At 44.1% G+C, this 48,417-nt stretch carries 43 protein-coding genes, 2 tRNA genes and 1 pseudogene; 22 read left to right on the top strand and 24 right to left on the bottom strand.

Features of this window, described 5'->3' with window-relative positions:
* Positions 1-129 precede the first annotated feature (129 nt).
* Both K0O23_RS18280 and K0O23_RS18275 read left to right on the top strand, forming a co-directional pair.
* Positions 130-2,709 carry an ABC transporter permease gene (locus tag K0O23_RS18280; protein WP_317195707.1) on the top strand — a complete coding sequence of 860 codons (2,580 nt, stop codon included), beginning with the start codon at positions 130-132 and terminating at the stop codon, positions 2,707-2,709.
* A gap of 160 nt (positions 2,710-2,869) precedes the next feature.
* On the top strand, positions 2,870-3,700 hold the full coding sequence (locus K0O23_RS18275) for an SDR family NAD(P)-dependent oxidoreductase (RefSeq protein WP_219878897.1): 831 nt from the start codon (positions 2,870-2,872) through the stop codon (positions 3,698-3,700).
* Between the two features lie 187 nt (positions 3,701-3,887).
* On the opposite strand, the gene K0O23_RS18270 is transcribed toward K0O23_RS18275, so the two are convergent.
* The 3 genes from K0O23_RS18270 to K0O23_RS18260 form a co-directional block, all read right to left on the bottom strand.
* Positions 3,888-4,250: a CoA-binding protein gene (locus K0O23_RS18270; RefSeq protein WP_219878896.1), complete on the bottom strand. Its 363-nt coding sequence runs from the start codon at positions 4,248-4,250 to the stop codon at positions 3,888-3,890.
* Between the two features lie 130 nt (positions 4,251-4,380).
* Entirely contained in the window at positions 4,381-5,961 is a 1,581-nt protein-coding gene (locus K0O23_RS18265) for an NAD(P)/FAD-dependent oxidoreductase (RefSeq protein ID WP_219878895.1), read from the bottom strand.
* Between the two features lie 237 nt (positions 5,962-6,198).
* A complete protein-coding gene (locus K0O23_RS18260; RefSeq protein ID WP_219878894.1) occupies positions 6,199-7,164 on the bottom strand; it encodes a tryptophan 2,3-dioxygenase family protein in 966 nt (321 codons plus the stop codon).
* A gap of 318 nt (positions 7,165-7,482) precedes the next feature.
* On the opposite strand from K0O23_RS18260, the gene sdaAB reads away from it, so the two are divergent.
* From sdaAB to K0O23_RS18240, 4 genes are read left to right on the top strand one after another with little or no spacing between them, the layout of a single operon-like run.
* The gene (gene sdaAB, locus K0O23_RS18255) at positions 7,483-8,160 is read left to right on the top strand and encodes an L-serine ammonia-lyase, iron-sulfur-dependent subunit beta (RefSeq protein ID WP_219878893.1); all 678 of its coding nucleotides are present in this window, start codon (positions 7,483-7,485) and stop codon (positions 8,158-8,160) included.
* 15 nt (positions 8,161-8,175) lie between these two features.
* On the top strand, positions 8,176-9,636 hold the full coding sequence (locus K0O23_RS18250; RefSeq protein WP_219878892.1) for a TolC family protein: 1,461 nt from the start codon (positions 8,176-8,178) through the stop codon (positions 9,634-9,636).
* Positions 9,637-9,641: 5 nt separating this feature from the next.
* Entirely contained in the window at positions 9,642-11,024 is a 1,383-nt protein-coding gene (locus K0O23_RS18245) for an efflux RND transporter periplasmic adaptor subunit (RefSeq protein ID WP_219878891.1), read from the top strand.
* Positions 11,025-11,040: 16 nt separating this feature from the next.
* Positions 11,041-12,030 (top strand): NAD(P)H-dependent glycerol-3-phosphate dehydrogenase, encoded by a 990-nt coding sequence (locus K0O23_RS18240; RefSeq protein WP_219878890.1) that lies wholly within the window; start codon positions 11,041-11,043, stop codon positions 12,028-12,030.
* 64 nt (positions 12,031-12,094) lie between these two features.
* Here the strand turns inward: K0O23_RS18240 and K0O23_RS18235 are convergent, their stop codons facing one another.
* Entirely contained in the window at positions 12,095-12,601 is a 507-nt protein-coding gene (locus tag K0O23_RS18235; protein ID WP_219878889.1) for a hypothetical protein, read from the bottom strand.
* 158 nt (positions 12,602-12,759) lie between these two features.
* Between K0O23_RS18235 and K0O23_RS18230 the strand changes: the two genes are divergently transcribed.
* The 3 genes from K0O23_RS18230 to K0O23_RS18220 are packed head-to-tail and all read left to right on the top strand — an operon-like array spanning position 12,760 to position 15,634.
* Positions 12,760-13,767 (top strand): acyltransferase family protein, encoded by a 1,008-nt coding sequence (locus K0O23_RS18230; protein ID WP_246597200.1) that lies wholly within the window; start codon positions 12,760-12,762, stop codon positions 13,765-13,767.
* 30 nt (positions 13,768-13,797) lie between these two features.
* On the top strand, positions 13,798-14,193 hold the full coding sequence (locus K0O23_RS18225) for a (deoxy)nucleoside triphosphate pyrophosphohydrolase (RefSeq protein ID WP_246597199.1): 396 nt from the start codon (positions 13,798-13,800) through the stop codon (positions 14,191-14,193).
* Between the two features lie 46 nt (positions 14,194-14,239).
* Complete coding sequence (locus K0O23_RS18220) at positions 14,240-15,634, top strand: methyltransferase RsmF C-terminal domain-like protein (protein WP_219878888.1); 1,395 nt, start codon at positions 14,240-14,242, stop codon at positions 15,632-15,634.
* Positions 15,635-15,854: 220 nt separating this feature from the next.
* Here K0O23_RS18220 and K0O23_RS18215 read toward each other — a convergent pair whose 3' ends face one another.
* The 4 genes from K0O23_RS18215 to pdxH form a co-directional block, all read right to left on the bottom strand.
* Positions 15,855-17,039, bottom strand: a complete 1,185-nt coding sequence (locus K0O23_RS18215; RefSeq protein ID WP_219878887.1) for a class I SAM-dependent rRNA methyltransferase — start codon at positions 17,037-17,039, stop codon at positions 15,855-15,857.
* A 114-nt stretch (positions 17,040-17,153) separates the two neighbouring features.
* A complete protein-coding gene (locus K0O23_RS18210; RefSeq protein WP_219878886.1) occupies positions 17,154-17,738 on the bottom strand; it encodes a Maf family nucleotide pyrophosphatase in 585 nt (194 codons plus the stop codon).
* Positions 17,704-19,002, bottom strand: coding sequence for a DUF1015 domain-containing protein (locus tag K0O23_RS18205; RefSeq protein WP_219878885.1), 1,299 nt, complete (start codon positions 19,000-19,002; stop codon positions 17,704-17,706). Before K0O23_RS18205 ends, K0O23_RS18210 begins: the two co-directional genes overlap by 35 nt.
* Before the next feature lie 42 nt (positions 19,003-19,044).
* The gene (gene pdxH, locus K0O23_RS18200; RefSeq protein WP_219878884.1) at positions 19,045-19,695 is read right to left on the bottom strand and encodes a pyridoxamine 5'-phosphate oxidase; all 651 of its coding nucleotides are present in this window, start codon (positions 19,693-19,695) and stop codon (positions 19,045-19,047) included.
* A gap of 249 nt (positions 19,696-19,944) precedes the next feature.
* Here pdxH and K0O23_RS18195 point away from each other — a divergent pair, with 249 nt between their 5' ends.
* The 6 genes from K0O23_RS18195 to K0O23_RS18170 all read left to right on the top strand — a co-directional run bounded on the left by K0O23_RS18195 (position 19,945) and on the right by K0O23_RS18170 (position 25,550).
* Positions 19,945-20,514, top strand: coding sequence for a YqgE/AlgH family protein (locus tag K0O23_RS18195; RefSeq protein WP_219878883.1), 570 nt, complete (start codon positions 19,945-19,947; stop codon positions 20,512-20,514).
* 34 nt (positions 20,515-20,548) lie between these two features.
* The gene (locus K0O23_RS18190) at positions 20,549-22,708 is read left to right on the top strand and encodes a DUF349 domain-containing protein (protein WP_219878882.1); all 2,160 of its coding nucleotides are present in this window, start codon (positions 20,549-20,551) and stop codon (positions 22,706-22,708) included.
* Between the two features lie 127 nt (positions 22,709-22,835).
* Positions 22,836-22,908, top strand: a tRNA-Thr gene (locus tag K0O23_RS18185).
* A gap of 60 nt (positions 22,909-22,968) precedes the next feature.
* Positions 22,969-23,041: transfer RNA gene (locus K0O23_RS18180), tRNA-Thr, on the top strand.
* Between the two features lie 136 nt (positions 23,042-23,177).
* Entirely contained in the window at positions 23,178-24,347 is a 1,170-nt protein-coding gene (locus K0O23_RS18175) for a hypothetical protein (protein WP_219878881.1), read from the top strand.
* 183 nt (positions 24,348-24,530) lie between these two features.
* Positions 24,531-25,550 carry a metal-dependent hydrolase gene (locus K0O23_RS18170; protein ID WP_219878880.1) on the top strand — a complete coding sequence of 340 codons (1,020 nt, stop codon included), beginning with the start codon at positions 24,531-24,533 and terminating at the stop codon, positions 25,548-25,550.
* Between the two features lie 75 nt (positions 25,551-25,625).
* Here K0O23_RS18170 and K0O23_RS18165 read toward each other — a convergent pair whose 3' ends face one another.
* A complete protein-coding gene (locus tag K0O23_RS18165; RefSeq protein WP_219878879.1) occupies positions 25,626-26,318 on the bottom strand; it encodes a hypothetical protein in 693 nt (230 codons plus the stop codon).
* 263 nt (positions 26,319-26,581) lie between these two features.
* Between K0O23_RS18165 and K0O23_RS18160 the strand changes: the two genes are divergently transcribed.
* From K0O23_RS18160 to K0O23_RS18145, 4 genes are all read left to right on the top strand, one after another.
* Positions 26,582-27,349 (top strand): SDR family oxidoreductase, encoded by a 768-nt coding sequence (locus K0O23_RS18160; RefSeq protein WP_219878878.1) that lies wholly within the window; start codon positions 26,582-26,584, stop codon positions 27,347-27,349.
* 124 nt (positions 27,350-27,473) lie between these two features.
* Complete coding sequence (locus K0O23_RS18155) at positions 27,474-27,713, top strand: hypothetical protein (RefSeq protein ID WP_219878877.1); 240 nt, start codon at positions 27,474-27,476, stop codon at positions 27,711-27,713.
* Positions 27,714-27,795: 82 nt separating this feature from the next.
* Positions 27,796-30,336, top strand: a complete 2,541-nt coding sequence (gene gyrA / locus K0O23_RS18150; protein WP_219878876.1) for a DNA gyrase subunit A — start codon at positions 27,796-27,798, stop codon at positions 30,334-30,336.
* 73 nt (positions 30,337-30,409) lie between these two features.
* Complete coding sequence (locus K0O23_RS18145) at positions 30,410-31,543, top strand: tetratricopeptide repeat protein (RefSeq protein WP_219878875.1); 1,134 nt, start codon at positions 30,410-30,412, stop codon at positions 31,541-31,543.
* A 637-nt stretch (positions 31,544-32,180) separates the two neighbouring features.
* Here K0O23_RS18145 and K0O23_RS18140 read toward each other — a convergent pair.
* The 6 genes from K0O23_RS18140 to K0O23_RS18115 all read right to left on the bottom strand — a co-directional run bounded on the left by K0O23_RS18140 (position 32,181) and on the right by K0O23_RS18115 (position 35,763).
* The gene (locus K0O23_RS18140) at positions 32,181-32,582 is read right to left on the bottom strand and encodes a phage holin family protein (protein ID WP_219878874.1); all 402 of its coding nucleotides are present in this window, start codon (positions 32,580-32,582) and stop codon (positions 32,181-32,183) included.
* A gap of 75 nt (positions 32,583-32,657) precedes the next feature.
* The gene (gene msrA, locus K0O23_RS18135; RefSeq protein ID WP_219878873.1) at positions 32,658-33,329 is read right to left on the bottom strand and encodes a peptide-methionine (S)-S-oxide reductase MsrA; all 672 of its coding nucleotides are present in this window, start codon (positions 33,327-33,329) and stop codon (positions 32,658-32,660) included.
* A gap of 86 nt (positions 33,330-33,415) precedes the next feature.
* On the bottom strand, positions 33,416-34,432 hold the full coding sequence (locus tag K0O23_RS18130; protein ID WP_219878872.1) for a cation diffusion facilitator family transporter: 1,017 nt from the start codon (positions 34,430-34,432) through the stop codon (positions 33,416-33,418).
* 215 nt (positions 34,433-34,647) lie between these two features.
* On the bottom strand, positions 34,648-34,941 hold the full coding sequence (locus K0O23_RS18125; protein ID WP_219878871.1) for a GIY-YIG nuclease family protein: 294 nt from the start codon (positions 34,939-34,941) through the stop codon (positions 34,648-34,650).
* Positions 34,942-35,067: 126 nt separating this feature from the next.
* Positions 35,068-35,502, bottom strand: a complete 435-nt coding sequence (locus tag K0O23_RS18120) for a hypothetical protein (protein ID WP_219878870.1) — start codon at positions 35,500-35,502, stop codon at positions 35,068-35,070.
* A 60-nt stretch (positions 35,503-35,562) separates the two neighbouring features.
* Positions 35,563-35,763 carry a hypothetical protein gene (locus tag K0O23_RS18115; RefSeq protein ID WP_219878869.1) on the bottom strand — a complete coding sequence of 67 codons (201 nt, stop codon included), beginning with the start codon at positions 35,761-35,763 and terminating at the stop codon, positions 35,563-35,565.
* Between the two features lie 151 nt (positions 35,764-35,914).
* Here K0O23_RS18115 and K0O23_RS18110 point away from each other — a divergent pair, with 151 nt between their 5' ends.
* Positions 35,915-36,661: a pseudouridine synthase gene (locus tag K0O23_RS18110; RefSeq protein WP_219878868.1), complete on the top strand. Its 747-nt coding sequence runs from the start codon at positions 35,915-35,917 to the stop codon at positions 36,659-36,661.
* On the opposite strand, the gene K0O23_RS18105 is transcribed toward K0O23_RS18110, so the two are convergent.
* The 7 genes from K0O23_RS18105 to K0O23_RS18075 all read right to left on the bottom strand — a co-directional run bounded on the left by K0O23_RS18105 (position 36,648) and on the right by K0O23_RS18075 (position 43,008).
* Positions 36,648-37,004 (bottom strand): hypothetical protein, encoded by a 357-nt coding sequence (locus tag K0O23_RS18105; RefSeq protein ID WP_246597198.1) that lies wholly within the window; start codon positions 37,002-37,004, stop codon positions 36,648-36,650. The genes K0O23_RS18110 and K0O23_RS18105 overlap by 14 nt on opposite strands.
* Before the next feature lie 30 nt (positions 37,005-37,034).
* Positions 37,035-37,973, bottom strand: coding sequence for a DnaJ C-terminal domain-containing protein (locus K0O23_RS18100; RefSeq protein ID WP_219878867.1), 939 nt, complete (start codon positions 37,971-37,973; stop codon positions 37,035-37,037).
* Positions 37,974-38,100: 127 nt separating this feature from the next.
* A complete protein-coding gene (locus K0O23_RS20615) occupies positions 38,101-38,715 on the bottom strand; it encodes a YqaE/Pmp3 family membrane protein (RefSeq protein ID WP_317195706.1) in 615 nt (204 codons plus the stop codon).
* A 127-nt stretch (positions 38,716-38,842) separates the two neighbouring features.
* Positions 38,843-39,571, bottom strand: a complete 729-nt coding sequence (locus K0O23_RS18090; RefSeq protein ID WP_219878866.1) for an N-formylglutamate amidohydrolase — start codon at positions 39,569-39,571, stop codon at positions 38,843-38,845.
* Positions 39,565-40,821, bottom strand: coding sequence for a carboxylate-amine ligase (locus K0O23_RS18085; protein WP_219878865.1), 1,257 nt, complete (start codon positions 40,819-40,821; stop codon positions 39,565-39,567). Before K0O23_RS18085 ends, K0O23_RS18090 begins: the two co-directional genes overlap by 7 nt.
* Positions 40,814-42,283 (bottom strand): RimK family protein, encoded by a 1,470-nt coding sequence (locus K0O23_RS18080; protein ID WP_219878864.1) that lies wholly within the window; start codon positions 42,281-42,283, stop codon positions 40,814-40,816. The genes K0O23_RS18085 and K0O23_RS18080 overlap by 8 nt, the downstream gene beginning before the upstream one ends.
* Before the next feature lie 2 nt (positions 42,284-42,285).
* Entirely contained in the window at positions 42,286-43,008 is a 723-nt protein-coding gene (locus K0O23_RS18075) for a peptidase-C39 like family protein (RefSeq protein ID WP_219878863.1), read from the bottom strand.
* Between the two features lie 185 nt (positions 43,009-43,193).
* Here K0O23_RS18075 and K0O23_RS18070 point away from each other — a divergent pair, with 185 nt between their 5' ends.
* Complete coding sequence (locus K0O23_RS18070; RefSeq protein WP_219878862.1) at positions 43,194-43,880, top strand: MCP four helix bundle domain-containing protein; 687 nt, start codon at positions 43,194-43,196, stop codon at positions 43,878-43,880.
* 77 nt (positions 43,881-43,957) lie between these two features.
* On the opposite strand, the gene K0O23_RS18065 is transcribed toward K0O23_RS18070, so the two are convergent.
* Positions 43,958-46,150, bottom strand: coding sequence for a glutamine synthetase III family protein (locus K0O23_RS18065; protein ID WP_219878861.1), 2,193 nt, complete (start codon positions 46,148-46,150; stop codon positions 43,958-43,960).
* 270 nt (positions 46,151-46,420) lie between these two features.
* Between K0O23_RS18065 and K0O23_RS20425 the strand changes: the two genes are divergently transcribed.
* On the top strand, positions 46,421-48,274 hold the full coding sequence (locus K0O23_RS20425; RefSeq protein ID WP_219878860.1) for an LTA synthase family protein: 1,854 nt from the start codon (positions 46,421-46,423) through the stop codon (positions 48,272-48,274).
* A 29-nt stretch (positions 48,275-48,303) separates the two neighbouring features.
* On the opposite strand, the pseudogene K0O23_RS20610 reads toward K0O23_RS20425, so the two are convergent.
* A pseudogene (locus tag K0O23_RS20610) lies at positions 48,304-48,417 on the bottom strand (IS1 family transposase); the annotation flags it as partial.

Here is a 48,417-nt window from a genome sequence, read left to right as displayed (position 1 = left end):
TGGTCTGTTCTGTCATGGCTGTTACGAATTAAGTCTGCAAACTTTAAAACGTACAACAGCCGCTGGCAGAACAGATTTTTTGTGTTAAACCGCGTGTACTATCACGCAACTTGAGTTAATTAGATATCCGTGTCCGATACCATCATACATTTAGATAAGAAACGTCCGCTTAACCTGCGTTGGCTACTTAAAATGGCCTGGCGCGACAGCCGTCGTAACCGGGGCAAGCTGGCTTTGTTTATTTCATCCATTGTTTTGGGAATTGCCGCGCTGGTGGCTATAAACTCATTCTCGGATAACTTGCGCACCGATATAGACAACCAGGCAAAGTCGCTGATAGGAGCAGACCTGGTGGTGGCGACCAGTAAAGAAATAGAGCCTGATATGCAAAAGCTGCTGGACTCTTTAGCCGTAGGCGGCAACCGCTCAGATGAAGTCAGGTTTGTGTCCATGGTATACTTTCAGGCTTCGCAGGGTACTAGACTAGTGCAGGTTCGGGCACTGGAGAAAGGCGGCTTTCCATACTATGGCGCTATCGAAACAGAGCCACAAAGCGCCAGCAGAACTTTCAGAGAGGAAGGCCGCAAAGCCCTCGTGGACCACACCTTACTGTTACAATACAATACCAAACCCGGCGACTCGATTAAAATAGGTAACCAGACCTTTGAAATTGCCGGAGCATTGCATAAAATACCGGGCCAGTCTGCCATGACGGCTACCATTGCGCCAGCCGTTTATATTCCGCGCCAGTACCTTGAGGAAACAGGTCTGCTACAGCGCGGCAGCCGCATCAGCTATTACCATTACTACAAACTACCCGAAAGCACGGACCCTGATAAACTGGCAAAAAAGCTGGAACCCAGGTTTGAGGAGGCTGGCTTTGGCTTTGACACTGTAAACAGCCGCAAAGAGGGCACCGGCAAAGCATACGCCGACCTGGCAAGCTTTCTGGCATTGGTAGGCTTTGTGGCTCTGTTGCTTGGTTGTGTGGGCGTTGCAAGCGCTGTTCATGTGTACATCAGGGAGAAACTGGCTACCATTGGCATACTTCGCTGCCTGGGCGTTAGCGGTACACAAGCTTTCCTGATCTACCTGTTCCAGGTTATGGCCATGGGCTTGATTGGCTCTATTGTAGGGGCTATACTTGGCAGCCTGATCCAGTTATACTTACCGGAGTTATTTAAAGCATTTTTACCGGTAGAGGTAACTGTGGCTGTATCGTGGGTAGCCATACTAGAGGGTATTGCTATTGGCCTGGTAGTATCTGTTTTGTTTGCACTGCTGCCCTTGCTTTCAATTCGCAACGTATCCCCGTTAATTACTATTCGCGCCGGTATAGAGCACCTTACATCACAGAAAGACAAAGTACGCTGGGCGGTATACGTCCTTATACTGACCTTTATTTTCGTGTTCGCCTATTTCCAGCTTAATACCTGGCTGCGCGCGCTTTCTTTTACAGGAGGTGTGATTGTGGGCTTCTTGGTGCTGGCACTACTAGCTCGGGCCATGATGTGGTTTGTGAAGAAGTTCTTCCCTGTAAACTGGGGCTATGTATGGCGCCAGAGTCTGGCAAACCTTTACCGGCCAAATAACCAAACCTTGCTTCTTACGGTTTCGATCGGACTGGGCACTGCGCTTATTTCAACCCTCTTTCTGATGCAGCGGCTTTTGCTAAGCGAGGTGGCCGTAGCCGGAAGCGAAAACCAGCCGAACCTGGTATTGTTTGACATACAAAACTCCCAAAAAGAAGCAATTGCACAGGTAACGCGCGATGCCGGACTCCCTGTGCTACAGTATGTGCCTGTTGTAACCATGCGCCTCGAAGAAATGAAGGGCCTCACGGCCGCCGATGTACGCAAAGACACCACACTGGGCATACCCGACTGGGCTTATACCCGTGAGTACCGTGTAACTTATCGCGATTCCCTGATCGGTTCTGAAAAAGAAGTGGAAGGCACCTGGAAAGGCACAGTTACTGACCCGAATGCACCCATACCCATATCATTGGAAGACCGGTATGCCGAGCGCCTAAAAGTTGGGGTTGGCGATACCATGATCTTTAATGTGCAGGGTGCTTTGGTGCCAACAATAGTGAGCCATTTACGTGAGGTAGAGTGGAACCGGGTGCAGAGCAATTTCCTGGTAGTTTTCCCGAAAGGTGTCCTGGAAGATGCTCCACAGTTCCATGTGCTCATGACACGCACCGACTCTACAGCACAATCGGCCAGTTTCCAGCGAAGTTTGGTGCAGCAGTTCCCTAACGTGTCTGCCATCGACCTGGACCTTATACTTCAAACACTGGACGATATACTTGGTAAAATATCTTTCGTGATTCGCTTTATGGCCTTGTTCAGTATCATTACCGGCTTGCTTGTACTTATCGGCTCTATCAACATCAGTAAATTTCAGCGGGTGCAGGAGAGTGTGTTACTACGAACCTTGGGTGCGAGCCGAAAGCAAATCTTAAGTATAAATGCATTTGAGTATTTACTACTTGGCGCATTGGCAGCCGGTACAGGCGTTATACTTTCTGTGGGTGCCAGTTGGGCATTGGCGGTGTTCAGCTTCGAAGTAAATTTTGTGCCTGACTTTGCTCCATTGCTGCCGGTTTTCCTGGGCATTACAGCTTTAACTGTTTTTATTGGCATGCTGAACAGCAGAGGCATATTAAACAGGCCTCCGCTGGAAGTACTTCGTGGTGAATCATAACCTGAACCAAGTACTATAGTTAATTAGAATAAGGCCTCTCAGCTCACTGCTTTGAGGCCTTTTTTTTAATGCTACACAAAGTATAGGTAAGCTACAGATAAAACTTAACACCCTTTTTTAAGGTACATAGTAGCATCTGTTTGCAGAAAAAATTTATATTATGAGAACAAATCGAGAGGAAAACAAAATAAAGACAGTTTTGATAACAGGTGCATCCAATGGCTTCGGAATGGAGTTTGCCAGACTTTTTGCTAAAGACGGGTATAACCTGGTGCTGGTAGCCAGAAGTACAGAGCGGCTAAAGAAGCTGGGCTATCAGCTACAAGACAAACATAAATTAGAAAAAGTATCCGTTATAACGGCAGACCTGTCAGAGGCTGGCGTTGCCACCGAAGTATACCAGCAGGTAAAATACAGCGGCATACATGTTGATATACTGATTAATAACGCAGGTGCCGGTGTACATGGCCTTTTCGATGAAACAGACCTGGAGCGGGAGCAAGCCATTGTTCAGTTAAACGTAAACACTCCGGTAGAGCTTACCAAGCACTTTTTAAAAGAGATGAAAAAGAAAGGGGAAGGTAAGATACTGAATGTTGCCTCTATCGTTTCGCTGATGCCTTCGCCATTAATGGCAATTTATGGGGCAACCAAGGCATTTATACTTTCTTTCTCGGAGGCATTGTCTAACGAACTGAAAGACACAGGCATAACTGTAACAGCTCTATGCCCGGGTGCCAGCAATACCATGTTTTTCAGAAGGGCAGGGGCTGCGCATACCCGTGCCGCGCAGGGCAATTTGTCGGAGCCGGCAGAGGTAGCGCTGGATGGCTACAATGCGTTGATGAATGGCGAAACCAAGGTTGTTTCAGGGTTAAAGACTAAGTTGCAGGCTACAAGCGCCAACATTATTCCTGATACCGCTTTGGCAGCAAGTATGCGCTACCAGATGGAGGAAGAAGAAGGAGAGTGGAAAGAAAGTAAACTATAAAACAAAAGCCCCTATAAGTCAATTGTAGGGGCTTTTGTAATACAAGTGGCTATAAAAACAAAGAAGGAACCTTCATCAGATTCCTTCTTTTTAAGCATAGACAACAAATGCCATCTGCTTGATATTTAATCTTTATACGAACCGGTTTTACCGAGGTTATACTATGCTGAATATTTTTTTCAGAAATTTAGTAGCTGTCAGTTGCCAGCATAACCAGAGTGCAATGGTGCATGGTTTCAATGTTGGCATCAGCAGCCATTTGCTCCAGTTCATGGTTCTCAGTACCCGGGTTAAAAATAATACGCTTCGGTTTTAACGAAAGTATATAATCGTACCAATAGGGCTGGTTGCGGGGGCCTACATACAAGGTAACCGTGTCTACATCTTCAATAGGTTTTTCAAGGTCAGTAACGATAGGCTGCCCCCCAACTTCTGATTTACGGATGCCTACCGGAACAACTTCATGCCCATGCTGCTGCAAACGGTGAACTGCCTTATAGGCATAACGCATTGGATTATCGGTGGCTCCTACAACAACTGTCTTTTTCATCTACTTTACAGGTTTAATACGAATACATTATATCACTGTACACTATAGCTGAGTTTCCAAACACAGTATACACGCTTATACTTTACGGGCAAAGCAGCCTAATGTAACTGTAAAATCGCAAAAAACTAAATTACAAAACAGTTATTCCTGCTTTTATAGCAGCCATTTCAGCACATCGTTCACCATCCATGGCAGCAGACACGATACCACCCGCATAACCTGCTCCCTCACCGCAAGGGTACAGGCGCTTTACATGCGTGTGCTCCAGCGTTTCTCTGTCACGCGGAACTCTGACAGGGGAGGATGTACGGCTTTCCACACCTACAATCTGAGCCTCGTTGCTTAAGTAGCCACGCATTTTGGTACCGAACGCCTTGAAACCTTCTCTTAAACGATAGGCTATATGCTCCGGGAAAAGCTTATTTATATCTACTGATACAAGGCCAGGCTGATAAGATGTATCGAGCAGTGTTTTGCTTACTCTTTTTTCTGTAAAGTCTTTTAATAACTGGGCGGGGGCAGCCTGTGTGCCGCCTGCCATTTCGCAGGCTTTCTGCTCAAGTTCCTGTTGCATACGCAGGCCGGCAAGCGGGCCATACTTGTCAAGCTCCATGTCTTCCAACTCTATAGCCACTACAATGCCTGAGTTAGAGAACTTAGAATCGCGGCGGCTCGGCGACATGCCGTTAACCACTACCTCGCCAGGCGCTGTAGCCGAGGGTACTATAAAACCACCAGGGCACATACAAAACGAGAAGATACCGCGCTGTTTTCCTTCATAATGCGTTTGGTGTACTAAAGCATAGGATGAGGCCGGCAAGTATGCCCCACGGTCCTCGCATTTATACTGTATGCTATCGATGAGGCTTTGCTGATGCTCCACCCGTACCCCCATGGCAAAAGGCTTAGCTTCCACAGTAATGCCTTTAGCGTGCAGCAGTTCAAAAATATCGCGGGCACTATGGCCGGTTGCAAGTATAACTGACTCGCCGAGGTAGGTCTCACCGTCAGAAGTAACTACGCCGCACATCTCCTCATTCTTAAGTATAAAATCTGAGACACGCTTATCAAAATGCACCTCACCGCCGGCAGCACGCACCGTTTCACGAATCGCTTCTATGATCTTTGGGAGCTTGTTTGTGCCGATGTGCGGGTGGGCATCAAAAAGTATATCGGGTGTAGCGCCGTGCTGTACCAGTATCTGAAGTATACGCTGCAGGTCGCCGCGCTTTTTAGAGCGGGTATAGAGTTTACCATCGGAGTAAGTGCCGGCACCGCCCTCACCGAAGCAGTAGTTAGAGTCGGGGTTAACGGTATGCTCTTTATTTATAGCAGCCAGATCGCGGCGGCGGCTTCTTACATCTTTACCACGCTCCAGCACCACAGGCTTTAAACCAAGCTCAATGCAACGCAAGGCGGCAAATAACCCGGCTGGTCCGGCACCTACTATCACTATCTGCTTTGCATTGCTTACGTCAAGGTAAGTATAAGTTGGGGAAATAATATCAGCAGGAGGGTTATCCAGATATACATCGGCACGTACACGCACCAGCACCTGGCGGCCACGCGCGTCTATGGAACGTTTTACACGATGTATATACTTTATTTCTTCGGGGTTTACGCGAGCACTTTTAAGGATCTCGTGCTCTAATTGTGCTGCATCAAAGGCAACTTCCGGTGCAAACACCAGGTCTAATTCTTTCTTTCTCATGTAGTTTGGGTAAGGTAGTTAGCCTTAAACCTTAGTTGATTGTTGAATTGTTGATTCAGCAAAGTATAAATTACTGGTTCAACTCTAGTTTGATGATAACAACACAAAGGTAACGCAAATTCAATCTACATAAAAAAAGACCTCACAGCTTATATACAGCAATGAGGTCTTTTTAAGGCAATCCTTTTCGCTAGAACCAAAGCCCTAGTTCAACTATCGGCATTTAATAACCTACATTCAAATATCTCCATTCAAAACTTTATCTACCCAGCCTTTGCCCCATTCCTCTATTTCCTGCTCGCTCCATAGTTCGGGGTAGAAAATGCGCTTCTGAAATTTAGGAGGCAGGTATTTCATCCAGTTTGTACCACCGGTGGCAGCAATAATGTCCGGATCGCGCTGCAGGTAACGCACTGCTGATTTATAGTGCATGAGTGGCCAGTTAACATTTACATTGCTGTCCAGCGCACGTAGTGCTTTTATTAATTTAGGGTTCTGCTGATCGGCTTCCGGTAAGCGTTTGTACACGCTCCAAAGGTTGGTGTGCTCATACTGCCTGGCAAACTGTATAAGCTGCGAAGTATACTTTTCCTCAAACTGAAGCAGGGTAAGCGTCTTTGCACCTGATGCCACTTCTGTAGCGCCTTCTTTCCAGTAAATACAGCCTATCATTTCTTCCTGTGTACTCTGCAAACCAAGTACGGCTCTTTTATCCTTTGCCACCAGGTTTCGCAGGTCAGTAGAGGCAATCTCGATCATACGGTACTGAGCCGACTGAAAACCACTGGCAGGCATCAGCGCCATCCGGAACTGCAGGAACTGCTTCGGGTCCATGCCGTCCACCATCACATCAAACGAGTCAATCAGGTTATCGAAATAGCGGTTAATGCGCTTCACGCGCTTAATTAACCAATCTACAGTAATATCCTTGTCCTCAGCTATTTGTTTATACTCCTCCAGGCTAAGCTTAAAGTATAACTCTGTGATCTGGTGATAGATGATAAAGATCTTCTCGTCCGGAATATTGGTTCGTGGGTTTTGCAGGCTCAGTAGCGTGTCCAGGTGAATATAATCCCAGTAGTTCAGGAAGTTGGTATAGTACAGGCCCTCCAGGTATGCAGCCAGGTCCTGGCCAAGGGGCACATACTTTTCTTCCAGTCTTTTTAATTGTTCCAGAACCTCTGGTTTAAAGGAATGCTCCATTTAAAACACTTTTACGGATGATTAATAAAAACCACAATGCTGCAAAGTAACTAAATTTAAGAAAGCCAAAGATGATAAAAGTCAATAATTGCTTGCTTAAGCCACGAGCAACCTATTTAAAAGCAATTGCATCTTACTGTAAAGCACAAACTATATCTCGTCATGATAAACGAAGAATTCCTAGATGTATATGCCATGTTTGTAGAATAATCGGGCTGATTAGCAGAAATAAAGCTACTTTAGCCCATATATTCTTCAAATCTGGCAGTTAATGCTTAAATTTGAGTTTCACGATATTACATCGACCTCTAACTATTTATGGCTGAAAAAAGTAGCGTTTTTGATATGATTGGTCCCGTAATGATAGGTCCTTCAAGTTCACATACAGCCGGTGTGGTACGCATAGCACGTGCAGCCATCCGAATTTTAGGCGCAGCCCCTGAAGAGGCTGTTATTACATTTTATAACTCTTTTGCACGCACGTACGAGGGCCACGGCAGCGACAGAGCCATTGTAGCCGGACTGCTGGATTTTAAAACAGACGATAAACGCATTAAGGATGCTTTTGATCATGCCAAAGAGCGAGGACTGAAGTATACTTTCAAATCAGTAGGCAATGCCTCTACTATGCACCCCAACACCATTAAGCTTAACCTTAAAGCCGGCGAAAGGCAGGTAGAAGTAATAGGCCAGAGCAGGGGCGGGGGCGTGATAAACATTGTAGAGGTAGATGGCTTTACAGCTAGTTTTTCTGCCACCTTGCACACCTTGATTATTGATGCCGACGATGTGCGCGGAAGTATAGCTTTTATAGCCTCGGTGCTGGCGCACGACGATTGCAACATCGCAACCATGAACGTATCGCGCAAAGGCCGAAACGAGATGGCGCGCCAGTTTATAGAGATGGACTCCGGTATAAAACCGATCACACTGGATTACCTGAAACAGCTTAGCTGGGTAAAACATGTTGTTTACATCCCGAACATAGATCTTTAACAACAATCAGTTACTATGAAAAAAACATCCAGGATTTTACTGCTTGCTTTAGGGCTTGCCTGTTCAGCTGGTTTGTCCGATAGCTTTGCACAGCAGGCACCTTCTGATGGCACATGGTCTTTGCAAGAAGCTATAGCTTATGCTAAAGCGAACAATTTACAGATCAGGCGTAACTATCTAAACAGAGAACTTTCTAAAACAGACTTAAATCAATCAAAGTTTGAAAGGCTACCTTCCTTAAATGGTAGTTCGTCTTATAATTTTAACTTTGGTACTTACGTCGATCCAACTACCCAGGACCTGCGTTCAGAGAGTAGCCAGACAAACAGTTTTCAGTTAGGCGCTTCGTTACCCTTGTTCATGGGCTTTCAACGTGTGAACGCTATCAAGCAAAATGAATTGGATTTACAGGTAGCAGAACAGGAATATCTGTCAGCACAGAATGACATCACCATTCAGCTTACAACTTCTTTTCTGAACATACTTTTTGCTGAAGAACTAGTTAAACTGTCAACTCAAACAAGAGATCTGACGAATCAGCAGTTAGGCCGCACCAGGATTCTATTTAACGCTGGAAGCGTGGCAGAGAATGCAGTTCTTGACCTGGAGTCGCAGCTAGCTGCCGATGACCTTGATCTGATCAATGCAGAGAATCAGCGCGATTTATCAAAGCTGTCGCTGATGCAGTTGCTGAACCTGCCTGCTTCCAGGGATTTTCAAATAGAAGTCCCTGAAATTCCCGAGCCAGACCAGGATCCTGTTGTAGTTAGCAGTGAGCAGGTGTATGATGTTGCTGTTCAAACGCTTCCAGCCATACAAGCTGCAGATCTTCGCATATTAAGTGCTCAGAAAGGATTAGAGTTAGCCAGAGGAGGTTTTTATCCGCGCTTGTCCATGTTCGGAGGGTTAAACACATTTTATTCCAGTGCCCGTGATTTCCGTTTTCCTGAGCAAGGTTCATTAAGGCAAACGACCATAGGATTCTCAGATTCAGAAGGCACTGACCCTTTCATAATCTATACACCTACCACCACCTTCAGAAGAGAAACCTACGAATACATTGATCAATTAAAGGATGGTGTCGGAAAGAACTTCGGGTTTTCGCTGCAAGTGCCAATCTTTAACGGACTGCAGGCAAGAAGCAATGTAAGCAGAGCTAAATTACAGCAACAGGATGCCCAGATAAATGCTGATCTTGCACGCAATAATCTGCGCCAAACTATAGAACAGGCCTATTTAGATGCATTAGCAGCCCAAAGACGCTATAAAGCAGCAAAGGAACAGCTGCAGGCTTCAGAAAAAAACTACAAAAACGCTCAGCTGAGATTAAATAACGGTGTAATCAATACTGTAGACTTTAATATTATAGCCAATAACTTCAGAGCTGCACAATCTAACCTGCTTCAGGCTAAGTATGAGTTCACATTCAAACAAAAAGTATTAGACTTTTACCAAGGTAAAGACATTTCTTTCTAAACATTATGGCTAAGAAAAAATCAAAACTGATCCCGATACTCGTTGGAGTACTTGTTTTACTACTAGTTGGTATTCTTGTTGCAAAAAAGGCCGGCTGGATCGGTAAAGACGAAGGGACAGAAGTTGTTATAGCAGAGGCAAAAAAAACAGAGATAGTAGAGAAAGTTAGTGCCTCTGGTAAAATACAGCCGGAAACAGAAATTAAGATAAGCCCTGATGTATCAGGAGAGATAATTGAGCTGAATGTAGCAGAAGGAGACTCGGTAGTAAAAGGCCAGTTGCTTTTACGTATACGCCCCGATAATTACCAGTCTTTTGTGGATGCACAGCAGGCAAGCGTTAATTCGGCTAGAGCAAACATGGCCCAGACAAAAGCGCGCCTGGCACAGGCACAGGCTAACTTAACTCAAGCAAAGCAAAACTATGACCGAAATAAGGCACTGTTCGATCAGAAAGTGATATCGCAGGCAGAGTGGCAGCAGATATCAGCTTCTTACGAAGCTGCAAGGCAGGAGGTAGAGTCGCTGCGGCAGAGCGTCCGCGCCTCTGAATTCAACATTCAGAATGCTGTTGCCTCGCTAAAAGATGCCCGAGAAAACCTGAACAAGACCACCATTTTTGCACCGGTTAGTGGTATTGTTTCTAAACTAAATGTAGAGCGCGGTGAGCGTGTGGTAGGTACCTCTCAGATGGCTGGTACAGAAATTATGCGCATTGCTAACCTCAACAACATGGAGGTGCGTGTAAACGTGAATGAGAACGATATCATCCGGGTGGCTCTCGGCGACTCTGTAGTGGTGGAGGTTGACTCTTATACCAGCAAAGACGAAAAGTTTAAAGGCGTTGTTACTTCCATTGCCAATACAGCTAAGGATGCGGCATCGCTTGAAGCCGTAACAGAGTTTGAAGTTCGCATACGTTTACTCAATGAGTCTTACAGCCACTTGGCACAGCAGAACGCACGCCCTTTCCGTCCGGGTATGACGGCTTCTGTTGATATCATCACAGAGAGGAAATCAGGCGTTTTATCTGTACCTTTGTCGGCTGTTACAACACGCTCTAACGAAAAAGAAATGGGTTCTGAAGAGAAAGAGGAAGTAGAACAACCACAGAATACCGAAGAGCCGAAACAAAAAGCACCTGTAAAGGTAGAAGAAGTTGTTTTTGTGTATGACAAAGGAACAAATACTGTAAAAACTGTTAAAGTAAAAACTGGTATCAGCGACTTTGAAAACATTGAAATAATAAGTGGAATAAAAGCTGGTGAGGAAGTAGTAACAGGTCCGTTCAGAGCAGTATCTAACACATTAAAAGACGGGGCAAAAGTAGCTGTAAAAGATGCTTCTTCGCTTGATAAATCAGCCATAGCAGCTGAAACTAAAGAATAACACAGAAATACCAGATTTGGAAAAAATAGCCGTTTTAGGGGGAGGCAGCTGGGCATCAGCCCTTGTAAAGATCCTCTCTGAGAACAAATCGCAGATTCACTGGTGGATGCGTAACAAAAATGATGTACAGCATCTCATCAATTTTAAGCACAACCCACGTTATCTCAGCGGGGTTACATACGACCTTACATATGTAAAACCCTCTTCAGACATACAGTCTGTGGTGGCCGTTGCTGATTGGGTTATACTTGCCGTACCCGCCGCTTTTGTCCAGCAGGCTCTCTCAGACCTACCGGAAAATGCACTGGAAGGAAAAGTAGTAGTGTCGGCGGTCAAAGGTATGATACCAAAGGAGAATATCCTTATCTCTGATTACGTAGAGCGCGTGTATCATGTGCCGAATTCACACCAGCTTGTAGTTGCCGGCCCATGCCATGCTGAGGAAGTGGCGCTGGAAAAGCAGTCTTACCTGACAATCGGATCACATGATATGGTACAGGCAGAACGTTTCTGCGAACTATTGCGCAACCGTTATGTAAAAGCCAACCCACTCGACGACCTGGATGGTATTGAGTACTGCGCCGTCATGAAGAACATTATTGCTTTGGCTTGCGGCATTGCCCGTGGCCTTAATTACGGTGATAATTTTCAGGCTGTACTGGTATCAAACGCCATGTTTGAGATTGAGCGTTTCCTGGATGCCATGATGCCCATACACCGCGACCTGAGTGGCTCTGCTTATTTAGGAGACCTGCTGGTTACTGCCTATTCTCAGTTTAGCCGTAATCGCACGTTTGGTAATATGATAGGTCGTGGTTATACTGTTAAGTCGGCACAGGTAGAGATGAACATGGTGGCGGAAGGGTATTATGCGGTGCAAAGTATATTTGAACTGAATAAAAAGCTCGGTGTATCAATGCCAATTACAAATGCGGTATACCACATACTTTACGAGCGGATATCACCGGCCGTAGAGTTTGAAATATTAAAAGAGAAGTTTAAATAGGCTCTCACACCTTGAAAACAAAGGCACACAGCAAATATGTGTGCCTTTGTTTTTATACCAGATACTAGAGTTTTACCTGTTTCAGTACATCATCGCCCATCGCTCTGTACGCCGACATTACAGCAATAGAAGAGGAGAGTAGCACAAAGTACACAATACTGAAAGCGGCAAACTCAGAGTGGTAAAATGAGGTAAAGTTTTTAAAGTCCAGTAAAAAGATCGTTAGCCCTGACATCAAAGCTGCAATAACTCCTAAAACAAAAGCCCGATGCGCCGTGTGCGAAGGCAGCTGGTCGATCAGTGTCTGACTTTTTAGATGCCAGTGCAAAGGAAATATATGTTGTGCGCGTATCGAATTGCGTGTTGCTTTGGTAACCAGAAACGTTATCATGAAGCTGGAAAGCATACTGGCAGAAGTTAAGTAACTTGCTATACTCTGCGGCCCCCACAACGGGATGAGTTCATAATTGTACCATAACGTTTGGGCTATGGCCAGGTTTATAACAGCAGTTGCTACAGCAGATACCACACTCGAAATTAAGAGAAATCTATAGTTTAAACTGAGTGGCATAGTAGCAGCGTTTTGTACTATAAATTATACTTATTTTCTAAGCAGAAGGATATTTAATAATACTAACTGCCAGCAAAGCTGTAGAATAAACTCTGCTGAGTTAAAAATAAGCTTGTATAATCATTATTTACCAGCCCATAGAAATTCATAGTAGTAGTATGAAAAAGATGCACTTTCAGCAGATAGACGTACTTAAAGGTGTAGCCATACTTGCAGTTATCTCGCTTCATTCTGCTACCAAGCACGAACTTGTTCAAACGTATGCCATTTACCACATCTGGCAGGCCGTACCAGTATTTATGGTGTTAATGGGCCTAAACCTTGGCTTAGGCCTAAAACCTGGTTATGTAACTTTCAATGCTATATACAGCAGATCATATTTTACAAAAAAAGCCACCCGTATTTTGTTTCCCTTTCTGCTTATATTCATTATGTCTGTACTTTTGGGCATACTTTGGTTACAGCTGTTTAGCCAGGATGTAATGCAGTTTTCAAAGTATACTTTAATTGGCGTACTGCCGGTATCGGGTAAAGGCAATTACTTTATTACGCTTTTGCTGCAGTCTATTCTTGTGCTGCCACTGGTAGGCTACAGCTTTGTTAAAAGACCTGTACTTACCACTTTAGTCCTGGTCACACTTGAGCTGCTATTCCTGGTCATGAGTAAACATTATAACCTGTTCGAAAGCGAGGGCGGAGAATACGTTTACAGTGCTGCCTTACCACGTTATTTCTCGGCACTGGCTTATGGCCTATGGCTTTCAAAAGCAATAAAGCAGTCTTTTAAACCGGCAGTGCTAGCAGCCTTTCTTGCACCAGGCATTTTAAGTATAGTATACTTATACTTAATAATTTATGGGCCACTTCATATACCAGTTATTTATGCTACTTGGGATATGCAGAATGTGTTGGCATTTGGGTATGCAGCGCTGCTTATTTTGTTGTTTGTTTATCTTTTGCCGGGTTCATCCTATAATTTTACACTTAAGACTCTAGCCCAGTTAGGGCAGGCATCGTACCATATTTTCCTGGTGCAGGTTTTATACTTTGGCCTGACAACAGAGCATAGTAACCTGCTTTTAAACTTGGCTGTATGTGTAACGCTGGGTTATTTATTTTACAGGCTCGAAACACCTTTAAGTAAAAAGTATCTCAGCATTACCTGATCATACTTCATAAAGTAGAAACCAAAATAATTGAAAGAAATAAAAGTTCTTTGCGGCATAATCGAAAAAGATGGTTATGTGCTGATCACCCAGCGCAGCGCCTCCATGTCGCAGCCTTTGCTTTGGGAGTTTCCGGGTGGGAAATTAGAAGCAGGAGAAACGGAGAAGGCATGCTTGGTAAGAGAGATTCAGGAAGAGCTAAGTATAAATGTTAGCCCTGTGCAAAGGCTTGATCCGGCCCGTTATACTTACCCGGACAAAACGATAGACTTGATTCCATATACCTGCACTTATAACAGCGGTACCATACGTCTGCTTGAACACGCCACATATAAATGGGTAAAGCCTGTAGAACTAACGGCTTATGTCTGGTGTCCTGCCGATGTGCCCATTATACATACTTACCTGCAGCAACTGCAAGCCTGAGCGGTTATACTTTTACCAGGACTTTTATTGCCGTACCTTTGCCACTATGGAACTCCCGATCAGTTTTAAAGAGCGCATGCAGCGTTTGCTTGCAGATGAGTTTAGTAACTTTGAGGCAGCCTTTGCACAGCCTGCTTCAGTTAGTATCCGCGTAAACAGTAACAAGGCAACAGCTAACCCTGATCTGCCTAGGGTGCCTTGGGCTGAAAATGCCTATTACCTACCTGTACGCCCACAGTTTACGTTAGACCCTCTTTTGCATGCCGGATGCTACTACGTGCAGGAAGCAAGCTCTATGTTCCTGGAGCAGGCACTGAAACAAGCTGTAGATCTGTCGCAACCATTGCATGTACTGGACCTTTGTGGCGCCCCCGGGGGTAAATCAACACACCTGGCCAGCCTTATATCGGAAGAAAGTATGCTGGTGTCGAATGAGGTGATCAAAAGCCGTGCTAATATTCTGGCAGAGAATGTGGCTAAATGGGGAACCGGAAATGTACTGGTTACAAGCAGCGACCCAAGCAATTTCTCGAGACTGCCAGAATTTTTTGATGTGATGGTGGTAGATGCCCCTTGCAGCGGCGAAGGCATGTTCCGCAAAGACCCTCAGGCAATTAACGAATGGTCCGAAGAGAACGTGAAACTGTGCGCACAAAGGCAGCAGCGCATCCTTATGGACGTGTGGGAGGCGCTTAAACCCGGCGGTTTGCTAATCTACAGCACCTGCACCTGGAACGAACAGGAAAATGAGGAGAATATGGCCTGGCTGGCAGCGCAGGAGCAGGCTGAAAGTATAAAACTGGAACTGAACCAAAGTTGGGGCATTGTAGCCACAGAACTGAATGGCGTAGCAGGTTATCGTTTTTACCCGCACCGCATACAGGGCGAAGGCTTTTTTATGGCTGTGCTGCGCAAGCAGGGGCAGGAGGGCTTATCGCACAAATCATCCAAAAAGAAAAAGTATAAACTGCAGCCTGCCAGCAAAAAAGAGAAAGCACTGGTACAAGACTGGCTAAAGGATCCGGAGAAGTATGAATGGCTGCAGTATGGTGAAGTTGTTTCTGCCTTACCTGCTAATCTATTCGAAGCAGCCGATGAAGTATACCAGAACCTGCACGTAATATATGCAGGCACAGAAGTAGCTGAGGTAAAAGGTAAGAAACTGAAGCCCATGCACACCCTGGCAGTTTCGCAGCACCTGAACAAAGACGCCTTTACTACGATAGATCTGGACCTGGAACTGGCCCTTAAATATCTCCGCAAAGAAGACATCAGCCTGGATAGTAGCGGAAACGACTGGGTACTGCTACAGTACAATAATGTGCCACTCGGCTTTGCTAAGCAGATAGGCAACAGGGTTAACAACTACTATCCAAAAGAATGGCGCATCAGAATGGAATTACCCGCCGATCTACCGGAGGTGAATTTGGTTATTAGTTGATGGTTATTCGTTAATCGTTGATCGGAAAGTAAAGACGCAATACGTTGCGTTTTGCTAACTACAAGACAATATGTTTAATTCAAAGTCATTGGCCGCAAAAACAGAAATGCCGGAGCTACAAAGTATAGCTCCGGCATTTTCTTTTCAATGAATTTAATCAATTCCTGAGATCAAAAAATCAAGCAGAATCACCTAAATCCCCATTAATCTGTGGTTCAGACTACTCAACAAACAACACCAGGCCTTTAAGATATTCGCCTTCCGGGTGGAAAACAGAAATAGGGTGGTCTGCTGGTTGCGAAAGGTGATGCATGATCTTGATAGTACGGCCGGCGTCTATAGCAGCAGCCATTACCGTGTTATTAAACAAGTACTTGTCTACTACCTGTGAACAGGAGAAGGTGAAAAGTATACCGCCTGGCTTTATCTTTTTCATTGCCTCGGCATTTAGCCTTTTATAGCCCATCAAGGCATTGTGGCGTACGTTTTTACTTTTGGCAAAGGCAGGAGGGTCCAGCACGATTACATCATAGCGGTCGTCCTTTCCTTTCATGAAATCAAAGGTATCTATGGCAAAGGCTTCGTGGCGTTCAGGGGCCTGGCTTAGTTCACCATTCTTGATCGTCAGCTCAATCGCTTTTTTAGAAACATCAACAGAGTGTACTTCTTTGGCGCCTGCATTTAAGGCATAAACCGAGAAACCGCCCGTGTAGCAAAAAGTATTCAGTACCGATTTATCTTTTACATAACGGCCAAGCAACTCACGGTTCTCACGTTGGTCTATAAAGAAGCCTGTTTTCTGGCCGCTTTCCCAATCAATAAAGAATTCGTTCTCGTTCTCGGTTACCACCACGCCACCGTTAGACTGGCCAAACAAATATCCGTTTACAGGATTGATATCAGCTTTAGCCGGAAGGGATTCAGCACTTTTATCATACACTGCAATTAGTTTATCGCCATAAATTTCCTGAAGCGCTTTAGAGATGTGATCGCGTACGTTATACATACCCACAGTATGTGTTTGCACAACGGCTGTGTTCTTATAAAAGTCCACGATCAGGCCTGACACACCATCACCTTCAGCGTAAACTAAACGGTACACATCAGTGTGCGGATCATCTACTAATCCGAGTTTTTTACGGTAATCATAAGCCTGTTGTACTTTGCCCTTCCAGAAAGTATAATCCGGCTCTACTTGCTCAAAAGAGAAAATACGTACGGCAATAGAACCCGGTGCATAGTGGCCCATACCAAGGAACTCACGCTGGCTGGAGTATACTTCTACAATATCGCCCTCTGCAGGGTTACCATCCATTTTGCGGATAGCGCCAGAGAAAACCCAAGGGTGGAAACGTTTAAGAGAATGCTCCTTGCCCGGAGCCAGGTATAACTTTATAAAAGACATTTTGATTGCTGATTGTTAATTGATGATTGTTTTAATACTCCAATAGTATACTGGAAGCATAAACAGTGTGCAAAGGTAGTTAATTCAAAATTTGAGTGTGCTATTACAGTAGGATCAATCAACAATCAAATAGCCCAACTGCACCAGGTAAGTATAAAGCTTCTGCACCGGCAAGCCTACCACATTAAAGTATGATCCTTCTATGCGTTCAATCCCGATCATTCCAATCCACTCCTGAATACCGTAAGCGCCAGCTTTGTCGAAAGGCTTGTAGTGGTTTATGTAGAAGTCAATCTCAGCCAGGGTAAGTTCTTTAAAGTATACTTTGGTGATGTCGTGGAAAACAGTTTTGCCTTCCTTAGAAAGCAGACAAACACCTGTGATTACTTCATGGCAGGTACCGGATAAGGCACGTAGCATTTCGGCAGCCTCGTGGTGACTTTGCGGCTTATTCAGCACTTTATTACCCAGGCAAACTATGGTATCGGCGGTAATAACTACTTCATTCTCTATGTCACTTTTGTAAGCATCTGCTTTATGGGAAGCCAGATACTCAGCTATTTCAGCACGCTTTAAGTGCTGCGGAAACTCCTCATGCACCTCTTTCACGCGCACGCTATAATCCAGCCCAAGGCCAGTTAACAGTTCTTTGCGCCTCGGCGAGTTAGAGGCAAGCAGCAGGGGCCGTGATAAATTCATCTTCTTTAATTGATCCAAACAAGAAACCGCAGATAACCTTTGGGTAAAAGAAAGTAGACTTCTGAGGCATAATAGCACCACTATGGCACACGCGCTTCACCTGCTCCATCGATACCTCATTTGTGATAAGCGCCAGACGGGCAGCACCGGTATCTACTTTTCTGATGCAGGCTGTAAAGTTGCGTTCATAACTCAGGCCTGCCATGTCGCGTTGTTTCTCACGGAGCACCCTAAGCACTCTCTCGAAAATAAAGTAATGCATCACAGTAAGATCCAGGTCTTTTACCTCATCCGGAAACTTCCAGCTAATCTGGCTGTGCACTTCAGGCCTTAGCCTTAGTTTGTAGGAATTGCCGCTTAAGTATAAACCAAAGGCCCATTGCTTACCAATGATTACCTCATTCAGTTCGTAAGGGTCTTCCTTGGGTGTGATAACAAAGTATGCCTCCAGCTTTTGCAGAAACTCCTCATCCGACATATCTATCTGCTGCAACACCCTGTGTGTTGGTAATATGCGCAGGTCGTCGTGCTCAGAGTTGGTGAGGTACATCAGATGGTAATTGTATGCCTCATAGCCGGTATGCTCCGGGTTTAGCGAGGTCATTTTTTTGCGGTACTCCAGCGAACCTTCATAACGGTGGTGTCCATCAGCAAGTAAAATTTGCCGGTCTTCCAGCGTTCTCAGGAACAGTTCGATAACAGTATGGTCATGGATCACTGCCAGTACATCGCGTACTCCCTGGTAATCCTCAGTTTCGTACAGTGGCGATTTTATACTTTCGTCCATAAATGGCTCCAGTATAAATTCAGGGTCGGTGTAAAGACCATGGGTGGGGCTGGTGTTCAGCTCCGTTTTCTCGAGCAGTTCAATACGATCGTTAACAGCAGTAGGTATGGTGTTCTCGTGGCGTAGCAGTACCCGTTCACTCCAGTCATAAGCCTTTATATTGCAGATAAACCCCTTGCGGCAATACTCTTTATCGCTACCTGGTAAGCGGAAATACTGGTAGTATACATAAATACCCGGAAGCGGATCCTGTACTAATATTCCTTTGTCTTTCCAGTCTTGCAGCAGAACGGCAGCATCATCGGCAGGAGAGTCGCTGCGCGGAACTGATAAATGTATGCTATTGATGCTGTTGCGGTAGAGAGCCTCGCGCTGTTTTGCAGAAACCACATCGAAAAGGGGAGATGTCAGTTCTTCGATATTGTTATCAAGTAACTCGTTATAGCGCCAGGCTTTAAAGGGTAAAATCTCTGCCATAGGTTTGTTTTGTGTTAGAATGGGATTTTTGATCCGTTAATATCATGGTGCAAGCCGGTTTATTTGCCAGTTGTTGTTAACAAATTCGTAAACGACACGGTCATGCAGGCGGTTCGGACGTCCTTGCCAGAACTCTACATGCGTGGGTTTCAGCAGGTATCCTCCCCAGTGATCCGGTCTCGGTATAGTATCAGCATCTGCGAACTGTTCGGTATACTTTTGGTCTGCCTGCTGCAACTCTTCGCGGCTACTGACAACCTTGCTTTGCGGTGATGCCCATGCCCCGATCTGGCTTCCCTTAGGGCGACTTCGGAAGTATGCATCAGACACCTCGGCGGTTACCTGACTCACCCGGCCTTCTATCCGGACCTGTCTTTCCAGTGCTGGCCAAAAAAACGTAAAACTTGCGAACGGGTTCTGTTTTAATTCCTGACCTTTGCGGCTGTTATAATTCGTAAAAAACGTAAAACCCTGGTCATTAATCTCTTTCAAAAGAACTACGCGTGCAGATGGTTCCCCAGCTGCATTAACCGTAGACAACACAAACGCCGTAGGTTCATTAACTTCCGCATTAATAGCTTCGTCAAGCCAGGTATGGAACTGCACTATCGGGTTAGGTGCCACAGAAGCTTCGCTCAGAGCCTGTTTTGAATAGTTAGTTCGTATATCGGCAATGTTATGATTAAGTGCCATGGTTTATGAAGATTTTATCAAAAGTATAAAAATTATCTGCGACAAGTAAATAATTACTGGTTAGGATTACTTGTTAATTATACCCATCGCATTCCTAGTACAGTTAAGGGCAAATATTTCTTTGCAATGATACAATATTACTTTCTTTGCGTAAGAAGACATAAAACCTTACTTGTAAAGTAGCCGGTAAGTATAAAATACTTGAACTATCTGCTGCTAAACCTTTAAATATAAGGACGATATTAACCAATGGAAGAAACTGGTTTAACAAAGCCGCAAAACGGAAGCCTGCTGATCTCAGAGCCTTTTCTGGGTGACCCAAACTTTGAGCGTAGTGTTATACTTTTATGTAGTCACAACGAACAAGAAGGTACATTTGGCCTGGTGCTTAACCGTAAATCTGATCTAAAACTTTCTGATGTAATAGAAATATACAACGACTCTTTTGACGCTGAACTAGGCATAGGCGGACCGGTACAATACAATACCCTGCATTATATCCACAAGCTTTCAGAGTTGCCCCAAGCGATTAAACTAGGGGAGAACCTTTATTGGGGCGGAGACTTTGAAATGCTGCGTACCATGATTGGGTCTGGTATTGTATCAACATCTGATATAAAGTTTTTTTTAGGGTATTCAGGATGGACCCCAGGCCAGTTACAGGAAGAAATAGATAAAAATGTTTGGATAGTTAATAACAATGCTGCGAATAAATTATTTAATTTGGAGGCAGATAAGCTGTGGCGAAGTGTTTTGAGGCAAATGGGAGGCAAGTATAAAGTGCTTTCCAATTACCCCATGGACCCACGCTTAAATTAGTACGCTCTAACGTTATACTTATACAGAAGTAGCCATGACAACAGAAAACAGAAATGCTGACTCTACCGGTGCTGAGGCCAACAAGCCTGAGATTCAAAATGAAGGTACCCCGAAAAATGGTGATCAGGAGTCTCAAATGAACATTGTAGAACAGCGCCTGGCAGAAATAAATGCCGGTAAACAGGCTGCACAGCAACCAGAAGAGAATCCGGAAGTGCCCAAGGAAGAACAGCCTGAGATTCAGCCGGACCTTAAATCAACACAGGAGTCTGAGTCATCTGAAAGTATAACGGAAGCCTTTGCAGAGGCAAACAAAGATATAGTGGATGAAGCAACGCCAACCGAGGCTCCAGCAACAGCCTCGGAAGAGTCTACAGAAGAACAAGCATCAGCAGCGCCTCAGGTAGAGACAACTGAAAAAACAGAAGCTACCACAACGCAGCCTGAAGAACACCACGACGACGAGGAAGAGTTCGAGGACCATACAGATTATAGCCAGATGTCGCTGGATGAGTTGCGTCAGCATTTAACCTTAATACTCAAGAGTGCTGATGCAAACAAGCGCCACAGAACTATTATTGAGCTACATAAGCAGTACGATGCTAAATTTCAGGCAGAGCGTGCGGAAGCCCTGGATAAATTTAAGCAGGAGGGAGGCACCGAAGACGACTTCGACTACCATACTTCGCCTGAGCATCAGAACATGGAGGCATTATTTACCTCATACAGAGACTCCCGTTACAAGCAACGTCAGAACATGGAGGAGCAACGCCAGCGCAACCTCGAAAGAAAGCGCGAGTTGCTTACACAGTTACGTGCTTTGGTAGAGTCTGCTGAAACAAAGAACAGCACCGACGAAGTAAAAAAAATACAGAACGAGTGGAAGAGCCTGGGCCAGGTACCAGCCGGAAGCGCGCAGGAACTCTGGGACTCATACCATGCATTGCTGGACATCTTTTATAATAACCGAAGCATCTTTTTTGAGCTGAAAGAACTGGACCGAAAGCGTAACCTGGATGCTAAACTACAGTTGATCGATCGCGCAGAAGCATTATCTTCTGAAGAGTCTATAAACAAAGCCCTGCAAGAGCTACGCCACCTGCACGAAGAATGGAAAAGTATAGGCCCGGTACCCAACGATCAGCGCGATCCGATTTGGGACAGGTTTATACAGGCATCAGAAAAAGTGCACGAAAAGCGTCGCAATTACCAGGAAAACCGCCGTGAGATAGAAATGGCTAACCTGGATAAAAAGCGCAAGATCTTAGAGCGTTTACAAGCTTTTCAAGGATTTAACACCGACCGCATAAACGAGTGGCGCGATAAGACAGATGAGATCCAGAAGCTAAAAGAGGAGTGGGACGCGGCAGGTCTGGTGCCTAAAGAGCATGCCGAAGAAGTAAATAAAAACTTCTGGGGCAACTACAAAGCGTTTTTTCAGCATAAGAACCAGTTCTTTAAAGGATTGGATGAGCAGAAAATGCAAAACCTGCGCTTGAAGACAGAATTATGCGAGGAAGCTGAAAGCCTGAAGGAAAGCACTGACTGGAACAGCACGAAAGAAAAGCTGATACAGCTACAGAAAAAATGGAAAACCATTGGCCGTGTTCCGGATAAACACTCAGATAAGATATGGCAGCGCTTCAGAACCGCTTGTAATGAGTTCTTTGACAGAAAACAGACAAACGAACAGCAGAAATCGGCTGAGCAGGAAAAACTGTCTGCTGAAAAACTGGAGTTATGCGAAAGAATTGCAAGCAAACTGGCACAGCCTACTGCAACAGGCTCTCTGGAGGAATTTGAGCAATTTAAGCAGCAATGGGCAGATATGGACAGCACTACAAAACATTCCAGCCCGAAAGCGGAAGATAAATATATTGCCCTGATGGAGAAATACCTGGAGCGTGTACCTGAACTATCACTGGAAGAACGCACAGACAAGCTGGTAAAACTACAGGTAGACCGGATGAAGCACAGTCCGGATGCGGGCCAGAAACTACACCAGCGCGAAAACACAATTCGCCGTGAGATATCGCAGCTCCAGAACGACATTCAGACCCTGCGCACCAACATCGAGTTTTTTGCTCGTTCTAAAAATGCCGATAAGCTGCGCGTAGAGTACGAAGGACGCATTGCAGATGCTCAAAAACGAATTAGTATGCTGCAGCACCAGTTAGATGCTTATCGCAGTTAAGTTTTTAGACCTGACTTTCAAAATCTTATAAAAAGCGTTGCAAAAATTTTAGGCGAGTAGTTGCATCATATAAAACTTCGCTATACTTTTGCAACGCTTTAAAACACTAAAGCACACCAGATAGTAAGCCTCCATAGCTCAGCTGGTAGAGCAACTGACTTGTAATCAGTAGGTCGTTGGTTCGATTCCGACTGGGGGCTCACTTACAAAAAGCAACTGTTTGTACTTCTGCTGCTTTTTAAGTCAAACATAAAGTACAAGCCTCCTTAGCTCAGCTGGTAGAGCAACTGACTTGTAATCAGTAGGTCGCTGGTTCGATCCCGGCAGGGGGCTCATTAAGAGCAAAGCCTTCAGTAATCTGGAGGCTTTTTTCGTTTTACGCCATTCTGACTCCACTAACGCATACTTCACCTGATTATGTTTTATCTGGCAGAATGCTTTATTTAGCGCTTCGATACAAGACAGAACTATGCAACTGATAGAGGTAAACACACCCGAACTCGCCCAGGAGTTTTTGATGGTGCAGGTAAGAATGTATAAAAAAGACCCCAACTACATTCGGCCACTTAACAAAGACATCAACAATGTTTTTGATCCAAAGAAAAACAAACTGCTGCGCGACAGCGAGGCTGTTCGCTGGATACTAAAGGACGGAAACGGCAAATCCATTGGGCGTGTAGCAGCTTTTATAAACAAGAAAACAGCTAAAACATTTGAGCAGCCAACAGGTGGTATGGGTTTTTTTGACTGTATCAACAACCAGGAAGCTGCTAATATACTTTTCAATGCCTGCAAAAACTGGCTTCAGGAGCGTGGTATGGAAGCTATGGACGGCCCTATCAATTTTGGCGACCGCGATAAGTGGTGGGGACTGCTGATAGACGGCTTCTATCCCCCGAATTATGGCATGCACTATAATTTCCCGTACTACCAGCAACTGTTCGAAAACTATGGCTTTGGCTTATACTTTAATCAGTTTACCTATTATCGTAAAGTAGAAGACCCAATCCCAGAAAAATATAGGGAGAAGGCAGAGCGTATAGTATCCAATCCGGCCTATTCTTTCCGGCATATGGATAAAAAAGATTTGAAAAAGTATACCGAAGATTTCAGGACCGTTTACAACAAAGGCTGGGCAAAGCACGAAGGTGTAAAAGAAATGAGCGAAGCTCAGGCAGCCGGGGTTATGAATACCCTCAAACCAATAATTGACGAGCGCATTATATGGTTTGCCTATTACAACGAAGACCCGGTTGGTTTCTTCATCGCCATTCCGGAGTTAAATAAACTATTCCGGTACGTAGGCAACGGCGAAATGGACCTGTGGGGTAAGTTAAAGTTTATCTTTCATAAGTGGAGAGGCGCCTGCAAAACGATGTATGGTATCGTATTCGGTATTACACCAGAGCATCAAAGCAGGGGTGTTGAAGCGGCCATGATCGTAGAAGCTGGCAAATTCATACAGGGGAACCGGAGTATGCCTTACGTGGACCTGCAGATGAATTGGATAGGAGACTTTAATCCTAAAATGATGCACCTGATAGAGCATGTCGGAGGCCACATCTATAAAACGCACGCTACTTTCCGTTACCTTTTTGATAGAAACAAAGAGTTTACCCGAGCCAAAATCATACGTTAAAATAGTTCACTAGTGATTCAGTCTGGGCCAAACTGTGTTATTATTAATCAAATAGCAAAGCCTTTTAAAGTATTACTTTGTTACCACAGCAGACTCAAATTAAAATAAACATAAGTTTTGGCTGAAGGATTGTTTAAGTAAAAACCTACCAATACCGGTGCACCAACACTAACAGTTTCAAGTATGGATTCGTTGACACAAATAGTTTTAGGAGCTTCAGTAGGAGAGGTTATTGCAGGTAAAAAGCTAGGCAATAAAGCTATGATGTGGGGTGCTATAGCTGGCACTATACCCGACTTAGATGTGCTAGCCAACCCTTTGCTGGATATGGTGCAGCAATTAAGCTTCCATAGATCAATCACTCACTCTTTTTTGTTTGCGATTGTGATGTCGCCTGTACTTGGCTGGCTGCTGCAAAGGCTGTATAAAAAGTATGATGCAGGCACCTGGCGCTGGACATACCTATTCTTTTTTGGGTTTGTAACACATATCTTGCTGGATGCGTGTACTACCTGGGGTACTCAGTTGTTCTGGCCATTCAGCAACTATGGGGTTGCTTTTTACAACATCTTTGTAATAGACCCGCTTTATACGTTACCATTTCTTGGCTTTACTGTAGCTGCTGCTTTTTACAACAGGCTATCCTCAAAACGTCGAGTTTTAAATTACACCGGTTTAGCCATCAGTACTTCATACTTGCTATTATCCTTTGTTTTTAAAGGGAAAGCAAATACTGTATTCGAGCAAAACTTCTCGGAACAAAATATAAAGTATGACTCCTACATCAGCAAGCCAACCCCCCTGAATACTGTTTTCTGGTCTGTTACCGCAAAAACCGACGAGGGTTTTTACAATGGGTTTTATTCGTTAGCAGATGAAAGCAGTAATATTGAATTAGAGTATGAACCACAGCAGCAGGAGCTGATTAAACCTTACCTGGGACACCCTAAACTAACGCGCTTGCTGGAGCTTACAAAAGGGTATTATACTGTAGAAGAAGCCCCGGACAAAGGCATCTATATTAATGATCTCCGGTTTGGCAAGTTTGATGGCTGGCGAGAAGACGGCGGAGGGTATGTTTTTGTGTACCATGTATGGCAGGATGGTCCAGGGCAGCTTCAGTTTAAAGAAATAAATAACAGGCCTAAAATAGACAGTAATTACCTGACTGCGTATTGGAACAGGATCAAAGGCAACAAATAGGTCAATTAAGTGAACAGCTCTTCTTACTAGCTAAACTAAACAGGCGCTAACAAAGCGCCTGTTTAGTTTAGCTTATTAAAGTGTCTCGTAATAACTCAAGGCTTTTAACCAGCCTTTTTCGGTAGAGGTGTCTAATTTCTGTTTGTCTATATAAGCTTTCACCTCATTCTGTTTATCATTTACAACACTCAAAAGGCTTTTCTTATTTAGTTTTACTTTTTCTGCTTTTTTATTTTTATTTATAAAGTAGTATACATACTCGTTAACGATCTCATCGGATGTTCTCTCGGCGCTGTAAGCACCGGTAAAATCTGCTTTAATAAATCTCTTCACAGGCATTAAGACCAACTGCGACGAATTACCCTCGTGGAGCATTACACAAAACTGGGGAGCAAACTTGGGGTCTATTCCTGTAACATTTTCCAGCTTTTTAAAGACAAACCTTTGCGCGCTTGTAGAGTCCTTTAAAACAAAGCTATTAACCTGGTTTGCACTTATAACCTTCTCTTCACCTTTATCTGTACGGTATAAAAGATTATTGTCAATCACATTATACTTAACATCCAGGTTCTCAAAAATGGTTTTAGAGCTAATTACTAAATTTGCTTTGCTCCAGCCAGGCAGAAAGTATGGAGTTCCCTTAATACCAGTGTACCGGCTATCAAAAGCTTGTACAGCCTTTCCGTTGATATCATGGAGAGATGCTTGTTGTGCAAATAAAACCTGCGAGGCAAATGCACAAGGAATTAAAAAAAGTAGTCTTTTCATTAATAAGGGCTGTAGTTAAAATTTAAGGTTGTTTAGTAATGGTAGAATGCGTCACACTTATATTGGGTAAAACTGATTATAAACTTAGATTCTTAAGACTGAATATGCGATAGTAGCAAATAAAAAATTATAATATATAATTAAGTTGTAACATCTAATTTAAACTTTATACTTAGCCACTGCTATGTGGGATCAACAAAATTTGTTCATGATCCGATATATAATAACTTTACTAATTATAGATTATCATAAAAGCGATATAAATGGCACAAAACAGATGGTTGCTTACAGGCAAAAAAGCTGTAGTTACTGGAGGATCTAAAGGCATAGGAGAAGCCATAGTGGCAGAGTTCATAGCATTGGGCGCTGAAGTGCTGGCTGTGGCGCGTAAACCCGAAGACCTTGATAAGCTGCACCAGCAGCACCCTGAAAGACTAAGTACGCTGATCGCCGACGTAAGCACCACAGAAGGCCGTAGCAAAGTGCTGGAAGCTGTACAGGAGCTCTGGACGGATCTGGACATACTAGTAAACAACGTGGGAACAAACATACGCAAGCCCACAGCAGACTATACTTCCGAGGAGTATGACTTTGTGATGAACACCAACCTGAGATCCGCTTTTGACCTAAACAGACTGCTTTACCCCGAGCTTAAAAAATGCGGACAGGGTAATATCATACATGTAACCTCTGTGGCGGGACTAACCCACGTGCGCACCGGCAGCATATATGGCATGACCAAAGCAGCACTTACGCAGCTTACAAAAAACCTGGCAGCTGAATGGGCTCTGGATGGCATACGGGTAAATGCAGTCGCTCCCTGGTATATAAGCACACCACTTGCCCAAACCGTGCTAAAGAACAAAGACTACGCAGACGCTGTGATCGGCAGAACGCCCATGCAGCAGATTGGAAAACCGGAAGACGTATCGGCTGCAGTAGCATTTCTGTGTATGCCAGCTGCGGCTTATATTACCGGCCAAACTCTTGCCGTAGACGGAGGATTTACAGTTAACGGGTTTCAGCCTTAAGCAGCTTCTGACAGAGAGAAACTATAACCCAAAAAGCTGGTTTATTTAAGCTAAAATGCTTACTTTTGTATGATACGGATATAACAGCAGTTGCCATTTGGCGGCGCTTTTAAACCCTTTATACATGGCAACAACCAGACTGTTTCTTTTTCTTGGCATTGCTCTTATTTTCTCGCTTTTAACCTCTTGCAAAACCTGCCCGATATACACCTGCCATGTGCGCATGGTGCATGCGCACGGGGAGGAAGAATTCAGGGGGCAACCTCTCTGGAAAAAGCAAAACCCTAAAGTAGGAGAGAAACTCCCGAAGGCATCAAAGGAAAAAGCACCTTCCAGAACGAACAAAAGCAAAAATAAGAATTAAGCTATATAGGCCTTAACGGCTTTTTTGCTTAACTTGCCCTATCTAAAACAACGACATAATTAAATTATTTTAGACCTTAGACATGAACGAAGGCGAACGAATAATACCGATCAACATTGAAGATGAGATGCGCGGTGCGTATATCGACTACTCAATGTCTGTTATCATTTCCAGAGCCTTACCCGATGTTCGGGATGGACTTAAACCAGTGCACCGCCGTGTACTGTACGGAATGTCCGAACTGGGGGTATCGTACAACAAAGCTTATAAGAAATCTGCCAGGATAGTAGGAGAGGTGCTGGGTAAATACCACCCGCACGGTGACTCCTCTGTTTACGAAACAATGGTGCGTATGGCCCAGGAGTGGTCGCTGCGTTACCCGCTGGTAGACGGACAGGGTAACTACGGCTCTATAGACGGTGACTCACCGGCTGCCATGCGTTATACTGAGGCACGCCTCAAGCGTGTTGCCGACGAGCTGCTGAATGACCTGGACAAGAACACTGTTGATTTTGTACCTAACTTCGACGACTCTTTAAAAGAGCCGAGCGTAATGCCTGCCAAGCTGCCAAATCTTTTGGTAAACGGTACATCTGGTATCGCGGTAGGTATGGCCACCAACATGGCGCCGCACAACCTTACAGAGGTTGTAAATGGCATCGTAGCATATATAGACAACCGCGAGATCACCATTGCGGAACTAATGCATTACATAACTGCGCCAGACTTTCCGACAGGTGGTATCATTTACGGATATGATGGCGTAAAATCTGCTTTTGAAACAGGCCGTGGCCGCGTTTTAATGCGTGGCCGTGCCATTTTTGAGACAACCGCTACCGGTAAAGAGCAGATCATTGTAACAGAGATTCCATACATGGTTAACAAGGCCTCTCTAATAGAGAAAACGGCTGCGTTGATCAACGAGAAAAAAATAGAAGGTATCTCTGACTTGCGCGATGAGTCGGACCGCGATGGTTTGCGCATTGTGTACGACCTGAAGCGTGACGCGATACCAAATGTGGTATTGAACAACCTGTACAAGTATACAGCATTACAGTCTTCGTTTGGTGTTAACAACGTGGCGCTTGTAAAAGGCCGCCCAATGACGCTGAACCTGAAGGACATGATCCATCACTTTGTAGATCATCGCCATGAGGTAGTTGTCCGCAGAACGCAGTACGAACTGGAAGAGGCACAGAAGCGTGCCCACATCCTGGAAGGATTGCTTATCGCATTAGATAACCTGGACGAAGTAATCAGCCTGATCCGTTCGTCCCGTGACCCTGAGGTTGCCCGTAATGGTTTGATCGAGCGTTTCCAGTTAACTGAGATTCAGGCCCGTGCCATACTTGACATGCGTTTACATCGCCTTACCGGCCTTGAGCGTGACAAGATACAGCAGGAGTATGATGAGTTGATGAAACTGATCGATGATCTGAACGACATCCTGTCTAACGAAGAAAGAAGGATGCAGATCATTAAAGATGAACTCACCGAGATAAAAGACCGCTATGGCGACGCGCGTCGTACGAGCATAGAGGCCAGCACAGGCGATATTTCTTACGAAGACATGATACCGGAAGAGAACATGGTAATCACCATTTCTCACGAAGGCTATATCAAACGCACATCGCTAAGCGAATACCGCAGCCAGAGCCGTGGCGGTGTTGGGTCAAGAGGCGTGGCCGCATCTAAGGAAAGCGACTTTACAGAGCACTTGTTTATTGCCAGCACGCATCACCACATGCTGTTCTTTACAGAGTATGGTAAAGTGTTCTGGTTAAAAGTATACGAGATTCCGGAAGGAGGGAAGACCACCAAAGGCCGCGCAATACAGAACATTATCCAGATTGAGAAAGAGGATAAAGTACGTGCAGTATTAAACGTGCATGACCTTAAGAACCAGGATTTCGTACTGAACCACAACCTGGTATTCATTACAGAGAATGGAACTATAAAGAAAACTGTACTGGAGGCTTATTCCCGCCCGAGAACGAATGGTATCAACGCGATTACCATTAATGAAGGCGACAGATTGCTGGATGTACAGATGACCAATGGCAACAGCGAGATCATTATTGCGTTACAGTCTGGCAGAGCTATTCGCTTTAACGAGACACAGGTAAGACCAATGGGCAGAAATGCAGCCGGTGTACGCGCTGTAACGCTTGGCGGACCAAACGACAAAGTAGTTGGTATGGTTTGTGTACAGAATGAAAACACAGAACTATTGGTTGTTTCTGAAAACGGTTTTGGTAAACGCTCTATACTAGACGAGTACCGCATCACGAACCGAGGCGGTAAAGGTGTTAAAACCATGAACGTTACTGACAAAACCGGTAACCTGGTAGCTATAAAAGGAGTGGTGGATACAGATGATCTGATGATCATTAACCGTTCCGGTATTACTATTAGGTTGCGTGTATCTGATATCAGGGTAATTGGCCGTGCTACGCAGGGTGTGCGCCTGATAAAGATAAACGAAGGTGATCAGATATCTTCGGTGGCTAAAATTGAGATGGAGGATGAGGAAGAGATTGTGCTTGAACAGTCTGGAATTACTCCGGAAGACTCTTTGCAACCTGATACGATGATTGACCCGGAAACAACCGAAGAAGAGTAAACTGTACTTAAAGGGAATTTTATTTCATTTAATATTCGTTAAACAGACAAACAAACCATTTTCACAAACTAGTATGAAAAGAATACTTTTAACTGCCTTTGCCGCAGCAACCGTTACAGTTGCAAGCGCGCAGAACTCAGCTGTGAATAGTGCTATACTAAACCATAAGAATGGTGTATTAGACAAAGCACAAGCTGATATCGACAAGGCAATAACCCACAAAAAGACGCAGGATAAAGCTAAAACATGGTTTTATCGTGGCGTTATATACCAGGATATGATCGGCAACCCGATCTATGGCAAAATGGCGAACGACCAGACACTAGATATAGTATTGGAGTCTTTTGACAAAACATTAGCTATAGACGGCAAGAGCGGTGAATTCGGAAAACTGGTACCAGAGCGTAAGCAAATGCTTTATGGTCAAGTGTTAAACCAGGCAGTAGAGTTCCATAACAATCAGGAGTGGGACCAAGCCATCCAGAAGTATAAATTAGCTTCTGAAATAGAACCTACAGATACTACAGCTGTACTTTATGCTGCCTATGCTGCCACAGCTAAGCAGGATTACCCGCAGGCAATCTCTTTTTATGATAACCTGATTCAGATCGGCCATAAAACTGAAGATGTTTATAAAAACAAAGTACAGTTACAGCAAGCTACAGAAGCTAGCGACGAAGCAGTAATGAGCACGCTTTCTGCTGCACTTAAAGAGCACCCGAACAGTGTGTTTCTGATGCAGGAAGAGCTTAAGTATTACCTGAAAAACGATCGTGCTGATGAGGCAATGACTAAGTTGGAAAATGCTATTAAAGCAGATCCGAAAAATGCTAGCTTACATGCTGTATTAGGTAACCTACAGGAGCGTAAGAACAACCTGGAAGGTGCCACTGCCAGCTACAAGAAAGCCATTGAAATAGACCCGAACAACTTTGATGCTTACTATAACTTAGGCGTACTGGAGTACAATAAAGGTAGCGACATTAACAACAAGGCTGCTAAAATGGACTATGCAACTTACCAGAAAAGAGGTAAAGCACTAGAAGCTCAGGCTAAAAAGCATTACGAAGCTTCTTTGCCATACTTTGAGAAGGCACTTGAGGTACAGCCAAACGACCAAGGTACAATTTCTACACTGGTTAAAGTACATACGCGCTTAGGCAATAAGGCACAAGCTGATAAGTATTCTAAGCACTTGAATCAGTAATTTAAAATACTTTACTTAAAAAGGAGGATCAGAAATGTTCCTCCTTTTTTTATGCCACAATCCTATTATGTTAAGTATAAATATTTTTTTATACTTTCTTTGCTACCAAAACAAGAGTAAGAAAACATCAGGATCAACAGAAGAAGTGCAGCAGGTCCAAAATTGATCTTGAAAAATAGACCATGAAAAAATTCACTTAACACACTTATAATAAGGTGGATTAAATATTATAATTTAACCCAAGGAACAGTCTAATATTTTGTAGGCTGTGTATTTAAAATCTCAAAGCAAACATAAAAGGCGCCAGACAATAAAAGAAAACACTAACAAGCTTCAAAGTATAAATAGAGGCAGAGCAACAAAGGTAAAGTAGACAGGGCTGTGATAAGTAGGTATAAGAAGATGCGACACATTTATAAGACATTACAGCTATATACTTATACTACTTAACATAATATAAATTATAAGACTTATAATATACGATGTAATACATCTATTAAAGTGTCACTCATAATATACTTTATGTTAAGTACAGCAGAAACTCATACTTAGCATTGCTATTAGCTGTTGCAGTTATCTATAATTGTATAAATGAAAAAGCCTCCGTTAATACAGAGGCTTTCTTGTTTATCGAGATTTATGCCAGGTATTGTGCCGTCAGGTTATGGATTGGATCTAGTATAAATGCATAATCGTCGTTACGTCCGGTAAGCCAGCCAACAGCGGCAATTGCCAAGGCAGTTACAAGTGCAATTATCAAGGCTGGTAAAAAGCCATCAACTTTAAAGTTCTTAACCAGTTTATCTACCAACTTAATCATTAGTGCGGTAACAATTAAACTTACGATAGCTTCCAGCAGGAAAAATGAAACGAGATTGAATATGCCTCTTAATATCCAGCCAAGTGTGGCATTAACGATAGCAATCAGGAAAGCTACCCAAAGTGCAGTCGTAAAACTTTTAACATGCACACTCGACATGGCATATGAAAGTATAAGTATGACTGTTGCGGTCACTAACAGGTTAATTATGAAGTCCATAGTTCTATAGTTTTGTGGTTGTACTTTTAGACTTCATACTACGTTGGAATGCTGATTTTTGGTTGAATTGAGTGATTATTTCATGTATTCGGCTTTTAGTCTGTCTTTATAAATCGCCTCAAATTTCTGCACTTTTGGTTTGGCCACTGATACCACATACGGGTCTGAAGGATTGCGACGGTAATAATCCTGATGGTACTCTTCTGCAACCCAAAACTTCTCTAGCAGCTGCACATAGGTTACAATCTTGTTTTTATACTTTCCGGAAGTAGTAAGTTGTTGGATATGATCCCCGATGATTTCTTTCTCCTGAGGCGTTCGGTAAAATGCAACAGACCTGTACTGCTCCCCTACATCCGGCCCCTGCCTGTTTAAAGTAGTTGGATCGTGCGTTGCAAAAAATACTTCTACCAGTGTTTCAAAACTTATACTATCAGGATGATAATATACTTGTACTGCCTCTGCATAATCCGTTCTGCCAGCACTTACTGCTACATAAGTTGGATTGGGTAATGTGCCTCCAGCATACCCCGAAACTACAGCCTCCACTCCTTTCAGGCGTTCAAAGTAAGCTTCAGTGCACCAGAAACAACCTCCTGCAAAAGTTGCCTTAGCCAATCCTGTCGTATCTGCCGGTGTTATACTATCAGATTCAGTTGCTCCCGTAACAGCCTGATCCGCAGATGGTGAAGTACAGGAGTTAAGTAAAAGTATAAGCGGTAATAAAGTATAAAAAAGTATAGCCATGGTTTCTTAAAGTATGATAAAGTATACGAATACAGGTAGTCCTCGGATTTTTAGAGGTATTGCCCCTTGTCTATTCAGCTTACATTTTAATAGTCCAGCGTGTGCTTTCTATCAGAGATCACCTTATCAAAGTCCCAGACTACTTTTTCTTCGAATGCATGCTGCCGCACCTGGCAATTATCTTTTGAGCAAATTAGGCACGATGGTGCTATGCATGGGTCGGTGTGAATAAACAGCTCGATGCCACGATCAACCTTATCTCTTATTAGTCTACCAACTGCTTCTACTTCATCATGGGCCTCTAACACATTCAGGTACCATGGCACAGTTAAATGACAGTCGATGTGCAGCGTTGATCCATATTTAATTACGCGCAGGTTATGAATATCTATCCAGTTTTCGTGTCTATTGTCGTTTAACACCTGCACAATACGCTGCAATAGTTCATAGTCAGCTTCATCCATAATACCGGCAATGGCAGAGCGTAAGATCCTGTAGCCAGTAAATCCGATCATGATTCCGAAAATGATAGCTACCACACTGTCCAGCCATACTAAGCCAGTAAGGTAGATCAGTAGTAAGCCAATAAGTATACCCGCTGTAGAATAGGCATCTGTTTTAAGGTGCTTCCCTCCTGCTACCAGTACCAGCGACCTGTTTCTGTTGCCGCGTCTCTCGGTCATGGCCCCTACCACATAATTTATAACACCGGCACCGGCTGTAAGTATAATTCCTATATCAAGCTGACTCAGTACATGAGGGTTAAACAGGTTGTAAACGGATTTGACTATTATAGCACCGCCGGCCACTACAATAAGAGAACCTTCAAGGGTAGCGGCTACAAACTCTATTTTACCATGACCATAGGGGTGATTCAAATCCTTTGGCTGAGAAGTAAGGATAAGGCTATACAAAGAAAATGCCCCCGCTACCACATTTATGATAGATTCAAGAGCGTCTGTAAGTATGGCATTCGAGTTGGTAAGAAAATAGGCCACAAATTTGGCTATGAGCAGCAATACGCCCACCAGCACCACAAGGACCTGGAGTCTTATATTTTCGCTATAGTTGTTATTTTTATTGTTTACCAACCTGGCTTGCATATAGGGATATATAACGCGTCAGCAACTGTTAAAGCTGAGACTAAATTCAAAACCTGGAAAAATCTTACTGTCTTTTATAAACAGGAAGATAGTCAAAACAAGTAACAAGGATGAATAAGGAAGACAAACCATAGGTATAAACCTGTAGGAGTCTTGTAAGACAACAAAAAAAGGCGATGCTTTGCTACACCGCCTCACTTTTATTAAAATTAACCTTATAGCGTATCGCTTAGATCTAACCAGTTCGGGTTCATAGAAGCAATAAGGTTATAAGTGCTATTCTGGTCGCCACTCTTTATCTGGCGTTCTCTGTTCAGGGCAACCTCTTCTACATCGTAGTGTTCGTAGTAAACCAATTTGTGCATGTTGCCCATATTCTGTAAAACGTTTTCGTGTTGTCTTTTCTGAGCCACATGTTGCTGTAGGTTATCGGCTATGCCGATTTGTACATCAGACCCGGGCTGCTCGCCAAAAATGTACACAAAGTAATGAGGGTGTTTCTTATGCATGGTTAAGGTCTCCTTCAAATTAAAGATAGTATGATTAGTATACTGTTTGGCTACTTGTAAGGTTAACGCTAAAAATGACAATGTATTGCTGGTTTTAAGCCTGTTTGCATCTTGCTGACTGTTATTTTACCTTAACTCTTGCAAAGAGCAGCTAGACAGCCACTGCTGTGCAGAAGCCATGTCATAAAATGTTTCGATAGTTACCTTAGAGCTAAGCCTGATAATCTGATCGGTACCAAGTTGTGTGTAAAACTCGGGAGAGTATACCCAGGCAAACCACCGTACGCCAAGTGTATACATAGATGGGAACCACACATTACCAACCCAATCTATAGCACCGGGATAATGTCCTGTTACTTTGGAGTTGTTGTTAAGCACTTTTGAGTTGGGGTATTTCTTAAGGCTGTCAAGCACAGCAGTACAGCCAGTTCTGGCACTGGTGGCATCCAGTACACCAGACCAATCTGCTAATAAATACAAGCCATCTGCAGCTAATGTTATTGTGAGAAAATCACTGGTATAAACAACATTTCTCTGACTATTTGCCTCCAACTCGTTCATTTACAGAATTACTTAATTACACCATACATTTAAATCATTACAGCATTTATAAAGGATGCGTTAAATTTCTTCCAGATCAAAATCCTTTCCTTTACCATACTTCACCAGGTCTTGCAGACTATAAATTTCGAGCGTATGAAGGTCTTTAAGTATATACATTTCTTCTTCAGGCATATCCATCACCTGGAAATCAAATTGTTCGCCATAGTTCTTTAGCCTATACCTTTTACCTTTCCGGAGATTATCTACTGAAATAGCCATCTATACTTGTTTGCCTGATTAATGTACCTACAAATATACGTTTTGTATACGGTTTGTTTAGTTTTAGCTGTTAAACCAGCCTATACTCTATATGTATTAAGGCAGAACACACAGATTAACTTATCTTTGCATACAATTATACTTAGAAACAGTGCTGCAGTTAATTTACGAAGACGCCAGTTATGTGGCCATTAACAAGCCTAATGGCCTGTTGGTGCACCGCACCCGAATAGCAGAAGAGAAAAAAGAGTTTGCGCTCCAAATGCTGCGCGACCAGCTGGGCTACCATCTTTACCCCGTGCACCGCCTCGACAGAGGCACATCAGGCGTATTGCTGTTTGCAAAGACACCAGAAGCTGCCACTCCCATATATAAGGCTTTTGAGGAGAAACAGGTTGATAAAACATACTTTGCCATAGTGCGGGGCTATACTCCCGAGGCTGCTACTGTCGACAGCCCTATAAAACCAGATAAAGACCATAAAAACAAGGCACCTCAGGATGCAGTTACTCATTACAAGCGGTTGGCTACTGTGGAGTTGCCTATACCTGTTGGCCGGTACCAGACTTCCAGGTATAGCCTGATAAGTATAAGCCCTGAGACTGGCCGTATGCACCAAATCCGGAAGCACTGCGCACATATCAGGCATTACATTGTTGGCGATAAAAGGCACGGCGACTGGCGCCATAACAAAATGTTTTTAGAGGAGTTGGAAAGTCCTTATCTGTTATTGCATGCAGCAAATTTATACTTTACGCACCCGTTTACCGGGAAAAATGTAAGTATAAAAGCCCAGATGCCGAAAAATTTGCTGCGTTTATGTTACCGCTTTGGTTGGGGAGATGTGCTGCAACAACAGGAAGTTTTGCCGCAGCCTGTTCCTGTTATTCCTGGTTAAGAGCGCGCTTAACCATTTCTACCTGCAGGTGAGCAACTAAGTCGTTGTGCGCTTCGGAGTTAAGTACCAGCAGCATGTAGGCCATTGGCGAAAGACGCCAATCCTGCACCATTTCACCGTTCTGAGGCCTGAATACCACCTTAAAATTTTCGCGCAGCGGTATATGCATACAGGTGCATACTTCGGTTGCCCTCCTAAGCGCCACCCCTAGCTCATCCATACTTGCACAACCTGTCAGGTGCATCAGATCTGAAGCGTAGTATGTCAGGTTCTTATCAGCTAAGCTGTCAATAAACTGTTCCAGCGGACTGTGTGTTCTTGTATTATCAATGGTCATCAGCATGTCAATAGGTAATTAGTAAAGTAATATGTGTCAGGCTGCCTTGGTATGGTGCGTATCCCTTAGTTTTTCAAGCATAGTTCGTTCTTCGCTGCTAAGGTTTACAGGCAGCATTACATTTATTTTTACGTAATGATCGCCGTGTTGGTCAGGCTTTCCGTAAAGCGGCATGCCTTTGCCTTTCAACCGCAAAGTTTTCCCGTTTTGGGTACCGCCAGGAATTTTTAATTTTAATGTACCGCTCATGGTTTCTACCTGGGTGTCGCCGCCAAGTATAGCTGTAAACATATCCAGTTGCAGATCAGTGTAAAGGTCGTTGCCTTTGCGCTCAAACTTCGGGTGAGGCTTAACCAGCACTTTAATGTAGAGGTCTCCGCTTTCGCCACCTCCGGCAGCAGTGCCGCCCTTTCCTTTAATGCGAAGTGTCTGCCCATCGGCAACACCAGGCTTTGTGGTAATTCGCAGTTGTTGCTTATCGGTTGTGATCAGTCTTGAGGTTCCATTGTAAGCTTCTTCAAGTGTAATCTCCATTTCTGCCTGGTAATCCTGGCCTTTGCGGGTGCGCCCTCTCCCACCGGCGGCCTGCCCAAAACCACCACCACCGCCTCCAAAGAACTGCTGAAAGAAATCTGAAAAGCCTCCTCCTCCACCGCCGCCAAACATTTCGTTAATGTCTTCCTGGGTAAATGCGCCCCCTCCGCCATAGCTTTGGTATTGCCCCCCACGTGGTCCGCCGCCTTGCTGGAACTGGCGCCAGTTGGCTCCCAGTTGATCGTATTGGGTGCGCTTGTCTTTATCGCCCAATACTTCATAGGCTTCGCTGATGTCTTTAAACTTGCTCTCTGCTGCCTGATCACCTTTATTCTTATCCGGGTGGTATTTTTTTGCCAGAGCGCGATAAGCCTTTTTTATTTCAGCCTGTGAAGCTGTTTTATCTACTCCCAAGACCTTATAATAATCTTTGTACTCCATTTAGCAGATACATTAAGAAGACTTTTACCTATGCTTGCTTTTACTGATGTGCGCTTTACAAGTTGCATAAAGCAGAAAAGCACCACAAATGTGGTGCTTTTCTTTAGATATGATTCTGGTAAATAATTTAAATTGAGTCTGTTACCACCAGTAAAGCGTGTATGATACCTGGTATAATAAATAGTAGTGTTAGGATGATATTGATCCAGAAGGATGTACCTATACCATCATGCAGGAATACAGCCAACGGCGGTAAAAGTATAGCCAGGATAATCTCTACGATAGAAGTTCTGCCTACTCCTCTATCTTGTTTAAAGGCTTCTTTCAGGTCTTTCTTAAGCTCTTTTTTCTCAGCCTTCGTCATGTTGGCAATGCGTTCTTTTGCCATCTCCAGGGCCTCCGCCTCAGTAACAGTTACAGCCTCTGCAGTTCCGGCTTCCTTAACGATATTAGCCTTTACAGCTTTCTTTGGTGTAACTATAGGAGCAGGTGCCGCTGCATTAGCTTCCAGTACTGGTTGTTCAGCAGCACTTCTTTCTGCTTTTTCATCAGCTGCCTCCAATGCAATTTCTGATAAAGACGGTGCAGCTTCTTCAGTGGCTGGTGCTGTCTTTGCTTTGGTCTTGTTGTAAGCTTCCGGCTTCTGAGGTGTAAACTTATAGTATTCGGCCGAGTTACAGGCAAACATCAATTGCCCCACAATTAATAAAATGGCCAGGTTAAGTAAACTTCTAAATTTCATAGTTTCAGGTTATTAAGTAAAAAATCAATTTTCAGGACATAATCCGCAGCAAGTATAAAACGAACTATATAATGAACAATACTTCATATATAAGAACTTTGTTTTAATAAAGTACCATTTTTAACGCTTATGCTACCTGTTCCTGCTGCTCGCTGGGTCTTTTATGCCGCAGGGCTATAGCCAAAGACTCCTTCAATACTATTTTCAAAGCATTCCAGTCCTGCGCATTGCCTTTCGGGAACTTCTGGTTTACCTCCAGTTCAATACCCAGGTATTCCTTTTCTTTAAATCTTTTGCGCAGATAGGTCGGAAAACCATCCGAAATGCCAAGATACGGGTAATTGTTACGCACAAGCAGATTTGGGTTTTGATTCGTGATTGCCTGACGCCACTCCCTGCAAAACTGCTGTTCGCCTTTTCTTTTTGGGTCGTAAAGCAGGCCAATATCTGCATGGCGTTCTTCCCCGTTTAACACTGGCGTAAAAGAATGAACTGCAATATGCAATACCTGCCTGCCTGCCATTACAAAGTCTTGCACCAACTGCTCTACCTTGTCGCGGTACGGATAATAGTAGTTCTTAAGTATAAAATTCTTATCGCTGTTTGCCAGGTTTTGGGTATACTCCGAAAACAGCTTTTTATGATGTAATGATCTGTTAAGCTCTACCAGCAGCCGCGATGTTTCAGAATAAAAGCTTATATCAGCCAGCGGTTCCAGTTCATTATAAAGCTCTAACGCACCGATATCGTAGCCTGCATGAGATCTTAGTACATCCTGATTTCCCTGGAACAGCGATTGGTAGGCAATTGGAATATCATTACCTCCGTGCTCACAAGTTAAAAGTAATTTTAGCATGGCTTTTCGGGTAGAAATACGCCTCCGTTCTGAAGGCAGATTGCTAAATTCTGATATACTTCTTTAATACGTTCTTCTGAAGGGTTTTCACCTGTTGCCTCAGCAATTCTACGCGACAAGTTACCTCTCGAAAGTATGACATGGAGCGCATAAGCCACCTCAGGCTCATCGTCGAGTTGTAGGGCTTCTTTTGCCAGGTATTTCCATAATTCTCCAACGGTGCAGTTTTCGGTACACTTGAAGCCAAAAAGGTCTAAGAACTCAAATTCTGTAATAACTGCCTGTTGTCCCTTGGCAATAACATCCAATAGTATAGAAGCCAGCCTGTTCTCATCCCACGCCTTAAGTTCATCAATACTTACCCAGCGCTCAGACACTAAAGCCTGTAAAACACCTACCACTGCCTGTGCAATGGCCATGTCTGCTACCGGGCTTTCTTGTGTGTCTATCAAGCGTATCTCAATGGCGTTGCGCTGGAAGCGTGCAATTGCACCCCTCGAGTTTAAGAACTCATCCTGCAGCACACCTTCGGCATCATATGGTTTTATAGCCTCGAAAATTGGCGCAAATATCTTGTCCTCGTATTCTTTTTTGCTGAAGGCCTGCTCCGGAATAATTTTACCGGCTATTACTGGTATACGGTCCTGGTTGTGGCGGTATACTTCCAGCCTTGTATCGTCCAGTCCACTCAGTTTGCCATCCAGTATCGGTGATGAAGCACTAAGTGCAGGTATTATCGGTAAGAGCACACGAATGGCTGCATGCAGTTTTTCAAACTCCTTGTCGTTGGCAAATGGCAGGTTAAGGTGCATACTTTGCAGGTTTGCCCAGCCATGCCCGCGGCAATCGAAAATTTTATTGTAAGCCTCATATACAGTATTATGCTCATGTGGCCACAGTCTGGTATCTGTATCTGGGTTCATAAGTGGGTGAGCTCCGGTTGGCAAAAGCATGGCGTTATACTTTTGCAGCATCTGGTTTATCTTACGGATATGTTCCAGCATTTTCCACTGTAAGCCTGCCAGCTTATCTACAGGGCCCTGTGTTTTAAGCTCAACTACATGTAATACCAGTTCATTACTCCAGGCTATATCACCAAACTCCACATCAGATAAGTATGCACCTACCTGGTCGTAGATCAATTTGTCTGTTATAGGCTTAACTTCCAATGTATCTTGCTCCACGATCATGTATTCCAGCTCCACGCCAAAGCCTTTAAACAGGTGAAGCGGTGATTTTTTGCTATTCATCTGTCTTGATGTTCTTGTGATTGTCGATACGACGCTTAATGGACTTAATAATGGATGCATAAAGTTCTTTTTTTAGAATTTTGTCCTCACACCCCGATTCTATACTGGGGTTGTCATTTACTTCTATGATGTATGCTTTTCCGTCAATTTCCTTCACATCAACTCCATAAAGGCCATCGCCTATCAGGTTGGCAGCTTTAAGGGCGGTATGAAGCACTACAAACGGAACATCCTCAAATGGAACTGTCTCTACGTCTCCTGATGTGTCTTGTTTCTTGCCTTCCCAGTTATATATCTGCCAGTGCCCTTTTGCCATAAAGTATTTGCAGGCATATAGTGGTTGCTTATCCAGTACGCCAATACGCCAGTCAAAGTCTGTAGGCGAAAACTCCTGCCCAATAATCAGTTCAGAATCTGCCAGCATTTCGTCTAGCTCTTTTTTCAAACTTTCAGAATCCTTAGCTTTTACCACTCCCTGCGAGAAGGAACTGTCTGGCTTCTTCAGCACACATGGCAACCCCAGGGCCGTTTCCACCTCTTTACGGTTATCTTTATGGATGATCATTGTTTTGGGCGTTGGTACCTTCGCCTTAGCAAGCAATTCAGCCAGGTATACTTTGTTCGTGCATCTCAGAATAGAAACAGGGTCATCGATAACTACCAGTCCATCTGCAAATGCCTTACGGGCAAACCTATAGGTATGGTGGTTAACAGAAGTTGTTTCCCTGATAAAAAGTGCATCAAACTCAGGAAGCCTTCTGTAGTCGTCTTTTGTTATAAGCTCTACATAAAAGCCCATGGAGTCGGCCACATCCATAAAATGCTGTATGGCTTTTTTGTCAGACGGCGGCTCCTGTTCTTCGTGGTCTACGAGTATGGCAAGGTCGTAGGTTTTGCGGTTAATGCGCGCGCCGTTAAAGCGGTGCCTGGCAAAGTAAGAACGGGCAAAACGCCTCAGGTAACTGCTATGATGCTCGGGTACTTCGTTTATCGGAATTGGGGATATGCTTTGCAGCACCCACTCGTCTTTATAAATAAACTGCGCACGTAATAAAGGCGCCTGAAAGAGGTCGTGCAGCTGTTTGCAGAGCTTTTCATACTTCTTGGCTACATTTTGCCCAAAGTATATACTCAGGGTAAAGCTCTTAGACCGCAGGCTGGCTAGGCTTTTCTGTATAAGCTCGTTTAGCTCTACTGTTATAGCCCGCACAATGGTTGGGCTTTTGAGGTCCTGCATAGTGGTTACGCTAGGTATTGGCTTATGCCCCCGCGCTTCTGCCAGCAACGACACATAGTACCCGGCACTCTGGTATTTATAGGACCGGCAAAGGTTAAAGATCCGGGCATTCCGGATATCGGTGTATTTGGTATCGGTAAGATAGCTTTGTGCTTCAATTACCTCTATGTCTTCAATCGCAGCATCCCAGTCTTTGAGATAATCAACAACAACTATTTTTCGCATGTTTAATTTAACAGGGGTTCTTTAGCAGCCGGTTGTATGGCCAGCAGGTTCGCATCAAACGTGGCCATGCCAAGCATAATAGAATTTATCAGATGAGATGCCTTTACCTCGTAGTAATTGTCTTTAAAGTATGGGTTCTCCTGGTACGGATCGGCCACTACAATACTTTTCATGTCTTCGCCAAGGCCGCACAACACCACAAAATGCCCCATAGGGTAACCCCGTATATCATCGTAAACAGAATTTCCGTTTTCATCTCCGTACTCCCGGGAACTGCGGTACAGATAGGTAGCGCTCAGGCCGGTAAGCAACGGGATGCCTTTCTCAAAATATTCTATCAGTAAACCTTTGGTCAGATCTCTGCTTTTCAGCTCACCGCCAAGCCTCAGGAATTCAATGTAGGCCATGGTAGCACGCTGGAACTTACTGTCATTCTTAAATTCCAGTTGCTGTTCCAGCTTGTCGATAATTTCGTCGTTGCTGAGGCCGATCCAGGTAGGGTCGAAAATATGCAGGTTATAGGTATAAATACTTGCCCTGTAGCCGCGTTTTAAGGCATGGCAGGCAAGTAGCACTTCAAGTGTTCCGCCTTCGTCGAGGTAAGGCACTTCTTTAATTACATCACTTAGTGTGATAGGATCCTTGAAATATCGGTACACGGCATGCAGGCTGGTCGGGCCACAAGTGGAGTCGTCTGGTTGCGTGTGTATCTTTATAGGGATCACGAAGTAGGGCTTTAAAGTTATTTACTTATTATTGTGCCTTTTATACGCGTCAACCTTTTTAAGTTATAGCATTTTTATAGGATAATGTTGCCTGCATCTAAAAGTATGGCCTGAAATGTGCTGTATTTATACTAGCAATTGTTTTAATATTTGCTAGATTTAAGTTGAACTACAACTGGTGAAGTATGAATTGGAGCATAAACTTAAGGCAGCGGGATAAGATAGCACTGGCTCTTGGTTTTATCTTTCTGGTAATAGTGCTGGCCAATTGGTTTGTTAACTACAGCATGAAACAGATTAGTGGCCAGTTTAAGTCTGTGTATGAAGACAGGTTGATACCAGCGCTAGATATTTCGGCAATTGTGGAGCTGAGCTATAAAAACCACCTGTTGCTGGAAGAGCATATTCTGGAATCTGATCTAAGTGTTAAAAATAAATTGAGTGAGCAAATAACCCGGAACCAGCATGAGATAGACTCTATACTTGTTAAGTTTGAAGCAACATACCTTACCAAGGAAGAGCGCATTGACCTGGAAAGCTATAAACAGGCCCGACAGGATTTGTTGGCTGTACAGCAAAATATACTTCGGCAAAGTGGTAACCTTAACACAATAGCGGCCCGAGACAGCTATACAACAGCAGGTAACGCTTCTTTCCAGCTTTTGCTAAACCCTTTGCATGACTTAGGCAAAATACAGGAAACCATAGGCCACGATTTGCTGGACTCAGCAGAACGCCAAATGAACATGATCAAAGTACTTTCTACACTTGTTATTGCGATGGCCGTTATTATTGCCTTGCTTGTAACTACTTTGCTGCAAACCTCACGCAAGCTAAACTCTATTAAACAGCAGAATTTCCATTTGAACTAGGTAACCAAAGCCCATAATACAATAAAAAAGGCACCTGATAAAGGTGCCTTTTTGCGTTTAAAAGTACAAAGTATGGCTTAGCGGCGGAACATCAGTTCGCGATACTTGATCAATGGCCAGTCTTCGTCGTCCACCATCAACTCCAGCTTATCTACACTGTAACGGATCGTGTCGAAGTAGCCAAATACCTCTTCGCGGTACATGATGGCGCGTTCACGCACATCTTCTACCTTATTGGCCACTTTACGGGCTTCAATCATGGCATCCACATTTTTCTGGATAGTAGTGATGTGGCGCGACATTTTCTTTATAGCCTCTAAGGTAGTCTGTGTGAATTCGTCTTCCAGACCCAGGTCTTTTAAGCCACGGATGTTCTGGATAAGCTTGTTCTGGTAAGCTATTGCCGTAGGTATAACGTGATTTACAGCCAGATCACCCATAACACGTGATTCGATCTGGATCTTTTTGATATACTCTTCCAACAAAATTTCGTGCCGTGCCTTTAACTCTACTGCCGTCAGGATGCCATGCTTCGAGAAAAGTTCTACCACATCTTCGCGTTCGTAGACGTCCAGGGAAAGCGGTGTTGACTTGATGTTGGAAAGGCCACGACGCTCTGCTTCTTCTTCCCACTCTTTGGAGTATCCATTGCCTTCAAATCGAATGCGCTTAGATTCAGCCACATATTCTCGCAGCACCTGTATAACGGCTACTTCTTTTTTAACACCCTGATTTTCGATCAGTTCATCAACCGTTTTTCTGAACTCTAGAAGTTGGTTAGCTACAATGGTGTTCAGAACCGTCATTGAAGAAGAACTGTTAGCTGACGACCCTACCGCACGGAACTCGAACTTATTACCTGTAAAGGCAAACGGTGAAGTACGGTTACGGTCAGTATTATCGCGCAGTACTTCCGGAATCCTGTCGATGCCCAGTTTCAGGTACATGTTGTCGCCTTTCTCAATCGGCACCTGCGAGGTACGCTCAAACTCATCAAGTACAGCCGTTAATTGCTGACCAATAAACACTGACATGATAGCCGGAGGTGCTTCGTTTGCACCAAGACGGTGGTCGTTGCTGGCAGAGGCAATAGATGCACGCAGTAAGTCGTCGTAAGTATAAACAGCCTTAATTGTATTGATAAAGAACGTAAGGAACTGCAAGTTCTCTTTTGGTTTTTTACCCGGCGACAGAAGGTTGGTACCTGTGTTAGTGCTAAGTGCCCAGTTGTTGTGCTTTCCGCTGCCGTTTACACCTTTAAATGGTTTCTCGTGCAGCAGTACTTTAAAGTTATGGCGCTCTGCTACCCGGTCCATAATATCCATCAAAAGCTGGTTATGGTCTACGGCAAGGTTGGCATCCTCATAAGTTGGGGCACACTCAAACTGGTTAGGGGCAACCTCGTTGTGGCGTGTTCTAAGCGGAATACCTAATTTCCAGGCTGATTTCTCAAAATCCACCATAAAGGCGTGCACACGGCTAGGTATACTTCCGAAATAGTGATCCTCAAGCTGCTGTCCTTTGGCTGGAATATGGCCAAACAATGTACGGCCTGACACAATCAGGTCAGGGCGAGCCTCATACAAGGCTTTATCAACCAGGAAGTATTCCTGCTCTATGCCTAAGGTAGTGCTTACCTTGGTTACATCCTTATCAAAATACTGGCAAACCGGCACAGCAGCATCGTTCAACAGCTTAAGCGACTTCAGTAGTGGTGTTTTATAATCGAGTGCCTCGCCTGTATAAGAAACGAAAATTGTAGGAATACAAAGCGTTTTGGTACCTGCGTTTTCGATCAGGAATGCCGGTGAAGATGGGTCCCAGGCGCTATAGCCACGGGCCTCAAAGGTGTTGCGGATACCACCGCTCGGGAAAGACGAAGCGTCTGGTTCCTGCTGTACAAGCGCATTGCCTTTAAAACTCTCTATTGCTTCGCCATCAGAAGTAAGGTCGAAAAAGGAGTCGTGCTTCTCTGCAGTTGAGCCTGTTAACGGCTGAAACCAGTGTGTATAGTGGGTTGCACCTTTGCTGATAGCCCAGGTTTTCATGGCAGCCGCTACGGCGTCAGCCAGGTTACGATCTACCTTCTCTCCTGCCTCTGTAGTACGCACAAGTTTTTTGAAGTACTCTGAAGACATGGTAGCACGCATGGCATCAAAACCAAACACGTTCTCACCAAAGTAATCTGAAATAATGTGAGATGGAAGAGTTACCTCACCTGGTTTGCGCTGACTTACGAGTTCAAGCGCCTTAAAACGAATTATTGCCATGGGTATTTATAGGGTTGGGTTTAATTTCTAAGGCAAATGTAGAAATAAAAACGCAAGCACAAGCAAACAGGGTGTAAATTTAAAGGGGTACTCATTAAATTATTACTAAATTATCAAACATCACCCTTTCAAATAAAAGGGGCAAACTCAAAACCTCTTAAAAATTGCAAACTAGTTCACTATATTCAGTACCCTGCCCCTAATTAAGTCGGAATTTTCTTTCGCAGTCTATCGTTACTAATGGCTGAAGTAATGCTTTATATTTGCGCTGTGAAAAAACGCGTATACTTTCAACCTTTATACTTTCTGTTCTGGGTAATATACTTTGTTGTGGCCCGCGCTGTGTTCCTACTATATCATCTGGATAAGTCGGAGCAGTTAAGCGGCACAGATGTGTTTTATTCTTTCCTGTATGGTTTGCGGCTGGATCTTTCTTTTACAGCTTATATTTGCGCTATTCCTTTTCTGCTGAGCCTGCTTACTGCCATCTGGCCTTCTTTTAAGATATCGGGCATCATTCGGCACTATACTTATACTCTACTGGTCATTATTTCGGTATTGCTATCCGCTGATCTGGAGCTTTATACTTTCTGGGGCTTCCGTCTGGATGCTTCCCCTTTACAATACCTGAATACCCCCGGCGAAATGGTGGCCACTGCAGCAGCAGCCCCTGTTTTTTTACTGAGCCTGGTTACATTGGTCCTGAGTACATCATTTATACTTTTATACTTGTTTGGCTTTGATCATAAGAAGTATACTTTTGGAACGAATAAAGTAATTCTCGGTGGCCTGTCGTTTTTATACTTTATAATGCTGGTTTTACCCCTGCGCGGCGGCTGGCAACAGATACCTATTAACCAGAGTGTGGTATACTTTTCGGAGAACCCCTACGCCAATCATGCTGGCCTTAACATGCCCTGGAACCTGATGCACGCTATGTTAAAGTATAGCAAATCGAGCAGCAACCCTTACCAGTACATGCTTGAGCAGGAAGCCGAAGAAAAAGTAATGGCTCTTTATACTGTACCAGATACTACACAGAAACACACAGACACAACCGCCATTCTTAACACAACCAGGCCGAACGTACTCTTTATCATCCTGGAGAGTTATACAGCTAAACTGGTGGGACACCTGGGTGGTGAGAAAGGCATTACTCCTAACCTGGATAAACTGGCAGCAGAAGGCATCAGCTTTACAAACCTCTATGCCAGCGGCGACAGAAGCGAAAAAGGTATGGTGGCTCTGCTCGGCGGTTACCCGGTGCAAACGATCACATCCATCATCAAAACTCCTAAAAAAACAGAGAAGCTGCCGCAATTGAGCAAAGTATTTAAAGGGAAAGGCTATAGAACCAGCTACTATTATGGCGGCGAGCTGGAGTTTGCGAACATTAAGTCTTACTTACTAAATGGAGGTTACAACAAACTGGTAGATAAGTATGACTTTGACCCGAGTACCTACAACTCCAAGTGGGGTGCGCATGACCATGTGCTTTTTGAGCGTGTAATAGAGGAGTTGAAACAGGAAGAAGATCCTTTTTTCTCTACAGTTTATACGTTAAGCAGCCACGAACCTTTCGAGATTCCGATCGCAGCAAAATTTGCGGGGACTGATAACGATGCGCTTTTCCGTAACAGCGTGTACTATACCGATTGGGCTTTAGGTAAGTTTATTGAGCAGGCCCAAAAAGAGCCCTGGTGGGATAATACCCTGGTAGTGTTAGTAGCAGACCACGGGCATCCGCTTCCGGGCAATGATGCCAACCACCTGCCCAGCAAATTCCGGATTCCGTTTATACTTACAGGCGGCGCAGTTATGCAAAAAGGGCTGCAAATTAATACCATCGGCTCACAAACTGATGTCGCCTCTACCCTTCTGGCCGCCCTTAACCTGCCACACCAGGACTTTACCTGGGGCAGAAACTTACTGGCGCCAGTAACAAATCCGTTTGCTTTTTATGTGTTTAATGATGGCTTTGGATATGTAACTGAAGATGGCGTGGTTACATTCGACAACGTTTCAAAGCAGGTAATTACACAGGATAGCGGGGTAAAGCCTGAACAGGTTGAATTGGGTAAGGCATACATGCAGTACTCGTTTGGCGATTTTGTGAAGAAGTGATGATTAAAGGTTAAATTGTTGGTTGTGGTCTACAATGTATGATGATTTCGGTAATAGAATATTAGCTTCATAGCATCGTAGTGGTTTTGCTCTTTTTTAGAGAAGCAGGCCGTTTTCCTGACTATTCTCCTGTTTCTTGTTCT

The organism is Pontibacter aydingkolensis (assembly GCF_019443125.1).
GTDB lineage: Bacteria > Bacteroidota > Bacteroidia > Cytophagales > Hymenobacteraceae > Pontibacter > Pontibacter aydingkolensis.
Note: the sequence above shows the minus strand (reverse complement) of the source record. Positions and strands in the feature narration are given on the sequence as shown.

Coding starts and splice junctions, on each gene's coding strand:
- K0O23_RS18275 (WP_219878897.1), top strand. CDS start 2,870: ATGAGAACAAATCGAGAGGAAAACAAAATAAAGACAGTTTTGATAACA.
- K0O23_RS18270 (WP_219878896.1), bottom strand. CDS start 4,250: ATGAAAAAGACAGTTGTTGTAGGAGCCACCGATAATCCAATGCGTTAT.
- K0O23_RS18265 (WP_219878895.1), bottom strand. CDS start 5,961: ATGAGAAAGAAAGAATTAGACCTGGTGTTTGCACCGGAAGTTGCCTTT.
- K0O23_RS18260 (WP_219878894.1), bottom strand. CDS start 7,164: ATGGAGCATTCCTTTAAACCAGAGGTTCTGGAACAATTAAAAAGACTG.
- sdaAB (WP_219878893.1), top strand. CDS start 7,483: ATGGCTGAAAAAAGTAGCGTTTTTGATATGATTGGTCCCGTAATGATA.
- K0O23_RS18250 (WP_219878892.1), top strand. CDS start 8,176: ATGAAAAAAACATCCAGGATTTTACTGCTTGCTTTAGGGCTTGCCTGT.
- K0O23_RS18245 (WP_219878891.1), top strand. CDS start 9,642: ATGGCTAAGAAAAAATCAAAACTGATCCCGATACTCGTTGGAGTACTT.
- K0O23_RS18235 (WP_219878889.1), bottom strand. CDS start 12,601: ATGCCACTCAGTTTAAACTATAGATTTCTCTTAATTTCGAGTGTGGTA.
- K0O23_RS18230 (WP_246597200.1), top strand. CDS start 12,760: ATGAAAAAGATGCACTTTCAGCAGATAGACGTACTTAAAGGTGTAGCC.
- K0O23_RS18220 (WP_219878888.1), top strand. CDS start 14,240: ATGGAACTCCCGATCAGTTTTAAAGAGCGCATGCAGCGTTTGCTTGCA.
- K0O23_RS18215 (WP_219878887.1), bottom strand. CDS start 17,039: ATGTCTTTTATAAAGTTATACCTGGCTCCGGGCAAGGAGCATTCTCTT.
- K0O23_RS18210 (WP_219878886.1), bottom strand. CDS start 17,738: ATGAATTTATCACGGCCCCTGCTGCTTGCCTCTAACTCGCCGAGGCGC.
- K0O23_RS18205 (WP_219878885.1), bottom strand. CDS start 19,002: ATGGCAGAGATTTTACCCTTTAAAGCCTGGCGCTATAACGAGTTACTT.
- pdxH (WP_219878884.1), bottom strand. CDS start 19,695: ATGGCACTTAATCATAACATTGCCGATATACGAACTAACTATTCAAAA.
- K0O23_RS18195 (WP_219878883.1), top strand. CDS start 19,945: ATGGAAGAAACTGGTTTAACAAAGCCGCAAAACGGAAGCCTGCTGATC.
- K0O23_RS18190 (WP_219878882.1), top strand. CDS start 20,549: ATGACAACAGAAAACAGAAATGCTGACTCTACCGGTGCTGAGGCCAAC.
- K0O23_RS18175 (WP_219878881.1), top strand. CDS start 23,178: ATGCAACTGATAGAGGTAAACACACCCGAACTCGCCCAGGAGTTTTTG.
- K0O23_RS18170 (WP_219878880.1), top strand. CDS start 24,531: ATGGATTCGTTGACACAAATAGTTTTAGGAGCTTCAGTAGGAGAGGTT.
- K0O23_RS18165 (WP_219878879.1), bottom strand. CDS start 26,318: ATGAAAAGACTACTTTTTTTAATTCCTTGTGCATTTGCCTCGCAGGTT.
- K0O23_RS18160 (WP_219878878.1), top strand. CDS start 26,582: ATGGCACAAAACAGATGGTTGCTTACAGGCAAAAAAGCTGTAGTTACT.
- K0O23_RS18155 (WP_219878877.1), top strand. CDS start 27,474: ATGGCAACAACCAGACTGTTTCTTTTTCTTGGCATTGCTCTTATTTTC.
- gyrA (WP_219878876.1), top strand. CDS start 27,796: ATGAACGAAGGCGAACGAATAATACCGATCAACATTGAAGATGAGATG.
- K0O23_RS18145 (WP_219878875.1), top strand. CDS start 30,410: ATGAAAAGAATACTTTTAACTGCCTTTGCCGCAGCAACCGTTACAGTT.
- K0O23_RS18140 (WP_219878874.1), bottom strand. CDS start 32,582: ATGGACTTCATAATTAACCTGTTAGTGACCGCAACAGTCATACTTATA.
- msrA (WP_219878873.1), bottom strand. CDS start 33,329: ATGGCTATACTTTTTTATACTTTATTACCGCTTATACTTTTACTTAAC.
- K0O23_RS18130 (WP_219878872.1), bottom strand. CDS start 34,432: ATGCAAGCCAGGTTGGTAAACAATAAAAATAACAACTATAGCGAAAAT.
- K0O23_RS18125 (WP_219878871.1), bottom strand. CDS start 34,941: ATGCATAAGAAACACCCTCATTACTTTGTGTACATTTTTGGCGAGCAG.
- K0O23_RS18120 (WP_219878870.1), bottom strand. CDS start 35,502: ATGAACGAGTTGGAGGCAAATAGTCAGAGAAATGTTGTTTATACCAGT.
- K0O23_RS18115 (WP_219878869.1), bottom strand. CDS start 35,763: ATGGCTATTTCAGTAGATAATCTCCGGAAAGGTAAAAGGTATAGGCTA.
- K0O23_RS18105 (WP_246597198.1), bottom strand. CDS start 37,004: ATGCTGATGACCATTGATAATACAAGAACACACAGTCCGCTGGAACAG.
- K0O23_RS18100 (WP_219878867.1), bottom strand. CDS start 37,973: ATGGAGTACAAAGATTATTATAAGGTCTTGGGAGTAGATAAAACAGCT.
- K0O23_RS20615 (WP_317195706.1), bottom strand. CDS start 38,715: ATGAAATTTAGAAGTTTACTTAACCTGGCCATTTTATTAATTGTGGGG.
- K0O23_RS18090 (WP_219878866.1), bottom strand. CDS start 39,571: ATGCTAAAATTACTTTTAACTTGTGAGCACGGAGGTAATGATATTCCA.
- K0O23_RS18085 (WP_219878865.1), bottom strand. CDS start 40,821: ATGAATAGCAAAAAATCACCGCTTCACCTGTTTAAAGGCTTTGGCGTG.
- K0O23_RS18080 (WP_219878864.1), bottom strand. CDS start 42,283: ATGCGAAAAATAGTTGTTGTTGATTATCTCAAAGACTGGGATGCTGCG.
- K0O23_RS18070 (WP_219878862.1), top strand. CDS start 43,194: ATGAATTGGAGCATAAACTTAAGGCAGCGGGATAAGATAGCACTGGCT.
- K0O23_RS18065 (WP_219878861.1), bottom strand. CDS start 46,150: ATGGCAATAATTCGTTTTAAGGCGCTTGAACTCGTAAGTCAGCGCAAA.